The sequence below is a fragment of the Erwinia artemisiae genome (assembly GCF_051400835.1).
Taxonomy (GTDB): domain Bacteria; phylum Pseudomonadota; class Gammaproteobacteria; order Enterobacterales; family Enterobacteriaceae; genus Erwinia; species Erwinia aeris.
In genome coordinates this window covers 57,473-115,143 of the sequence record NZ_JBLFFM010000006.1, presented here as the reverse complement: position 1 = coordinate 115,143, position 57,671 = coordinate 57,473, and the positions used below count along the sequence as shown (strand labels likewise).

Annotated in this window: 48 protein-coding genes (2 of these 48 running past the window's edge); 23 read left to right on the top strand and 25 right to left on the bottom strand. The window is 56.6% G+C overall.

From position 1 onward, the window contains the following. Nucleotides 1-1,259, top strand: partial view of a formate hydrogenlyase transcriptional activator FlhA gene (flhA, locus tag ACMGEE_RS14645; RefSeq protein WP_436830265.1) — the 3' portion only. 832 nt of this gene lie to the left of the window's left edge; the window shows 1,259 of its 2,091 coding nt (coding positions 833-2,091); its start codon lies off the left edge, out of view; the stop codon is at nucleotides 1,257-1,259. Nucleotides 1,260-1,329: 70 nt separating this feature from the next. Here the strand turns inward: flhA and ACMGEE_RS14640 are convergent, their stop codons facing one another. The 7 genes from ACMGEE_RS14640 to ACMGEE_RS14610 all read right to left on the bottom strand — a co-directional run bounded on the left by ACMGEE_RS14640 (nucleotide 1,330) and on the right by ACMGEE_RS14610 (nucleotide 13,315). Beyond that, nucleotides 1,330-2,178, bottom strand: coding sequence for an MBL fold metallo-hydrolase (locus tag ACMGEE_RS14640; protein WP_301251390.1), 849 nt, complete (start codon nucleotides 2,176-2,178; stop codon nucleotides 1,330-1,332). Nucleotides 2,179-2,313: 135 nt separating this feature from the next. Next, nucleotides 2,314-4,518 (bottom strand): glycoside hydrolase family 2 protein, encoded by a 2,205-nt coding sequence (locus ACMGEE_RS14635; protein ID WP_436830264.1) that lies wholly within the window; start codon nucleotides 4,516-4,518, stop codon nucleotides 2,314-2,316. Continuing rightward, nucleotides 4,515-7,202, bottom strand: a complete 2,688-nt coding sequence (locus ACMGEE_RS14630; protein ID WP_436830263.1) for a response regulator — start codon at nucleotides 7,200-7,202, stop codon at nucleotides 4,515-4,517. The genes ACMGEE_RS14635 and ACMGEE_RS14630 overlap by 4 nt, the downstream gene beginning before the upstream one ends. A gap of 8 nt (nucleotides 7,203-7,210) precedes the next feature. Further along, nucleotides 7,211-8,611 (bottom strand): DUF3131 domain-containing protein, encoded by a 1,401-nt coding sequence (locus ACMGEE_RS14625; protein WP_436830262.1) that lies wholly within the window; start codon nucleotides 8,609-8,611, stop codon nucleotides 7,211-7,213. Next, nucleotides 8,596-10,101, bottom strand: a complete 1,506-nt coding sequence (locus tag ACMGEE_RS14620) for a DUF3131 domain-containing protein (RefSeq protein ID WP_436830313.1) — start codon at nucleotides 10,099-10,101, stop codon at nucleotides 8,596-8,598. The genes ACMGEE_RS14625 and ACMGEE_RS14620 overlap by 16 nt, the downstream gene beginning before the upstream one ends. A 41-nt stretch (nucleotides 10,102-10,142) precedes the next feature. Beyond that, on the bottom strand, nucleotides 10,143-11,498 hold the full coding sequence (locus ACMGEE_RS14615) for a DUF3131 domain-containing protein (RefSeq protein WP_436830261.1): 1,356 nt from the start codon (nucleotides 11,496-11,498) through the stop codon (nucleotides 10,143-10,145). Continuing rightward, nucleotides 11,495-13,315, bottom strand: coding sequence for a glycosyltransferase family 2 protein (locus ACMGEE_RS14610; protein ID WP_436830312.1), 1,821 nt, complete (start codon nucleotides 13,313-13,315; stop codon nucleotides 11,495-11,497). The genes ACMGEE_RS14615 and ACMGEE_RS14610 overlap by 4 nt, the downstream gene beginning before the upstream one ends. 321 nt (nucleotides 13,316-13,636) lie before the next feature. Here ACMGEE_RS14610 and opgC point away from each other — a divergent pair, with 321 nt between their 5' ends. The 5 genes from opgC to ACMGEE_RS14585 are packed head-to-tail and all read left to right on the top strand — an operon-like array spanning nucleotide 13,637 to nucleotide 17,832. Next, nucleotides 13,637-14,851 (top strand): OpgC domain-containing protein, encoded by a 1,215-nt coding sequence (gene opgC / locus ACMGEE_RS14605; RefSeq protein WP_125289050.1) that lies wholly within the window; start codon nucleotides 13,637-13,639, stop codon nucleotides 14,849-14,851. 60 nt (nucleotides 14,852-14,911) lie between these two features. Beyond that, nucleotides 14,912-15,784, top strand: coding sequence for a hypothetical protein (locus ACMGEE_RS14600; RefSeq protein WP_436830311.1), 873 nt, complete (start codon nucleotides 14,912-14,914; stop codon nucleotides 15,782-15,784). 19 nt (nucleotides 15,785-15,803) lie between these two features. Further along, the gene (locus tag ACMGEE_RS14595; protein WP_436830310.1) at nucleotides 15,804-17,039 is read left to right on the top strand and encodes a PP2C family protein-serine/threonine phosphatase; all 1,236 of its coding nucleotides are present in this window, start codon (nucleotides 15,804-15,806) and stop codon (nucleotides 17,037-17,039) included. Continuing rightward, nucleotides 17,029-17,373, top strand: coding sequence for an STAS domain-containing protein (locus ACMGEE_RS14590; protein ID WP_436830260.1), 345 nt, complete (start codon nucleotides 17,029-17,031; stop codon nucleotides 17,371-17,373). Before ACMGEE_RS14595 ends, ACMGEE_RS14590 begins: the two co-directional genes overlap by 11 nt. A 3-nt stretch (nucleotides 17,374-17,376) precedes the next feature. Next, nucleotides 17,377-17,832 carry an ATP-binding protein gene (locus ACMGEE_RS14585; RefSeq protein WP_436830259.1) on the top strand — a complete coding sequence of 152 codons (456 nt, stop codon included), beginning with the start codon at nucleotides 17,377-17,379 and terminating at the stop codon, nucleotides 17,830-17,832. On the opposite strand, the gene ACMGEE_RS14580 is transcribed toward ACMGEE_RS14585, so the two are convergent. Continuing rightward, nucleotides 17,829-18,989, bottom strand: coding sequence for an alpha/beta hydrolase-fold protein (locus ACMGEE_RS14580; protein WP_436830309.1), 1,161 nt, complete (start codon nucleotides 18,987-18,989; stop codon nucleotides 17,829-17,831). The genes ACMGEE_RS14585 and ACMGEE_RS14580 overlap by 4 nt on opposite strands. Before the next feature lie 178 nt (nucleotides 18,990-19,167). Further along, nucleotides 19,168-20,451 (bottom strand): cystathionine gamma-synthase family protein, encoded by a 1,284-nt coding sequence (locus tag ACMGEE_RS14575; RefSeq protein WP_253455219.1) that lies wholly within the window; start codon nucleotides 20,449-20,451, stop codon nucleotides 19,168-19,170. 565 nt (nucleotides 20,452-21,016) lie between these two features. Between ACMGEE_RS14575 and ACMGEE_RS14570 the strand changes: the two genes are divergently transcribed. The 3 genes from ACMGEE_RS14570 to hpt all read left to right on the top strand — a co-directional run bounded on the left by ACMGEE_RS14570 (nucleotide 21,017) and on the right by hpt (nucleotide 23,260). Next, entirely contained in the window at nucleotides 21,017-21,859 is an 843-nt protein-coding gene (locus tag ACMGEE_RS14570; RefSeq protein ID WP_369895482.1) for a YPO3983 family protein, read from the top strand. Further along, nucleotides 21,849-22,313: a DUF943 family protein gene (locus ACMGEE_RS14565; protein ID WP_253455218.1), complete on the top strand. Its 465-nt coding sequence runs from the start codon at nucleotides 21,849-21,851 to the stop codon at nucleotides 22,311-22,313. The genes ACMGEE_RS14570 and ACMGEE_RS14565 overlap by 11 nt, the downstream gene beginning before the upstream one ends. 410 nt (nucleotides 22,314-22,723) lie before the next feature. Then, the gene (gene hpt, locus ACMGEE_RS14560; RefSeq protein WP_125289058.1) at nucleotides 22,724-23,260 is read left to right on the top strand and encodes a hypoxanthine phosphoribosyltransferase; all 537 of its coding nucleotides are present in this window, start codon (nucleotides 22,724-22,726) and stop codon (nucleotides 23,258-23,260) included. A gap of 61 nt (nucleotides 23,261-23,321) precedes the next feature. Here the strand turns inward: hpt and can are convergent, their stop codons facing one another. Further along, nucleotides 23,322-23,987, bottom strand: a complete 666-nt coding sequence (can, locus tag ACMGEE_RS14555; protein WP_253455217.1) for a carbonate dehydratase — start codon at nucleotides 23,985-23,987, stop codon at nucleotides 23,322-23,324. Between the two features lie 106 nt (nucleotides 23,988-24,093). Between can and ACMGEE_RS14550 the strand changes: the two genes are divergently transcribed. From ACMGEE_RS14550 to ACMGEE_RS14540, 3 genes are all read left to right on the top strand, one after another. Further along, nucleotides 24,094-25,020, top strand: a complete 927-nt coding sequence (locus tag ACMGEE_RS14550) for an ABC transporter ATP-binding protein (protein WP_253455216.1) — start codon at nucleotides 24,094-24,096, stop codon at nucleotides 25,018-25,020. After that, a complete protein-coding gene (locus ACMGEE_RS14545) occupies nucleotides 25,017-25,787 on the top strand; it encodes an ABC transporter permease (protein WP_125289061.1) in 771 nt (256 codons plus the stop codon). The genes ACMGEE_RS14550 and ACMGEE_RS14545 overlap by 4 nt, the downstream gene beginning before the upstream one ends. A gap of 298 nt (nucleotides 25,788-26,085) precedes the next feature. Beyond that, nucleotides 26,086-27,972, top strand: a complete 1,887-nt coding sequence (locus ACMGEE_RS14540; RefSeq protein ID WP_436830258.1) for a hypothetical protein — start codon at nucleotides 26,086-26,088, stop codon at nucleotides 27,970-27,972. 220 nt (nucleotides 27,973-28,192) lie between these two features. Here the strand turns inward: ACMGEE_RS14540 and panD are convergent, their stop codons facing one another. From panD to thpR, 9 genes are all read right to left on the bottom strand, one after another. Then, the gene (gene panD, locus ACMGEE_RS14535) at nucleotides 28,193-28,573 is read right to left on the bottom strand and encodes an aspartate 1-decarboxylase (protein WP_436830308.1); all 381 of its coding nucleotides are present in this window, start codon (nucleotides 28,571-28,573) and stop codon (nucleotides 28,193-28,195) included. Between the two features lie 35 nt (nucleotides 28,574-28,608). Continuing rightward, nucleotides 28,609-29,463, bottom strand: coding sequence for a pantoate--beta-alanine ligase (gene panC / locus ACMGEE_RS14530; RefSeq protein WP_301251383.1), 855 nt, complete (start codon nucleotides 29,461-29,463; stop codon nucleotides 28,609-28,611). A 14-nt stretch (nucleotides 29,464-29,477) separates the two neighbouring features. Then, nucleotides 29,478-30,272 (bottom strand): 3-methyl-2-oxobutanoate hydroxymethyltransferase, encoded by a 795-nt coding sequence (gene panB / locus ACMGEE_RS14525; protein WP_253455213.1) that lies wholly within the window; start codon nucleotides 30,270-30,272, stop codon nucleotides 29,478-29,480. Nucleotides 30,273-30,330: 58 nt separating this feature from the next. Beyond that, nucleotides 30,331-30,807, bottom strand: a complete 477-nt coding sequence (folK, locus tag ACMGEE_RS14520; protein ID WP_436830257.1) for a 2-amino-4-hydroxy-6-hydroxymethyldihydropteridine diphosphokinase — start codon at nucleotides 30,805-30,807, stop codon at nucleotides 30,331-30,333. Further along, nucleotides 30,804-32,222: a polynucleotide adenylyltransferase PcnB gene (gene pcnB, locus ACMGEE_RS14515; RefSeq protein ID WP_253461107.1), complete on the bottom strand. Its 1,419-nt coding sequence runs from the start codon at nucleotides 32,220-32,222 to the stop codon at nucleotides 30,804-30,806. Before pcnB ends, folK begins: the two co-directional genes overlap by 4 nt. A gap of 138 nt (nucleotides 32,223-32,360) precedes the next feature. Beyond that, nucleotides 32,361-33,236, bottom strand: coding sequence for a tRNA glutamyl-Q(34) synthetase GluQRS (gluQRS, locus tag ACMGEE_RS14510; protein ID WP_436830307.1), 876 nt, complete (start codon nucleotides 33,234-33,236; stop codon nucleotides 32,361-32,363). Nucleotides 33,237-33,289: 53 nt separating this feature from the next. After that, nucleotides 33,290-33,745, bottom strand: coding sequence for an RNA polymerase-binding protein DksA (gene dksA / locus ACMGEE_RS14505; protein ID WP_125289067.1), 456 nt, complete (start codon nucleotides 33,743-33,745; stop codon nucleotides 33,290-33,292). Between the two features lie 179 nt (nucleotides 33,746-33,924). Then, nucleotides 33,925-34,629, bottom strand: coding sequence for a DNA/RNA nuclease SfsA (gene sfsA, locus ACMGEE_RS14500; RefSeq protein ID WP_436830256.1), 705 nt, complete (start codon nucleotides 34,627-34,629; stop codon nucleotides 33,925-33,927). Next, nucleotides 34,626-35,165 carry an RNA 2',3'-cyclic phosphodiesterase gene (gene thpR / locus ACMGEE_RS14495; protein WP_436830255.1) on the bottom strand — a complete coding sequence of 180 codons (540 nt, stop codon included), beginning with the start codon at nucleotides 35,163-35,165 and terminating at the stop codon, nucleotides 34,626-34,628. The genes sfsA and thpR overlap by 4 nt, the downstream gene beginning before the upstream one ends. Before the next feature lie 68 nt (nucleotides 35,166-35,233). Here thpR and hrpB point away from each other — a divergent pair, with 68 nt between their 5' ends. The 6 genes from hrpB to fhuB all read left to right on the top strand — a co-directional run bounded on the left by hrpB (nucleotide 35,234) and on the right by fhuB (nucleotide 46,432). Then, nucleotides 35,234-37,669, top strand: coding sequence for an ATP-dependent helicase HrpB (hrpB, locus tag ACMGEE_RS14490; protein ID WP_301730683.1), 2,436 nt, complete (start codon nucleotides 35,234-35,236; stop codon nucleotides 37,667-37,669). Nucleotides 37,670-37,755: 86 nt separating this feature from the next. Further along, nucleotides 37,756-40,275 carry a bifunctional glycosyl transferase/transpeptidase gene (gene mrcB / locus ACMGEE_RS14485; RefSeq protein WP_436830254.1) on the top strand — a complete coding sequence of 840 codons (2,520 nt, stop codon included), beginning with the start codon at nucleotides 37,756-37,758 and terminating at the stop codon, nucleotides 40,273-40,275. Between the two features lie 274 nt (nucleotides 40,276-40,549). Then, a complete protein-coding gene (fhuA, locus tag ACMGEE_RS14480; RefSeq protein ID WP_436830253.1) occupies nucleotides 40,550-42,730 on the top strand; it encodes a ferrichrome porin FhuA in 2,181 nt (726 codons plus the stop codon). Nucleotides 42,731-42,775: 45 nt separating this feature from the next. Next, the gene (gene fhuC, locus ACMGEE_RS14475) at nucleotides 42,776-43,570 is read left to right on the top strand and encodes a Fe3+-hydroxamate ABC transporter ATP-binding protein FhuC (protein WP_436830252.1); all 795 of its coding nucleotides are present in this window, start codon (nucleotides 42,776-42,778) and stop codon (nucleotides 43,568-43,570) included. Between the two features lie 10 nt (nucleotides 43,571-43,580). Further along, nucleotides 43,581-44,462 carry a Fe(3+)-hydroxamate ABC transporter substrate-binding protein FhuD gene (fhuD, locus tag ACMGEE_RS14470; protein ID WP_253455205.1) on the top strand — a complete coding sequence of 294 codons (882 nt, stop codon included), beginning with the start codon at nucleotides 43,581-43,583 and terminating at the stop codon, nucleotides 44,460-44,462. After that, a complete protein-coding gene (fhuB, locus tag ACMGEE_RS14465; protein ID WP_436830251.1) occupies nucleotides 44,459-46,432 on the top strand; it encodes a Fe(3+)-hydroxamate ABC transporter permease FhuB in 1,974 nt (657 codons plus the stop codon). The genes fhuD and fhuB overlap by 4 nt, the downstream gene beginning before the upstream one ends. Before the next feature lie 37 nt (nucleotides 46,433-46,469). Here the strand turns inward: fhuB and hemL are convergent, their stop codons facing one another. Beyond that, nucleotides 46,470-47,753, bottom strand: coding sequence for a glutamate-1-semialdehyde 2,1-aminomutase (gene hemL, locus ACMGEE_RS14460; RefSeq protein WP_253455203.1), 1,284 nt, complete (start codon nucleotides 47,751-47,753; stop codon nucleotides 46,470-46,472). 169 nt (nucleotides 47,754-47,922) lie between these two features. Between hemL and clcA the strand changes: the two genes are divergently transcribed. Both clcA and erpA read left to right on the top strand, forming a co-directional pair. Then, a complete protein-coding gene (gene clcA / locus ACMGEE_RS14455) occupies nucleotides 47,923-49,356 on the top strand; it encodes a H(+)/Cl(-) exchange transporter ClcA (RefSeq protein WP_301251374.1) in 1,434 nt (477 codons plus the stop codon). A 78-nt stretch (nucleotides 49,357-49,434) separates the two neighbouring features. Then, complete coding sequence (gene erpA / locus ACMGEE_RS14450) at nucleotides 49,435-49,779, top strand: iron-sulfur cluster insertion protein ErpA (RefSeq protein ID WP_125289078.1); 345 nt, start codon at nucleotides 49,435-49,437, stop codon at nucleotides 49,777-49,779. A 35-nt stretch (nucleotides 49,780-49,814) separates the two neighbouring features. On the opposite strand, the gene ACMGEE_RS14445 is transcribed toward erpA, so the two are convergent. From ACMGEE_RS14445 to mtnN, 3 genes are all read right to left on the bottom strand, one after another. Further along, nucleotides 49,815-50,069, bottom strand: coding sequence for a hypothetical protein (locus ACMGEE_RS14445; RefSeq protein WP_253455201.1), 255 nt, complete (start codon nucleotides 50,067-50,069; stop codon nucleotides 49,815-49,817). A 137-nt stretch (nucleotides 50,070-50,206) separates the two neighbouring features. Continuing rightward, the gene (btuF, locus tag ACMGEE_RS14440) at nucleotides 50,207-50,980 is read right to left on the bottom strand and encodes a vitamin B12 ABC transporter substrate-binding protein BtuF (RefSeq protein WP_253455200.1); all 774 of its coding nucleotides are present in this window, start codon (nucleotides 50,978-50,980) and stop codon (nucleotides 50,207-50,209) included. Then, nucleotides 50,973-51,668, bottom strand: a complete 696-nt coding sequence (mtnN, locus tag ACMGEE_RS14435) for a 5'-methylthioadenosine/S-adenosylhomocysteine nucleosidase (RefSeq protein WP_253455199.1) — start codon at nucleotides 51,666-51,668, stop codon at nucleotides 50,973-50,975. Before mtnN ends, btuF begins: the two co-directional genes overlap by 8 nt. 88 nt (nucleotides 51,669-51,756) lie before the next feature. On the opposite strand from mtnN, the gene dgt reads away from it, so the two are divergent. From dgt to ACMGEE_RS14420, 3 genes are all read left to right on the top strand, one after another. Further along, nucleotides 51,757-53,271: a dGTPase gene (gene dgt, locus ACMGEE_RS14430; protein ID WP_436830250.1), complete on the top strand. Its 1,515-nt coding sequence runs from the start codon at nucleotides 51,757-51,759 to the stop codon at nucleotides 53,269-53,271. 145 nt (nucleotides 53,272-53,416) lie between these two features. Further along, complete coding sequence (degP, locus tag ACMGEE_RS14425) at nucleotides 53,417-54,844, top strand: serine endoprotease DegP (RefSeq protein ID WP_436830249.1); 1,428 nt, start codon at nucleotides 53,417-53,419, stop codon at nucleotides 54,842-54,844. A 163-nt stretch (nucleotides 54,845-55,007) separates the two neighbouring features. Next, nucleotides 55,008-56,165 carry a CdaR family transcriptional regulator gene (locus tag ACMGEE_RS14420; RefSeq protein WP_125289084.1) on the top strand — a complete coding sequence of 386 codons (1,158 nt, stop codon included), beginning with the start codon at nucleotides 55,008-55,010 and terminating at the stop codon, nucleotides 56,163-56,165. A gap of 92 nt (nucleotides 56,166-56,257) precedes the next feature. On the opposite strand, the gene ACMGEE_RS14415 is transcribed toward ACMGEE_RS14420, so the two are convergent. Then, on the bottom strand, nucleotides 56,258-56,650 hold the full coding sequence (locus ACMGEE_RS14415) for a DUF3461 family protein (RefSeq protein WP_253455197.1): 393 nt from the start codon (nucleotides 56,648-56,650) through the stop codon (nucleotides 56,258-56,260). 311 nt (nucleotides 56,651-56,961) lie between these two features. Then, nucleotides 56,962-57,671 carry the 3' portion of a 2,3,4,5-tetrahydropyridine-2,6-dicarboxylate N-succinyltransferase gene (gene dapD / locus ACMGEE_RS14410; protein ID WP_125289086.1) on the bottom strand. Its footprint extends 115 nt past the window's final position, so the window shows 710 of its 825 coding nt (coding positions 116-825); the start codon falls outside the window, past its right edge — the gene reads right to left on this strand; its stop codon occupies nucleotides 56,962-56,964.

Here is a 57,671-nt window from a genome sequence, read left to right as displayed (position 1 = left end):
CGCCCGCAAAAGGGCAGGAGAAGGTGCAAAACGCCCTGTTTCAGCAGCTGTGGCCTAATCAGGTCAAAACGTTATGTATTCTGCCGCTGCGTTTTAAAGACAAAACGCTGGGCGTGCTGAAACTGGCCAAGACGCAGCCCGACAACTTTACGCCCGCCAACCTGAGGGTGTTGCAGCAGATTGCGGAGCGTATCGGCATCGCGGTAGATAACGCGCTGGCCTATCAGGAGATCAAGAGCCTGAAGGAGAAGCTACAGCATGAAAATCTTTATCTGACCGAGCAGATCAACAGCCACAATCCCGATTTCAGCGATATCGTTGGGCGAAGCGCCAGTATGTCAAAAGTGCTGAAACAGGTCGAAATTGTGGCGAAAAGTGACTGTTCTGTATTGATCCTTGGTGAAACCGGCACGGGCAAAGAGCTGATTGCCAGGGCGATACATAACCTGGGCGATCGGCGTGACAAACGCATGGTAAAGATGAACTGTGCGGCAATGCCCGCCGGCCTGATGGAAAGCGAGCTGTTTGGCCATGAGAAAGGCGCGTTCACCGGCGCGACGGCTCAGCGTATGGGCCGTTTTGAGCTGGCCGATCAGGGGACGCTGTTTCTGGACGAGGTGGGTGAAATTCCTTTAGAACTGCAGCCCAAGCTGTTGCGGATCCTCCAGGAGCAGGAATTTGAACGGGTCGGCGGAAGCAAGCAAATTTCCGTAAACGTGCGGATAATCGCGGCGACTAACCGCGATCTGAGCCAGATGGTGGCCGACAGGGCTTTCCGTAGCGATCTCTATTATCGGTTAAACGTCTTCCCCATTGTGATCCCGCCGCTGCGCGAACGTCCGGAGGATATTCCGCAGCTGGTGAAGTTCCTGACCTATAAAATTTCCCGCCGTATGAAGCGGACTATCGACAGCATTCCGGCAGAAACGTTGAGGTTGCTCAGCCGTATGCCGTGGCCGGGCAACGTGCGTGAGCTGGAAAACGTGATTGAGCGTGCGGTGCTGCTGACGCGCGGCAGCGTGCTGGATTTACAGCTTCCTGAGCTGAATTATCCGCTGCCGATCGCCGATGTGCCCAGCCTGGCGGCGGAATCCTCGGCCCCACCGCTAAGCGGGGAAGATGAACGCGAGCGCATTATTCAGGTATTAAAAGAAACCAACGGCGTCGTCGCCGGGCCGCGCGGTGCGGCGGTTCGTCTGGGGCTGAAACGGACTACCTTGCTTTCCAGAATGAAAAAAATGGGGATTACAGGAAAATAACGGCTTCCATCAGCGCTGGCCTGGTGAAAAGTGCATAAGGTAGCCCCTTGCAGGGGAAAGCCCGGAAAGCTTATCGGTTTTGGTCAGGCGGCGAGCCTCCGGCGATCATCCGCTCCAGCTCGCGGAAATCATGGCTGCAAAACAAACTGATTTCCGCAGAGTGATGGCGGGCCAGCTCGCGCAGGCGCTGCTGATTAACGCGTCTGACGTCGTTATCGGCGGCCATAAACCACTGATAAAACCGCAACCCCGGCGTACAGTGGCGCGGATGCTCAAGCTCGCGCTGATAAAACCACGCATCGCCGCCGTGCAGCAGCCAGCCGGTATCGGTCTGCACCGCTATTCCCGCATGGCCTTGCGTATGACCAGGCAAAGGGATCAGCAATATTTCCGGCGGCAGGCCTTTTAAACCGGTGACGGCATCAAAGCCAAACCACTTTTCACCGGATGCGTGATAACCCGTCCAGCCTGAAACGCCGCTCCACTGGCCAGGCCGATAACGGGAACGGGCCAGCCAGCTGTCGCGCTGCCGGGAAGTATCGATTTCCCGCTGCATCAGATGGATTTGCGCCTGCGGAAAATCGGTCAGCCCACCGGCATGGTCAAAGTCCAGATGGGTCAGCACGATATGGCGAACGTCCGAGGCCTGGTAGCCCAGCGCCAGGATTTGCGACAGCGCTGTCAGAGAGGGTTTGCGCTGAATATTGTTCATCACGCGGAAAAAAGTGGCTAAGCGGCTGCCGGGCGCGCGCATATCTTCCGTACCGAATCCGGTATCAACCAGCACCAGCCCGCTGTTTTCCGTTTCGATAAGCAGGCAATGGCAGGCAAGATGCGCCCGGATGCCTTTGCTGAAACCGTCATAAAGCGCGCCGCCAACGGGACACATACAGCCACAGTTAAGATGAATAACCTTCACGGATTCTCCTCCAGCAGGATCGGTTCATAGCGGAATCAATAAGTGTAGGCGTTTTCAGACGAAACCAGATACGGCCCACACTTGCTGCCCGCCACAAATAACGCCGCTACGGCTGTAAAAAAGCGCCTCTTGCCGTCACTCTTTTTCAGGGACGGTCTGCAGCGTCAGCCGATTTTCAGCGAGTTTTTTTCCACCGGAGCTAATGATTTTACTGTGAATAGTTAACGGTAGCGTGCCTGTCGGCATCACCTGAAGCTCCACTACCTTTATTCCTGAATCAGGCTCGATCTCTACCGCTTTTTTCCCTTCCGCCAGCACGTTTCGGCCCTGACGTATCTGCCAAACCAGCTGGCTGCCGGAATGGCTTGTGGGCAGATCGTTAATGACCCAGAGATTCACTTTCCCGGCCTGTCCCTGTTTCCATTGTGTGGTCACGGGATCGATTGAAGGCAGCAGTGGTTGATAGGCGCGCTGCAGCGCGAAATAACCCGCCTTAGGGTGACGGAGGTAATCAACAATACCCCAGTTAATGGATGGCCAGGTTTCGACAAACATAAACTGGAATAGCGCCGTTACTGGCTGAAAGCGTTGGCGACGGTAGCTTTCTGCCGCTATCGCTACCAGCTGAGCCTGATACTGCTGCGTGTTGGCAATAAAATCCGGAATGCTATTCCCGCGCGAAAGACCGGCATTTTTAAAAGTCTGGATAGGCTGAAAATTATGGTATTTCCAGCTGGTCCACTTTGGATCGCCAGGCTGCGTGGTGGCTGGCCACCAGTCGCGCCGGGGAATAATAGTTTTAAACGTAGAAAATTTTGGCAGGGCCTGCGCACCGAACTCGGTGATAGTTGCCGTTTTCGCAGGTTCAAGCAGCTTATCAAGCGTGCCGAAATACCATCCGGCCCAGTAATGTTCTTCAACGGCAGAGAAAGGATGTACGATACGAGTATCGTCTTTGGCCAGGGTATCGGCTACGCGCTGCATCAGATTGCGGTTAAGTTCTTTATGCCAGTCCGGAAAACGTTTTTCCATCCAGGGGGAATCAAACGGCGGCTCGTTCTGGCCTCCCCAGACCACAACAGACGGCGCATTACCGAACTGTTCCATCATCTCCTGCGTTTGCCGTACGGCATTGTCGGCAAATTCTTTGCTGTCGTTGTAGCCCCACTGGAGCGGCACATCTTGCCAGATCATTATCCCCTGCTCGTCTGCAGCCTGATAAAGCGGGCGTCCGGCGACATGACCATGCACGCGGATAGCGTTTGCATTCATTTTTTTGACCAGGTCGAAATCGCGGTGATAACGCTGCTTTGTCATAGTGCTCAGCCAGGGCGAACCGATATAGTTGGTGCCCCGGATAAATACTCGCTGTCCGTTAACCAGCCAGCCACGGTTGTCGGGCTGTTCAACGACCTGACGCAACCCTGTTCTGCTGCTGCGCCGATCGAGCACGCCTGCCGCATCGCGTAAGGTTGCGCTGACCTGATAAAGGTGCGGTTTGCCATAGCCGATTGGCCACCAGAGACGCGCCTCTGGCATGGGTAACAGCAGGCTGACTCGCTGGCTGGCATCACCGGTAGCCTGTAGGGTGACCGATTGTCGTAGCTGGAAATTTTTACCGGAAAAATTATCAGGACGGGCAGCCAACACCAGCTCAGCCGTTTTTTCCGCCGGCGCGCGGTAAACGATTTCCGCCCGCAGTTGAGGGTGCGCCAGCCCCTGCGACCAGTCGGGCCGTAGTATCAGATTATCAATAGCCACGTCACGGCTGAGGCGCAGCCGCACTGGCGCCCAGACCCCACCGGAGTTGGCATCCTGTCCCTGGGGCGACCAGGCGCCGCCGGGTCTTGAATCGTGCTGGTTTAAGACGCCTTTCATCAGGTTTTTGCGTAGCGGCCAGTTTGTTTTGGGATCTTCAAAAGGACTGTCGACGCGTACGGCCAGCTTGTTGTAACGCCGCATATCCCGGGTTACGTCCACGGCAAAACGCTGGAAATACCCCTCATGACGGAGACGCTGATGACCATTGAACCAGACATCTGCGTAGTAATCGACGCCATCAAACTCCAGCGTAGCCAGCCGACCGGCCGGCAGCGTCGGCACGGAAAACTCGGTGCGATACCAGAGCGCGCCCTGGTGATCCCAACCTGCGCTATACCAGTTGGCCGGCACACGCAGCTGCCGCCAATTTTTATCGCTGCCGCGCCACCCTGGAAAATGGAGATCGTTGCCGTCATGCACGCGCCACAGCCCTCCTAATGACCAGGCCTGCGGCGCTTCCGCCGCCACGGCGGCGGCAGAGGAGAAAGTGAAAACCAGCGCGATGATGCTACGGATCATAAAGCCTCCTGCAAGTCGTCCAACTGACGCATAACCACGTCCACAGCCTGTGTTAAGGATGCGGTATAAGCGGCGCCGTCCAGCGGTGCCTCCTGGCCTGCTGCCGTCTCGATCTGCTGAAGCAGCACGGTGAGCGTATGAAAGCGGAATGCCGAAGCTTCGCCACGCAGTTTGTGCGACATGCGCCGCACGCGATCGCGATCCTCGCTGGCCAACGCCTCTTTTAACCGGGCGACATTTTCAGGAAGCTCGGTGGCGAAGAGCGTTAAAAGTTCATTCAGCAGCGCGTCATCAATACCCAGCTGCTCAATCAGCGTTTGCCGGTCGGGGGCCGCTTCAGGCTCCTTTTCTTTTAGCGGCAGCGCCATTACCCGGCTTATTTCATTCTGGATAATTTCCATGCTCACCGGCTTAGCGATATAGCCATCAAAGCCGTGCGTCAGACAAAACTCTTCGTCGCCTTTCATGGCGTGTGCGGTCATGGCAATAATACGTTGATGCGGCCGGGCAGGATTTCGCGCCTCGCGTTCGCGGATTAAGCGGGTAGCGTGCTCGCCGTCCATCTCCGGCATTTGCAAATCCATCAGGATAAGATCCCAGTGGGTAGTATCCAGCAGCTCCAGCGCCTCAATACCGTTGTTGGCAACCGCGAACTCATGACCCAGACGGGTAAGAAAATGCGTCGCCAGCTTTTGATTCACTAAATTATCTTCAGCCAGCAAAATGCGTAGCGCCGCCCCACGGGGAACCGCCAGCGGCGCAGCGGGCGAGGGCGCAGCAAGAGAGGCCGGCTGTAGCTGTAGCACGCTCAGGATGGCTTCATACAGCTCCCGCTGATCCACCGGCTTGCTGAGAAAATGCGTTACCCCAATGCGCTTCATCTGCTCGGCGTCCATATAGCGGCTCATCGAACTTAGCATGATTATCTGACAGTGCGCCAACGCCGGCATCGCTTTAATTTCCTGCGCCAGCGTCATGCCGTCTTTAACCGGCATTTGCGCATCCAGCAGAATAAGCGGGAAATCAGGATCCTGCAGCAGCAACGACAGGGCCGCATCGGCGCTTTCGGCCAGCGTCGGCTTCAGCCCCATATTACGCAGCATATCGCTCATTAAGTGTCGGTTAGTGGCGTTATCGTCAATCACCAATACGGCGACGCTGGCCAAAGGCGGCGAGGTTTTCAGGAGATCGACCGTATGCTGTACGGGAACCGGCAGGCTAAAGCTGAATATGCTGCCCTTACCGGGTTCGCTTTTGACTTTGAGCGCGCCACCCAGCATCTCTACCAGCCGCGCTGAAATAGTCAGCCCCAGTCCCGTACCGCCATATTTTCGCGTGGTAGAGGTATCGGCCTGGCTAAAAGACTCAAAAATAATCTGCTGCTTTTCTTCGGGAATGCCAATGCCGGTATCACGTACCTGAAAGCGCAAACAGTGCGCCCGAACGTCCAGGCTAACCGACAGCTCTACTTCGCCTGCGTGGGTAAATTTCAGGGCATTGCTGACCAGGTTCGTTAATATCTGCCGCAGGCGGACGGTATCCGTGAGCAGTCTGGCAGGCACTTCCGGCGCGACCTTTATCAGCAGCTCTATATGTTTTTCCGAAGCCGCAGGCAGGAGCGGACGCATTAACGTCTGCAAAAAGGGCCGTACCTCGAACTCTTCCTCATCCAGTTCAATTTTGCCCGCTTCGATTTTCGAGTAGTCAAGAATATCGTTAATGACGCGCAGCAGCGTATGGGCAGAGTGATAAACCAGCGTCATATATTCCCGCTGCTCTTCGGTCAGCGGGTTATCCAGACAGAGCTGCGTCATACCCAGAATGCCGTTCATCGGCGTGCGGATTTCGTGGCTCATGTTTGCCAGAAAGGCGCTCTTTGCTTCGTTGGCTGCCCGCGCAGCGGCGACGGCCTGCAAAGAGAGCTGCTCCGCTTCTTTACGCTTGGTAATATCCTGAAGCGTACCGATGACCCGTGCCGTACCGCCTTCCACCGTCACGCTGGCGACCTGACCAGACAGCAGCATCCAGCGATACTCACCATCGCTGTGCAGCAGGCGGATTTCTCTTTCAAATATCGGCAGCCGATCGTTGTTGGCGCTGATAAAAAGCTGCAACAGGGATTCCCGATCGTCAGGATGCAGCAAAGGGTCGAGGAAGCTGGCGCTGTAATGCCAGGTTTCGCGTGGATAGCCAAGCATGTTTAACAGGGCATCGTTGACCTGTAAAAGATCCTTATCCTGCTGCCAGTCCCAGATGCCAATTTGAGTCGACTCTGCCGCCAGCACGAAATCTTCATTAAGCTGCTTGCGTGATTCGTTAATAAACTCAAAGCCGGACATATCAATATGCAGACTGACAATACCGCCATCCGAAGTGCGGTTGTGCTGCACGAAGACTTTCCGGTTGCCTATACGGCGCATTTCACTGTGGTTATCAAGCCGACAGCAGCTCACCAGATTCTCCACCATCGCCTTTTTACGCTGATCGTTTTCTGTCATATAGGCGGAGGCGACAAAAGATTGCGCTATTTCCGTCAACGTCATGCCTACGCAGATGCAGTTTTCTATACCGGGATAAAAACGTACAACCTGCTTGTTGTAGGCGGTCAGCCGCTCGTTTGCGTCATAGGTCAGGACAGCGGCGCGCAGTGAATCGAGCGCTTGAGGTAACTGAATGTCAGGCATAGTCTCTCCTAATCAGCGGCGTCAGCCCTGGCTGAAACCGCCGGGAAGCAGCGCTGGGGAGCGGTAAACGGATCGCGCAGCTGCTGTCGGAAATAGCTTTGCGCGGTAATTTCGCCGTTACGGAGCAGCGGAGCCATGTTGCTTTTGAAAAACAGGGCCTCCAGCACCATTGCATTGGTGGAAAGCGTAATCGCGCGGTTGTAGTCGCCGGTGGCTTCAACACGGCCCTCGAACCAACCGCGCGCCGGATCGTTTTGTAACCGCGCCATATTCATTAACGCATTGGTAAAAGGCGTATCCCATAACGCCCAGAGGCCAAAAACGGCCCGTGTGGAAACCTGAGCCAGCCGGGGCAGCCATTTACCGTCGTCAGCAAGCGTATTCCAGGCGTAACCGTTGGCAAAAATGGTGTCGTTGACGTGCCAGGGAGGCGCAGAGAGAGCAAAGTCGCTGCGCGCCGTGAGTATTTTCTCTTTTTGCCAGCGCATTTCCTGTACGCGATAGACATTGCTGGCGCGCTGGCGCAGTAGCCTGATAATGTCGCGGTCGGCCCCCGGCAGCTCCCAGCCATATTCAATGCCGCTCAGCACATAGGGCGTGGTGGTGATAGCGGACGGAGTCCAGGTTGTGCGGGGATCGCGCGCATCAATATCCAGCGCCAGGCCGTCAATAATGACGTGTTGCGCCGGCGGCCTCAGCGATTGCTGGTTTGCAAACCCCCACAGCCCCAGCCCGGCAGCGCTGTATTCACTGTCGCCAAGTCGGCCTTCCGCCCGGGTTACCAGCTTCTGATCCTGCATCTGTCCTGCATAAAGCTGGCCCTGGTTATCAACAATACGACAAAAATCCCAGCGTAATATCACGCGCTCCAGGTATTCGCTGTATTGCGGATGAAAGGCGGCAACGATACGCAGCGCCATCATCAGCCGGGCGATATCTCGGGATGACCAACCGATCACCTGTGGCGTATTGCCGTAGCCGACCATACTGATATTCTGCGTGTTGTAGAGCAGATTAGGCAGTTTGGCAGAGGTCAACGGCAGGCGGTTGAGCGTACCGAGCAGCAGCGTCAGGCGGCGGTCGAAAGCGACATCGTCGATCAAATCAAGCTGACGGGCTGCGGTTAGTGCAATAAGCAGATCGCCCATTTGCCACAGGCTGATCACCGGGCGCTTATCACTGCCGTTAACCAGACCGGTGTTAGCCTGGGTGTTGTTTTCAACGTAGCGCCAGGCTATCGCCGCCCAGCGTTGCTCTTCCGGGCCGAGCTTGCCGAGCCGCGCAGTGGTATGCCAGCCGCCGTTTACCAGCCAGTGCCAGCCTGCGGCGTCATGGCGTCTCAACATCCAGACCGTACCGATGACGATCGCCAGCAGTACGACAGCAACACGCATTACTGTCTTAGGCATGAGGTCGCTACCGGCGGTAATTTGACAGGCGTCTGGCTGTTACAACTCGCGCATTTACAGGCGCGACAGGATGGGGCGGTGCGCACGGCAGTTCCGCTTTGCTCACACCAGTTTTTGATGCCCGGCGTGACGTTAAGAAAAGGACGGTTGCGTCGGGTATTGTTGTCTTCAAAGTTGTCTACCAGACGCTTTTCCCAGATGGATGGCGCATAGTCGCTTTTGCGAGGATCGTTACTGTTAAAGCGCAGCAGCTTGCCTTCTTTTTTGAAAAGCAGTGCTTCCAGCATGATGCCGTTGTTATTGGCGGTAAATTCCTTAATAGGCCCGTCGCCATTTTCATACAGGCCTTCATAGTAGCCTTTGCCTTGTTCCTGAGCGTTTTCAATGGCATCCAGTAAACGATCGGTATAAGGCGAATCCCATAGTACCCACATGCCAAGCGCCGCCTTCAGCGAGACGGCCGCCACGTTTGGCACATACTGCCCTTTATCCGTAATGGTGTTCCAGTTGTAACCGTCGCTGTAAACGGTGTCGTAAACGAAGTAGGGCGCTTTATCGAGCTGGTGTTCAGAGCGGGCGGTCAGCGTGCCGGTGATCATGTAGCGATTTTCCTGCGCCTGGTAAACGCGATCGGCGAAATTTTTCATCCAGGGATGGCTGAAATTATTCGGACTATTTTCGCGGTCGTCGCTGTTGTCCCAGCCCATTTCCAGGCCGTGCAGCAAATAGGACTCAGTCACCACATAATTATGCTGATTCGTTAAGCGCGGATCGCGTGAATCATAGGGCACCAGCACGCAATAAATATCCGCCAGGGCATAAGGCTCCGGCCGACTGGCCTGACAGGTGGTAAAGCCCCACAGCTGATAGCCTGCCGCCGCATATTCTTCATAGCCCAGACGGCCTTCCTGCACGTACTGCGTCTGCTTATCCTTATTCATATAGGCGCCATACAGCGTGCCGCAGTCATCAACCACGTGGGTAAAATCCCAGCCCAGCACTACGTTGTCGATATTGTTAGCATGTTCCGGGTAGCGCTCTTTAATGATCTTCATCCAGAGCAGCATCCTGCCGATATCAATAGCGGAAAACCCAATCTCTCCCGGCTTGTTCAGGTAGTTTACTTTTTGACCGGTAATGGTGTTGTACACTTTGTTAGGCACCTGATTTTGAAACAGCGCCAGCTTGTTTATCGTGGCCATAAACTGTAAAAAACGTCGGTCGAATTCCGCTTTGTCGATAATGCCCAGTTCTCTTGCCGCGGTCAGCGCAGCCAGATAGGAGGCGCTGTCCCACATGGTTGTGGAAGGGTATTTATTTACCGCATTCACCAGGCCGGTAGTGGGCTGATAGTTAGCGACAAAATAAGCCCAGGCATTTTTCGCTACGTTCATTTCTCGCGGCGTCAATTCGCCATGACGGATGTTGTAATCCGAGGCGGGCAGGCTGACAGCGGCCTGTAGCACGGGGGCGGTAAGCATAAGAACCATCAACAGGGCGCGCAGGCCGGATTGACGAAGCGATAATGATCTCATTCCAAAGTCACTCCTTGTTGCGGGCTTTTGGCGGCTGAAGTTGGCGTTGAGCAGCTCAGACAAAGCAGTTGGCCATAGGCAATATAAGAAAGGCTTTCCAGCACCATGGCATTGGTGTCTGCCTCAATCACAGGATTAACGCTACCGTCCACGTTGAAACCCGCTTTCCAGCCTTTTCCCGGTTCGATCATGGGCAGCATCTGCTGCCGAAGCGCTTCACTCCACTGATTGCGGAACAAGGCATACCAGGCAAACGCGGTGCGGGTCGAGGTCAGCGCGCGAGTAGTCAATGATTCACTGGCATTGTCGTTTTCGTCCTGCAGAGGGATCGGCTGGGTGCCGGGCAGGGCGCCAGCAAAATCGGGCGCTTGTTCAGCATAATCCATATTGATTTCGCCTTTCCCGGCGGGCTTACCGGTACGCTGCTGGAGGATCTGCATCAGGCGCCAGGTTATCTCTCCGCTGCGCGCGTCAAACCCCTGTTCCAGCCCGCTAAGTAAGTAAGGCATACTGATCAGAGAAGGCTGTTTCCCCCAGGGCGTTCGCAGGCCTTCATCCGGCACCGCATGGCCTTCTATCTCTATCATTTTCAGGCCATCCGGCGGCTGGGTAACGGCCAGCCCGGCGGTAGCATTGATCAGTCGCAGCACGCTGCCTGCATAAAGTCGATAGCCGTAGCTGCCTCGCGGATCGTCAGTACGAATAACCCAGCGGTTAAGCGGCAGGCTGGCACCTTGCGGCCCGCTGCTCTGTAATAGCGCCGCAAGCTGCCATTTGGCCAGGAGCTGGTTGACTTCCAGAGCGTGTTGCGGATAGCGCCAGAGCAGGATCTGCAACGGCATCAGAAGACGGCCCATATCAATAGCCGAACCGGCGGCCTGCACAGGCGAGGCGACAGGTTGCAGCGTGTCGGCATGGTAAAAGGCTGCGGGCAACCCTTCCGGCAAAAGCGGCAGTGCACCGAGCGCGCCGAGCGCGGAGCTGATACGGTCGTCAAATTCGGCGGCAGAAATAATGTGTAATTTATGCGCGGCAATCGTGGCCAGCAGATAGCTGCCGGTGCTCCACAGGCTCAGCCACGCCCTGTTTTCTTCGGCGTTAACCAGGCCGTTAGCCTGGCTGTTATTGACAAAATATTGCCAGGCGATACGCGCCCACAAGGCTTCATCAAAGGTCAGTTCCCGTGGCTGCGGAAGAGGAGGAAAGCTTTTGCTCAGCGTGATGCCATCGGTGGTTTCCACACGAGCAGGCATCTGTTTTTCGACCCACAGCACAATGGCGAAACCGATTAGAAAGCCAATCAGGATGGTCAAATAGCTGCGGGCGCTGAGAATACCGGCTTTCAGACTCATGCGGCTTCAGCCTCCTGCGTAGCGGGCGGCGTCCACATTGCCGCCATGATCATCGGCATCATGGCGGCGATATTAACCGTGCCCCAGAAGATGTTAATGACGTAGCCGGAAGGGTCATCAATATTGCCGCGTGCAACCTGGATCCCTCCCCAAATCAGACCCAGCAGAGTCAGAGCGGCAATCGCTAACTGGGGTTTAACCAGATAAAGAAAACGCCCGGATTGCCGTTCCTTAGGCGTGACGTGAAATTTAATTTTTTCCCCGCGCAATACCGTGCTCAGCGCCCGCAGATTGACGGAGAAAAAAGCCAGATAAGACGAACGGCCATCCCAGGCGGAAATTCCCCAGGTCCCAAACATAAAGGCCAGCTCAGACACGATAAAAAAGGGCAGGAAATGCAGATAAAAGGGGGTGGAATAAGCTGAGACCGGCGGAATGCCGGTAAAAAGATAAATCAGTGGAGAAATCAGAAAAATGGTATTCCAGATACAGGCAAGGTAAGACCAAAAAGTAGTGCCGTACATCAGGGTTTGTCCCAGGCTCAACTTAAAGCGACGACGGCTGAAAATCTTATCGTGAAATAAAATATCGAGCGAGCCAGCGGCATATTTAAAACGCTGGATCATCCAGGTTAAAAGATCCTGCGGAGAAAGCATTTTGGATTCAATACCAGGATGCATCACCGACCGCCAGCGGCGTCCCGCATCGCCATGCAGCACGATAGAAGTATAAATATCCTCAGACACGTGGAATTTATAGGGCGTCAGTTCGGTATCATTAATTACGTGAGGGCGCATCGCCGTGCTTAACGCCGCTCGCGTTTCTTCATCACTAATATCGCGCGTGTAGCGGGCAATCTCTTCTTCAACAGTAAACACGTAGCTACGCAGCGCGGCCTGCATGACCGCTTCACGACGATGAACGGAAGCCGCGCCGCAGCAGAATGCGGCATTGGCCCAGTTGCGACGCCGCAGGATCACATCATAAAACATGCGTGGGTCGTTGAAAAAAGGATCGCTGCCTACGGTCAGGGGGCCGAACACGCCCTCGGTCAGGCGGCCAAGCAGGTAACCCGGCAAGCCAGCGTGGCGGCGCAGCCAGCTGGCGAAGCGTTCACCTTCAGGCAGATCGTAGAACCATTGCGGCGTCTGCACCCAGGCCACATCCGGATCGCGAAAGTAGCCCAGCGTATTAGCCAACAATGTAGGGAATACCCGCGTATCAGCATCACAAATCACCAGAAAATCGCCGTCGGTTTGCTCCATGCCGTTACGAATATTGCCCGCTTTAAAACCAATATTATTTTCGCGCGAGATGTAGTTCACGCCTTCCTGCTCGCAAACCGCGCGCATTTCAGGCCGCCTTCCATCATCAAGGACATGAATTTTTAACGTCAGGGTGGTCGGGTAGCGCATTTTTAACGCGTCCTGAATCGACAGCCTGACCAGCTCCGGATCCTCTGAATAGGTTGCGATAAAGAGATCCACTTTTGGCGGACGCGCGTCGCCCCGATCCTCAGGCAGCAGGCACTGGTTGATATCGTCTGGCGCTGCGGGACAAGGCGGATCCTTCTCCTGCCAGATATTGATAGTAAACAGCAGCGTGCCGAACCAGGCGAAAGTCTCCGCCATAGCCAGCGGCACGGCATACCATAACGCATCGGTATTCAGGGATTCCATCCACCGCCAGCGGATGTAGTTAGCGCCCAAAATAAGCCCGGCGACGGCCAGGATCTGCCAGGTCTTCACTATCCATTTTGGCGTGGAAAGGGGGGCTGGCGGGCGGCGATGTTCAAAACGTGAAAAATAGTGATCCATTGGCATCCAGTCTCTGTCTGATAGGGCCATAGCAAGCTTTTTCACCTGATGAAATAAAAACAAGTAAGGGATATGAAGGTGTTTACTTAAGTTGTTGTTAACTGAATCATAGTTTGTGCAAAGGCTATTGCAAGATATGTAAAGAAAATGGAACCCAGAAATGGCGTCAACTCGCTGTTATCATAAGATTTATAACTATTTTTTTATTTTTAAGCCCGTATCGTGACTTAAACTGTAACGTGTCTACACTTTCATTTACCTGGCAGAGAAGCACTCTTCTTATCATTGCGCTTCGCTTGATATCAATTATGGTAATGAATAATGGTGGATTCCGTTTCCGTTCCGAAGAGAGCAGCAGTCGACTGGCGCGCCTGGCGTTATGCCATACCGGGAAAGCGCGATCTGCGTATTGATATGCTGCGCGGGATTGCTCTGGTGATGATGGTCGTGGCCCATACTGAAATTCTGTCGTTGGTCAATATCTTCACCTGGGAGCGCTTTGGTCTGACGACCGGTGCCGAAGGATTTGTCATTTTGTCCGGCTTTATGCTGGGGATGCTAAACCGCCAGCGTTTGCAAAAAGAGGTGTTGCTGACCGTAAGCTGGACGCTGTGGCGCCGCGCCGGAAAAATTTATCTGGTCAATGTGATTATTATTCTGCTGATGCTGGCGTTGAATAAACTGAGCTTTGTAAATACGTTTGAAGTCACGCACTTTGTCGATCGCTATTCCGGAACCGTTTGGGCGCTTTTCCCCACCACGCCACAGATTAAAGAAACCTGGTTTAACATTATTCTTTATCTGCAAATCGGGCCGCATCAGACGCAAATCCTGGGCCTTTATATCTGTCTGCTGCTGATCAGTCCGCTTTTTCTTGCTTTGCTGCAGGGACGACGCGTCGTCTGGCTACTCCTGGCTTCACTGGCGGGCTATATCAGCTATCAGCTCTGGCCGACGCGGTTGACGGTGGCAGAATTTGAATTCGCTTTCCCTTTGCTTGCCTGGCAACTTATTTTTGTGTGCGGGATGTGCTGTGGCTGGTACAAAGATGAACTCATGTCGCTGGCCCATACGCCTGGCGGCTATATCGTGATGAGCATAATGGTGATTTATGCGCTGGTGTTAATGTTTATCGCCCAAAACCATACCAATCCGTTTATGCCGCCTTCCCTGTTGATGCAGGTAATACCGCCAGCCGATTTCAACTGGTTTTATCGCCATCTTGCCGCTAAAAATGCGCTCGGGCCGTGCCGGGTATTAAACGACTTTTGCCTGATTTTATTAGTCTATCTGGTTATGACGTTTTGCTGGCGACCGTTGGAACGTCTGTTTGGCTGGTTTTTAATCCCGCTGGGTCAACACTCGCTTTACACCTTTATCGTGCACGTTTTCGTGGTGCTGGCGGTCAGCCAGTTTGTTCATTTTGATCTCTGGCATCAGGCCTGGTTACGTAACACCTTTATCCATCTTGGCGCGCTGGGCCTGCTGTGGTGGATGGCGAAAAAAGAGATTGGTGGTCGCTTTATCCCTAATTAAAAGAAGGAAAACAGCATGTTTTATAGCGGGAGAAGAGCGCGTAACCGATATCTGACGTGGATGTTTATCTGCAGTACTGTAACGCCTGTTGCTCAGGCTGCGTCGTCCGCCAGCGAGACTTCCGATGCGAATGGCGAACCGGTTCAGGCAGCCGTTTTTACCAACCGCTGGGGACGTCTGTTTTCAGGTAATAAGGATAAATTTTCCAGCGCGCTGAGTTTTTCCAGCGGGTTGAAAGAACAGCGGTTGACCATTCCAAATGGTTCCGAATCTGCCCGACAAAAGAAAAAAGTTAATCAGTTGTTAAACCTGAGCCTGCAGTATTCCCCTTACAGCTACTGGTTTGGCAACGTTACTCTGCGTGCGCCCGTGTCTGATTTCAGCCGTTACAGCACTAATTTTCGCTACAGTTTCGGTTACGATGACTGGCATCCCAACACGTTCAGCCTGGTCTACAGCAATTATGGCGATAACTACCTGTTTACCTCCGGCACGACCCGACATACCTATTTTGAACAGGGCGCCTTTACTTTCGCCTACAAATTTTCGCTGCCCGAATCCTGGCAAAAACATCTACTGATTAATAAAGGCGACGCGCTGACCTGTCAGATCGGCTACAGCTGGGTGCCGCGTTACTATTCCCTGGCCGACAATGATTTACGCGCCAATAAACAGGTTGGCCTGGGCGGCTGCGGTTACACCTTTAAACAACACTTTTTTATTCGCGCCACCGCCTTCTGGTATCCCAAATCCGAACAGCAGCAGCCGTGGAACGGCGATTACAGCTACAGCTTTGGCTACGCAGGGTATACGCCCGGATCGCTGTCCGTGCAGTACAGCAACTACAGCGGAACGCGTTTTCCCGGCCGAGGCAGCAGTAATGCAAAGTTTCGGGAAGGCACTATTTCACTTATCTGGTTTCTGCCCTTTTAAGGCCACCGCTATGTTAACGCTGCAATCTCAACCCGTACTGGTCGTCGACGACGCAGCCACTTACCGCAAGTTGCTGGCGGGGTTACTGAAAAAATGGGGATACGAAGTCTTTGAGGCCGAAAACGGCGAGCAGGCGCTGGCGGTCCTGGCCGAGCGGCCGATTAATTTGCTGATCAGCGACTGGGAGATGCCGGTAATGGACGGCCCGACGCTGTGCCAGGAGGTGCGCCTGCAGATACAGGATCGCTATGTTTATGTGATCGTGCTGACCGCCCGTGAAAGCGTGGAAGATTTGCAGGTTGGCTTTGCCGCCGGCGCGGATGACTTTTTACGCAAGCCGGTTAACCAGGTCGAATTGCAGGCCCGGTTACACGCCGGTGAGCGCGTGTTGCAGCTTGAAGCTATGCTGGCGGCCCGGAACAGGCACCTGAGCGAAGCGTTAAGACAGATTGAACAGGACTTACAGGCTGCCGCCAGCCTGCAAATCAGTATATTGCCGCCTCATGCTCTTCAGCATGGCCCTTATTATGCCGACTGGCTGTTTATTCCTTCCGCATGGGTTTCTGGCGATATCTTTAATCTGTTTCCGCTTGATCATCAGGCCGTAGGCTTTTATTGCGTTGATGTCGCGGGCCACGGCGTTACGGCGGCGATGATGTCGGTTGCCGTCGCCAGACAGTTTCTACACGGTCGCACCGTGGATCGTTTTCTGTTTAGTGGCAATACCGTTACCCCTCCGGCTCAGGTGGTGAAGATCCTTAACGAGCGTTTTTGCGCGCAGAGCCAGGACGTGCTGAGTTACTTCACCATCGTCTATGGCGTGATTGATTTACAAAGCGGAGAGGGCAGACTCTGCCAGGCCGGTCATCCCACGCCTTTTATCGTCAGCCGGGCAGGGGTAACGCGCCAGGTAGGCGATGGCGGTCCGCCGGTTGGCCTGCTCGACGATCTTAGCTGGGAAGAGAGCGACTTTCAGCTGGCGCCGGGCGAGCGGCTTTGTATCTACAGCGACGGCATCAGCGAATGCGAAAACCCCGAACATGAGATGTTCGGCGCGCAGCGCCTGGAAACTTTACTGGCTTCCCTTAATGATGTTCCCGTGGGCGGGCTGCTGGCGCAGGTGCAGCATGAGCTTAATCTCTGGCGCGACACGGTGCCGGGAGGAAACGCGCCCGCGGCTGACGATATCTCGCTGCTGGTAATTGAACGGCAGTCGCCTTATCCCCTTGATGGAGAGAGCATTAATGAAAATTGAAATTGAAAAACAACAGGATGTAACCCTGATGACGCCGGTCACGCGGCGGCTCGATGCGTCGGTCGCGCTGCGTTTTAAAGAAGAAGTATTGGCGGTTATTCAGCAGGGGGAAGTGCGGCTGGTGCTTGATTTTTCCCGCGTCGATTTTATCGACAGCAGCTGTTTAGGCGCCCTTATCTCTTTGCTGAAGGCGACCAGCGGCAAAGGCACGCTGGTGCTTTGCTCGCTAAACGGCAATATCAAAAATATGTTCTCACTGACCCGTATGGATCGCGTTTTTACTCTCTACCCTGAGCGGAGCGACGCGATAGACGCGTTAACCCTGGGAGGGTAAATTATGAAGCAGCTGCCTGATGAAGAGTGGCAGTTTCCGGCCACGCTTAACAGCCTGACCTCGCTGGGAAACGTGTTACACCGCTATCTGGCCGGCTTTCCCGTTGATGAAAGTTGGATCTATCTGCTGGACCTGGCGCTTTGCGAAGCCGCCAGCAATATTATCCGCCACGGCTATGCGGATCAAAAGGAGGCAGGCTATCGCGTCATCTTCAGTCACGATGCTGCCGCCATAACGATTGTGCTTATAGATCAGGGACTGCCTGTCCCCGCCGCACTGCTTTCGTCCAGGCCGCCGGATGAAGAGGAGAGCGTCACCTCCTCCGGGCTGGAGAACGTAAGCGAAGGCGGCCGTGGGATCGCGCTGATTTACGCCTGTGTGGATAGTGTCAGCTATCGCTCGGACAGCGGCGAGAATCAGCTGACGCTGAGCAAGACGCTGCCGACGGTGAAAGCTTAGCGGAACAGTTTTTGCACAAATTCAATATAGGCAGGTCGCCAGAGCGCCATTTCATGGCCCAGTCCGGGCAGGCTGTGCCAGTCCGTGACGACACCATTTTGATCGAGCAGAGCTTTAAGCCCGGTCATATCACGTCCTGTGATAATATCTTCCTCTCCCGTCACTAAGGTAAACAGTTTAAGCTGGCGGTTGATGGCCTGGTTTTTTTTAAGCTGGGCGGCGACGCGAAAGTCGGGCACGCTTTCAGTGGTGACGCCGCTGAACACACCCAGCCAGGCAAACCGATCCAAATGGCGCATCCCGCTTATCAGCGCCTGATAGCCGCCCTGCGATAAACCAGCCAGCGCTCGTCCCTCTGCATCTTTACGCGCGTTATAGCGTTCGGCAATCTGCGGGATAATTTCCTGTATCAGTTCTTTATCTGCCGCCAGCGCATTGCGCGGATAGAATGTCTGTCGGCGGCTGGCCGGAGCAAAATTTTCCGGTACGGCCTCGGCGAGGTCGGTTTCTGTATCCGGCATCACGACCAACATGGGCTCTATTTTTTTTTCCGCCAGCAGATTATCCATAATTTGCGGAATTCGTCCCTGGATAAGCGCGGAAAGAGCCGTGTCGCCAAAGCCGTGGTAAAAATAGAGCACCGGTAAAGGCTCGGCGCTTTTTTCCATGCCCGGCGGTACCCAGACGGAGAGCTGCCGTTCCCGGTTTAAAACAGAGGAGTGCCAGGTCAGCGTATGGATTTCACCATGTGGGACTTCGCGCACGTCCAGCAGGCTGCCAGGCACGAGGATCAGGCTGGTATTGACCTGACGCTGCGGCTTGGCCTGAGCGCTGCCGGTATCAATGCTTCTGAAACCGTCGATATTAAAGAAATATTCATATAAATCGGGCTTCACCGCCTCGCTGGTGAACGACCAGATACCGCGATCGTCTTTGCTCATGGCGTGCGATACATAGCGATCGGGCGTGGCGCCGGTGACCACCTCTACCGCTTTTGCCGCAGGCGCCCAGAGCCGCCAGGTAATAGTGCTGTCGTCATTAACCTGAGAGAGATAATCAGCTGGCGGCACGGTTTCTGGCGGTCGGACAGGTAACGGGATCGCCATCAGTGAACCGCTCCATAATGCGGCGGCACAGCACAGGACGTGACAACGAATACTCATCAGAATTCCTTCACAAAAGAGTGCGTGTTTTTCATTGTGGCATATCTGCAGAAAAGCGTGAGTGGCAGGTGCGGCTTCTGTAAGAACAGGGCAGGCATTATGCCTGCCCTGATATACCTGCTTCAGAAGCTGCTGTGCGGCAGGTAAGAGCTTTACCGTTAAGTTTGCGACGCTAAACTTTTTCCAGCGCCAGGCGTAGATCCTCAATCAGATCGTCTTTGTTTTCGATGCCGATAGAGACGCGAACGGTAGCCTCATTGATGCCGATACGCGTGCGCACCTCCGCCGGGACGCCGGAATGCGTGGTGCTGGCAGGATGGCTGGCGAGTGATTCGGTGCCGCCAAGACTTACCGCCAGCTTAAACAGCTGGAGCGCATTCAGCAGCTTAAAGGCAGCCGCCTGGCCGCCGACCACGTCGAATGAGAACGTCGATCCCGCGCCGCTACACTGTTGTTGATAAACCTCTGCGGCTGGCGAACCGGCTTCCAGAAACGGCAGATAGTGCAGTTTTTCAATTTTTTGATGCGATTGCAGAAACGCGGCGACGGCGGCGGCATTGTCGTTGGCGCGCTCCATACGCAGCGACAGCGTTTCCAGCGAGCGGCCGATCATCCAGCAGGAGTGCGGATCGAGCTGGGTACCAATCGCGCTGCGCAGCGCTTTAATCTGTTTAATCAGCGCCTTGCTGCCCATCACCGCACCGGCAATCAAATCGGAATGGCCGCCGACATATTTAGTCAGCGAATACAGCGACAGATCCGCGCCGTGTTCGGTTGGACGCTGAAAGACCGGCCCGAGCAGCGTGTTATCACAGGCAATAATCGGACGATGCTGCTGCTGCTGTGCTATTTCATCAGCCACGCGTTTAATCAGCGCGATATCCACCAGGCTGTTGGTAGGGTTAGCGGGCGATTCAATGAGGATCATTGATACGCGTCCCTGTTTCATTGCCTCTTTTGCCGCTGCCCGTACGGAGGCCTCATCCACGCCGTCGGCAAACCCGACCGACGCCACGCCCAGCCGACGAAAAGTTTTGGTCAGCAGCGTTTCGGTGCCGCCATATAAAGGCTGCGAATGCAGAATGGCGTCGCCTGGCTCGACAAAGGCCAGCAGGGCGGTAGAAATAGCCGACATGCCCGAAGAGAACAGCGCCGCGCTTTCGGTGCGCTCATAAATCGCCAGCCGATCCTCGACGATTTCGCTGTTGGGATGATTAAAGCGTGAGTAAACCAGGCCGTTGCCTTCGCCTTCCGGCGGCTCGCGACGACCGGAAACGTAATCGAAAAAGTCGCGGCCTTCTTCGGCGCTGGTAAAAATAAAGGTCGAAGTCAGGAACACGGGCGGTTTCACTGCGCCTTCGGACAGCGCAGGATCGTAACCGTAGTTAAGCATTTGCGTTTCAGGCTGTAGTTCACGATTGCCGAGATGCGTTTTTTTTGCGTGTTGCGTCGCCATGGGTTCTCCTGACCAGCGAGGGTAAATAAGCGATCGCATCTTAGCCTTACCGCCATAACGTTATTAAATAATTTATTGGACTATCGTTAAGCTTTTACTGAAAATATTCAGGCCTTCCGGAAGGCTATATGTCTGTTAGCATGAAATTCAGTTGCTGTTATTCTTCGCTGAAGGAAAAGCAGCAAAAAAAAGCGGCGTGATGAACGGATTGATCGGGATGAAATATAACGACGACAGGATTTTTTCCAGCAAAAGGTTTTACAAAAAAAATTTTTTTGACAGCGTCCATTAAGCAATGGAAAAGCTATTCATTGGTTTTAATTAACGGAACGCTGTTGGCTATGCCGCTGACCTTTCCATTAGCGCTATATTCCCCAGATCTTTGGCTATCTTGCTTTTCCGATTTTGCGGGCTGGAAAGGTATGAAACGGATACACTCCGCTCAAGCGGGCAAAATTCTTAATTTTTTTTCATTTAAATGTCGGGCGTTTACAGGCGATTTGAGCGGCGCTAGATTTACATCTAGCTGAAAATTTTCAGGAGTAACCCACAAGGAAGCGATACCATGTCTGCATTACAATTCCCCTGTACAATTTTCAAAACACAAAAAAAGATGGAAGATTACAGCGCCAGTGATATGCATTGTGGCGATTTATCAGAATTTCAGCTGAAAAGAGCGTTTCATCTGGTCGATGTATCCACCAGAGTCAATCCTTACACATTGACCAAAATCACCCCATTTAATCAACCTCAATCGAGATTCTATGGCTCCCGTAGCGAAGGTGAGAAAATTTCCCGGCAAGAATGTGCCAAAATCCTCTTTGATGAATTCCGACACCTTTCGCGGACATTTTCCATTTACGGACCTTACAGCCATCTGATTGAAAAAATGATAACCCATATGCAGAAAGGCAACGGCATGCCTTTTCAGGATACGTCTTTGGATAGTGCGTTAAAAAAGCATATTCTAAATGATAATTCTAAAAACAATACGCGTCTTTTGTTAACTAAAGTCGTTGGTAAAAACATAGACTGGGGAAAGGGTTACTTTCCTTTAGCGCAAAAAAAAGAGTTAACAAAAGCGATCCTTAGAGGGAAGTTACCTAAGTTTGATCGGTTGCAGGATAGTTTTAACGGAATGGGGATTACAGTACATGATGTATGGGCTACACATATCGCTATAAAATCACTGCATATTGAAAATGAGCGGTACCGCGCGCTTGTGAATTACAAAATACAGGATCATTTTGGCCTGGATAGTGAAGATATTTCAGCGTTAAAATTTAATCAGTTCCGTTTTTTTCGCATCTGGTTTTTGCTTCAACGATACAACCTGTTTGGCTTTAAACCCTTTATGACCGATATGGAAACCACTGTGGAAATTACCGGGAGACGTGATGAAAACTAATAAAAAATTATTGAGTACGTTGTTACTGGTTGGTAGCGCGTCACTGGTCTATGTTTTTTGGTTGTTTTTTCGCCCTGTGGTAATAGTTGCCGTTCACGAGGACGGGAACTTCAGTGATGTCATAGTAAAAAATGTTCCGTTTACCGAACGGGGTAAAATAGCCTGGTGGCTTAAAAATAAAGATAAGCTAAAAAACCGTTACGGCATCCCTAAACCAGCATTATATGGAAATTACACCATTAGCTTTTGGTTATTTGGTGATGGCTATAAAGAAGAGGGCAAGTATGACAGGTTATGTTTTAAGGATATGCAAACTGATAAGAACTGCATTGATAAAAACAGAGTGTTTTCAATAGATAAGAGCAAGAATAAGGGGACTATTTTCGTTGTGTATGATGGCGATGACTACCGACTGGAAGAAAATGGGGAAGTAATAAAAATTGACCATAATTAAAGCTTTATTTATTGCGTAGTGCCCAGGGGAAAATCTTCCTTCCCCTGCTGATTTCTTATCATGTTTCAGCCGGGTACTGAGATACGCTGATAACGGATACAGCTAAAAACATTCATCACCGGCCTTCAGGCAAGTTATTGCCCCCTTTTTCGGAGATCGGCAATGCAAGACAAGGGGTAATCTAACCCCTGAGCTTTTGCCGCCGGCCAAAAGCGGCGATTTGTTCGCATGCTTTCAGTTCATCCGGCAACCATCCCTGATATAATCCCCCTCCTTAAGAGGTTCTCATGCTATCGCCGTTGTATTGGATTGTGTGGTACTCCGTACAGCAATCGGTGTGTCAATATCGACTTTTCATACACGCTTTACATGATGTTTAACTGAATAAAATCAGTGAGATAAGCTAATTTATGAAACACACTGTAGAAGTCATGATCTCCGAGCAAGAGATCGCCAAACGCATCGCTGAACTGGGCCAGCAGATCACCGAAAACTACCGCGACAGCGGTAGCGAAATGGTGCTGGTCGGCCTGCTGCGCGGTTCCTTTATGTTTATGGCGGATCTCTGCCGCAGGATTGAGGTATCGCACGAGGTCGATTTTATGACGGCTTCCAGCTACGGCAGCGGTATGTCCACCACGCGCGATGTGAAAATCCTTAAGGATCTGGATGAAGATATCCGTGGCAAGGACGTGCTGATCGTGGAAGACATTATCGACTCCGGCAATACGCTGAGCAAAGTGCGGGAAATCCTGCGCCTGCGCGAGCCAAAGTCGCTGGCAATCTGTACGCTGCTGGATAAGCCTGAACGGCGGGAAGTGGAAGTGCCGGTGGAATACGTGGGCTTCACTATTCCTGATAAATTCGTGGTGGGCTACGGCATCGACTACGCCCAGCGCTATCGCCATCTGCCTTACGTAGGCCACGTGGTAATGCTGGAAGAGTAACGCTCACCGCACGATCGACTAAGGCCGGATTTCCCGGCCTGATATATGATCCGGCCGGAGATCAGCTCGGGTTTTGCAAGCCTTTCAGCGCGTTAGCGATACCTTTATGGTGACGCTCTTCAAGCACGTCCATGCTGGAAGCGCCGACTTCCAGGTCGTGCAGGTGGCCATCCTGAATACCGTAAACCCAGCCGTGAATTTTGACATTCTGACCGCGTTTCCATGCCGACTGCATGATGGTGGAGTGGCCCAGGTTATAAACCTGCTCGATCACGTTGATTTCACAAAGTTTGTTAAAACGCTGCTCCGGCGTCGGCAGCTGTTTCAATGACGAACTATGCTTGTACCACAGATCGCGGATGTGCAGCAGCCAGTTGTTGATTAGACCCAGTTCCGGGTTCTCGACCGCCGCCTGCACGCCGCCGCAGCCGTAGTGGCCGCAGATAATGATGTGCTCCACCTGCAGAACCTCCACCGCGTACTGCACAACGGAAAGGCAGTTCAGATCGGTGTGAATAACCAGGTTAGCTACGTTGCGATGAACGAACAGTTCGCCCGGCTCCAGGCCGGTCAGACGTTCGGCTGGTACACGGCTGTCGGAACAGCCAATCCAGAGAAAACGAGGCTTCTGCGCCAGCGACAGGCGTTCAAAAAAAGCCGGGTTCTCTTCTTTCAGCAGGCGAGACCACTCGCGGTTGTTACTAATGAGAGTATCAATATCTTTCATTTTTATAGCGCCATAACTTGATATGCGTGGCAGTAATATAGGCCATCAAACTGTGATTGAAAACGCTAAACAAGAAAACCATACAAAACAGGGCAATCCTTTACCTATGACTTATGCACTGGAACTCGAAAAGCTGACCAAAACCTATGCGGGTGGCGTTCAGGCCTTGAAAGGAATCGATCTTAACGTGGAAGCGGGCGACTTTTATGCGCTGCTTGGCCCCAACGGCGCGGGCAAATCCACCACTATCGGTATTATCAGCTCGCTGGTGAATAAAACTGCCGGCAAGGTGCGGGTGTTTGGCTATGACCTGCAGCAGGATGTGGTCAACGCCAAGCGCCAGCTGGGCCTGGTGCCGCAGGAGTTTAACTTCAACCAGTTTGAAACCGTGCTGCAAATCGTGGTCAGCCAGGCGGGCCTTTACGGCGTAGAGAAAAAAGAAGCGCTGCAAAGGGCGGAAAAATACTTAAAGCAGCTCGATCTGTGGGACAAGCGCAACGAGCGGGCGCGGATGCTTTCCGGCGGCATGAAACGCCGCTTGATGATCGCCCGCGCGCTGATGCACGAGCCAAAGCTGCTGATCCTGGATGAGCCGACCGCAGGCGTGGATATTGAGCTGCGCCGCTCGATGTGGAGCTTTTTGCAGGATCTGAACGCCAAAGGCACCACCATCATCCTGACCACCCACTATCTGGAAGAAGCCGAGATGCTTTGCCGCAATATCGGCATTATTCAGCACGGCCGGCTGGTGGAAAACACCACCATGAAAGGGCTGCTGGCGAAGCTGAAATCGGAAACCTTTATTTTCGATCTGGCGGCAAAAAGCCCGCTGCCGGCGCTGGAAGGCTTCCAGTACCGGCTGGTGGATACCTCAACGCTGGAGGTGGAAGTCATGCGCGAGCAAGGGCTGAACAGCGTCTTCAGCCAGCTCAGCCAGCAGGGCGTCAAGGTATTAAGTATGCGCAACAAGGCTAACCGCCTTGAGGAGCTGTTTGTAGACCTGGTAAACGGTCGCAAAGGAGAGAAAGCATGACACATCTGTACTGGGTTGCCCTGAAAAGTCTCTGGGGAAAAGAGATTAACCGTTTTGCCCGCATCTGGATCCAGACGCTGGTGCCGCCGGTTATCACCATGACGCTCTATTTTATTATCTTCGGCAACCTGATTGGCTCCCGCATTGGCGATATGCATGGCTTCAGCTATATGCAGTTTATCGTGCCGGGGCTGATTATGATGGCGGTGATCACCAATGCCTATGCCAACGTAGCGTCCTCTTTTTTCAGCTCTAAATTCCAGCGCAACATTGAAGAGCTGCTGGTGGCGCCGGTGCCGACGCACGTCATTATCGCTGGCTATGTCGGCGGCGGCGTGGCGCGCGGCGTCTGCGTCGGGATCCTGGTGACCGCGGTGTCGCTGTTCTTTGTGCCGTTTCACGTGCACTCCTGGCTGATGGTGGCGGTAACGCTGCTGCTGACGGCGATCCTGTTTTCGCTGGCGGGCCTGCTGAACGCGGTCTTCGCTAAAACCTTTGACGACATCAGCCTGATCCCGACCTTTGTGCTGACGCCGTTAACCTACCTGGGCGGCGTGTTCTATTCGCTGACGCTGCTGCCGCCGTTCTGGCAGATGGTGTCGAAGCTGAACCCGATCGTCTATATGATCAGCGGTTTCCGCTTCGGCTTTTTGGGCATCTCCGACGTGCCGCTGGTGTTTACGCTGGCGGTGCTGGTAGGCTTTATCGCGGTGTTTTACATTCTGGTCTGGTGGCTGATCCAGCGCGGAAGAGGGCTGCGTACCTAAACGCTTAAAAGCCTCTCTTCCCGCAAGGGGAAGGGAGGCTGAACCGCCTTCTCTCTGCATGGAGAAGGTTGCTGAACGAAGAAAGCGTAACCGCAAATAGCACGATCTCTATCCCCGCATTATTTGACGTCCATCACTGAATATAAGAAAACCTTATTTAGCTGCAAACTTTTTCCTCCCTGTTGCCACTCAGTCCTATCGCGAGCACGTTGTACTGGTATTGAGTATGGCCGGTGTTGTCACGATAAATCAGCAGGCCACAAGCCTGTTATCTTTGACTCAACTCTGGATCAAACTTATGGCAGGCGTAAATGCATTACCTTCTACCTTAACTACCGCCACTCACTCTTCAGGCCAGGCAACCTCCAGTCAGGAGGCTCGCGCCCGGGGCACCGGGGGAGCAGGCCCTTCTACGGCGGTTACCACACCGGCAGACGCTGCGCGCGATCGGGCCATTAACAACATAGTTACCCAGCTCAATCACTATTTTCCCGGCAGTACCGCATTGCACACGCTGGTACAGGATCGTGCCGCTGAGCTTCATGATATGGGAGAGACGCCTCAAAGCGTTGCCGAAAATATGGCCAAAGCGCAGAAAATGGATTACATCAGCGAGGCCGCAGGCAACGCGGTAAAAGCGTTTCCTTTTGCCATCTCGGGCTACGCCTCAGGCGCCCTCAAATTAGGCGCAGGCGTGGCCGGTTCCACGCCGGGTTCGGAAGCGCTGGCGGGGGCGATTGATGGGGCTACGGCGATGGTAATGAAATCCGTAGGCGATAAGGTATTTGCTGATACGGTAAAGGATACGCTGTGGCTGGCAGCCGATTCCGCAAAGCTGGAGCCGGAAATGCAGGAGGTGCTGAAAAAGCGCCAGGGCCTGGGAGAAAGCCTGAAGCTGGCTCCGCTGGGCGGCCAGGGATTCAATGGCCGTAATGCCGTGGTCGGCGCTGTAGCCGCGGCGACGCATAATAATCCTCAGGCGGTGTCGCATACCAGCAATGTGCTGAGTCTGGCAGCAGGCGCGGCGGGCGGCGTCCTCACCAACAAGTTCAGCGCTTCCCACGGCCCTGAATTCCTGCTGGGACGCACCGACTGGAAAGCGCAATACACCGCGTTGAAGTCTACCAGCGTCAAGCAGCAGATGGCGTCCGGAGGCGCGGAAAGGCTGAAAACGCTGCTGCTTAGCTTACTAACGCCCCGTAATTATGCTAAGGGAACGCTGAATATTACTTCAGGAAATATGGTGTCGGAAATTGGCGCCTTAGCCGTGGCGCTGGCCGGAAACAATGCCTTACGCAATGTTGTGCGTAATAAAGGCGTGAGCGAAGCCGTGAGTTCTGCCCCCTCCGCCGCGATTGATGACGCGCTTGGACGCCTCGGCGCAGGCCAGCTGACCTCGCCATCAGAGATTGCTAAAGATCAGGCGATTAACCTTGTCGGCGCCGCGCTGGCCTATGCTTTTCAGGGCGTCGCAGGCGCGTTAGCCGGGCCGGCGCCAACCCGCAATGACGAAGCCGTAGATTTTTTGGCGGATAAAGTCGTGAACAGCGTAATTGGGGAGAAAACCGGTGAAGTGCGGGATAAGGCTATTGAGGTGGTACAGCAAGGGGCAAGAGATGTGGGACAGATGACCGTCGATGCCGCGGTGAAAACCAAAAACTCGGTCAAGGAAGGCGCCATCTCATTAGCCGATGGAGCGGTCAAAACGGGCAACGCGGTTGGCAGCGGTCTGAAAACGGCGAAAAATAACGTTTCTGACGCCATGAGCAATGCCCATCAATGGGCGGGCGAACAAATCAAAAAGCAGTTTGCTTCTCCGTCACAGCCAGCCGCGCAGGCGATGCCGTCGTCAGCCCCTCAGGCTTCTTCGTCACGGCCTGCCGCGCAGGCGTCAGGACAGACCACCGCGCCACAAACTGCGCCGCCACCGGCACGACCTGTCGCTCCGGCGGCACCCCAGGCCTCGACGTCACAAACTACGGCACCGACCCGACCTGCCGCGCAAACGGCGCCACAGGCTTCGACCTCAAAGCCTGCCGCGCAAACGGCGCCACAGGCTTCGACCTCAAAGCCTGCCGCTCAGACGACGCCGCCTTCAGCCGCGCCTGGCGGATCCCGGCCCGTCGCGCAGCCAGCGAGCGAAGAAATTGAGATGCAGCCGTTGGGCAAAAGTAAGCAGGCGTAGCCTGAGGGGGGTGCCTGGGGCTGGAAGCGTCAAACCCTGCCAGGTAAACGGCGGTGTCTCCAGCTGCGCCAGCCTCCTCTAGCCCCGCAGCCGGGGAGGCAGAGATGCCGCCGCCGGGTAACAGTAAGCAGGGCCGGGCCGGAAAACGGGAGTAAAAGGAAAGGGCGGGGTCTGAACGATGGCGGTAAGAAGAGCGGGGGAGTCATCCCCCGCCAGTAGATTAAGCGACCTGCACCGGCACCGCTTTCGCCAAACGCTTCATTACATTATCGCCTTCAAAGTAGGCGACTTTCGGCTGCCATTCGCGGGCTTCGGCATCCGACATCGCCACGTAAGAGCAAATGATCAGAATATCGCCTTCGCAAGCACAGCGGGCGGCCGCGCCGTTGACGGAGATAATTTTCGAGCCGCGTTCGGCCGCGATAGCATAGGTAGAGAAGCGCTGACCGTTAGTCACGTTATAGATATCGATCGCTTCATATTGCAGGATGCCGGAAGCATCCAGAAAGTCCTGGTCAATGGCGCAGGAGCCTTCATAGTTCAGATCTGCCTGCGTGACTTTGACGCGGTGGAGTTTGCCCTGCAGCATGGTACGGTTCATCATTTACCTCTGGTGAATAAGCAATAATCGGCACGCTATGCCGTTAAATCGACCTGCTGATTGTCAATCAGGCGCGCCTTGCCCAGCCAGGCCGCCATCAAAATGACCGCGCTTTTGCTTTCTACCGTTAGCGGCAGCAGCGTTTCAGCATCGACTATCGCCAGTCCGTCGGCGCGCAGGCCGTGAATGGCCAGCGCGGCTTCCGCATCGGCAATAATCACATCGACATGACGCTCTCCATTGGACAACCTTTCCGCCATGCTGTTCATGACGCGGCTCAGCGCGGGCGCGATTTTTCGCTCGTCGGGCGTCAGATAACCGTTACGCGAGCTGAGCGCCAGGCCGTCTTTCGCGCGCACCGTCGGCACGCCGACAATCTCGATATCGTAGCCCATGTCCGCGACCATCTTGCGGATCAGCGCCAGCTGCTGGAAATCCTTCTCGCCAAAGCAGGCCAAATCGGGCTGCACGAGGTTAAACAGTTTGCTGACGATGGTCGATACGCCGCGAAAGTGGCCCGGACGGCTGGCGCCTTCCAGCAGCGAAGAGAGGCCCGGCACCTCGACAAACGTCTGCTCGCCAAGCCCTTTTGGATAGATATCATCGGGCGCGGGCGCAAAAACCAGATCCACCTTGCGGCGGTTCAGCTTCTCACAGTCTTCCTGGAGTGTGCGCGGATAGCGCGCCAGGTCGTCAGCGCGCTCAAACTGCATCGGGTTAACGAAAATAGTGGTAACCACAATATCGGCGCGCGCGCGGGCTTCGTCGACCAGCGTCATATGGCCGTCGTGCAGATTGCCCATCGTGGGCACCAGCGCGATACGCTTGCCTTCTTGCCGCCAGCGGCGGATCTCACGCCGCAGCATGGGTAAGGTTTCAATAATCAGCACTTGCCGCTCCCGTCTCAGTAAAAACTGTGTTCTTCAGCAGGATACGTTCCCGCTTCGACTTCCGCTACATACTGCCTGACGGCAGCGCGCATCTCGCCTGTTTCCAACAGGAAATTTTTGACGAATTTAGGAATATGCCCGCCGGTGATGCCGAAGGCGTCGTGCATCACCAGGATCTGACCGTCGGTCACGTTGCCCGCGCCGATGCCGATCACCGGAATAGCCAGCGCCTCGGTTACGCGCTGCGCCAGCGCGACGGGCACGCACTCCAGCACCAGCATTTGCGCGCCGGCCGCTTCCAGCGCCAGCGCGTCGGCCAGCAGCGTCTCCGCCGCCTCGCTATCGCGACCCTGCACTTTATAACCGCCGAAAATATTGACCGACTGCGGCGTTAAGCCCAGATGCCCACAGACCGGCACGGCGCGTTCGGCCAGCTGGCGCACGGTGTCGCTCAGCCAGGCGCCGCCTTCGATTTTCACCATGTTCGCGCCCGCGCGCATCAGCTCCGCCGAGCTGGCAAAAGCCTGTTCCGGCGTGGCGAAGGTCATAAAAGGCAGATCGGCCATCAGCAGCGCGGCAGGCGCGCCGCGGCGCACCGCACGGGTATGATAGGCGATATCCGCCAGCGTGACGGGCAGCGTGGAATCATGGCCCTGAACGACCATACCAAGCGAATCGCCGACCAGCATGACCTGGATGCCTTCGTCGGCAAACAGGCGAGCGAAGCTGTAGTCATAAGCGGTAACAGAAGCGAATTTGCGGCCGCTTTTTTTCCATTGGCGAAGGGTGGAGACCGTTGTCGGTTTCATCACAACCTCTGAGAAAGTGTTCTGGTGGGCGTATCTTAATGGAAGGGCGGTAGCCTGGCTACCAGGACTTAATGGCCCGGCAGTCCAGCGTGGCGACCAGCTTTTTAAGCGGCGTGCCGTCCGGCAAAATCAGTTCCGGCGCGATGGCGAGCAGCGGCACCAGCATAAACGCGCGGTTGTGCATATCGTAGTGCGGTACGGTCAGACGCGGCGTGTTAATCGTCATATCGCCGAACAGCATGATGTCCAGATCCAGCGTGCGCGGGCCCCAGCGTTCATCCTTACGTACGCGTCCCTGTTCCAGCTCAATACGCTGGGTATGATCAAGCAACGTTTCCGGCGGCAGCGCCGTTTCCAGCAACACGGCGGCATTAAGATAATCTGGCTGATCCGGCGGGCCGTAGGGCGGCGTACGGTAGAAGGGGGAGGTGGCCAGCAGGGTGGTTTGCGGCAGCCCGGCCAGTGCATCAAGCGCGGACTGCACCTGATGCAAAGGATCGGCCAGATTGCTGCCTAAGGCGAGATACGCCCTCATACGTTGCTGCTGTTACCGTCGCGACGAGGGCCAGGCACGCGCTTGCGTGGACGGCGGGTGCGGCGACGCGGCACCGGATCGTCGCCAAGCGTATTCAGCATCGTTTTCTGCTGCGGCGGCGCGGCAACCTGGAACTCGCCCCACCAGGCGGAGAGGCGCAGCAGCTCCTGGTTATTCTCTACTTCGGCGCGCAGCGCCAGCAGGTCGTAAGCGGCGCGGAACTTAGGATGCTCCATCAGCTTCCAGGCGCGCTTGCCGTGGCGGCGGGAAAGGCGCAGCTGCAGCTGCCAGATATCGCGCACCAGCGTGGTAATGCGTTTCGGAATAGCCAGCGAGCGGCACGCTTCATCCAGCACGTCGTTCATCGCCAGCGCGAAAGCATCATAGTAGGCCAGGCCGCTTTCCTGCGCGATTTTCTGCGCCGCTTCCAGCTGCGGATACCAGAACATCGCCGAGAACAGGAACGCCGGGTTAACGCGCATATCGTTATGAATGCGGTTATCGGTGTTTTTCAGCACCTGCACCACCATGCGTTCCATATTGCTGTCGCCCTGATCCGTAAAGTAACGGGTGATCAGCGGGAAGAGCGGCTGGAACAGCTGATATTCACGCAGCTGCAAATAGGTCGTATAGCCATAACCGGCCTGCAACAGCTTCAGCGTCTCTTCAAACAGGCGCGCGGGCGGAATATCGTGCAGCAGCGTCGCCAGTCGAGGGATCGGCTCTGCCGTTTCGGCGGCGATGCTCATATCCAGTTTGGCGGCGAAGCGGATCACACGCAGCATTCGCACGGGATCTTCACGGTAGCGCGTTTCCGGATCGCCAATCAGGCGGATAATGCCCTGATGCAGGTCGTTCAGGCCGCCGACATAGTCGCGTACGCTGAAGTCGGCCACGCTGTAATACAGGCTGTTGATAGTCAGATCGCGGCGCTGGGCGTCATCTTCAATGGTGCCGAAAATGTTGTCGCGCAGCAGCATACCGTTCTGGCCGCGCTGCGAGCTGTTGCGATCGGACTCCGGCTGTTCCGCTTCGTGATGGCCACGGAAGGTGGCGACCTCAATGATTTCCGGCCCGAACATAACGTGAGCGAGGCGAAAACGGCGGCCGACCAGACGGCAGTTGCGGAACAGCTTACGCATCTGCTCCGGCGTGGCGTTGGTAGTCACGTCGAAGTCTTTCGGTTTTTTGCCCAGCAGTAAATCGCGGACGCCGCCACCGACAAGGTAAGCCTCATAGCCCGCTTTATTCAGTCGGTACAATACCTTGAGGGCATTTTCACTGATGTCTTTACGCGAGATAGCGTGCCCGTCACGCGGGATCACGGTTATCTTAGGCGCAACCTGCACCTCGGCTGGCGCCTCGCCTTCGCGGTTCAAAACTTTTCGGCAAAAATTAGCAACTCGGGTAAAAATGGGACACCTCGATAGTGACGTTAAAGCTGGGCGATAAAAAACAGCGGCTAATCATAGCTCAGTGTGGCGCGTTTGAGAATGCTCATCTCGCTTCGCTCTCGTTTTCAGGCCAGAGCGGGCGCGCGTATTCACTTTCTACTAACCATTCTGCAACAGTATATTCTGGCGCGGCACGCGGGTCAGATCCCATGCGGCGACCGCTTTTTCCAGTAAAACAGACGGCGTTTCGTCGCGCCATCCTTCGCTGACCGGCTGGCCTAAAAAACGCAGCGCCTGCACCAGCACGGGCCGCGGATCGCCTGCCGGCAGCGGCGGCGCGTGATTCTGCTTGGAAAGCTTGTTGCCATCGGCGTTGACCGCCAGCGGCAAATGCAGGTAGCCGGGCAGCGGCCAGCCAAAGCGCTGGTACAGCGTTATCTGCCGTACCGTCGGCTCGATCAGGTCGGCGCCTCTGACCACTTCCGTCACGCCCTGAAAATGATCGTCCACCACTACCGCAAGATTATAGGCAAACAGCCCGTCGCGGCGGTGAATAATGAAATCTTCCTGCGCCAGCGCGGCGTCGGCCATCACCTCGCCGCGCAGCGTATCGGTAAACTGCGCTACGGGGCGATCGACGCGCAGACGCAGTGCCGCATTATCCGGGCCGCGTTGTCGCGTGCGGCAGTAGCCGTCGTAAAGGCCGCCGATTTGCCGAATGCGGCTGCGCGTGCAGGTACAGTAATAGCTGTGGCCCTGCTGGTTCAGCCAGGCCAGCGCTTCCCGATAAGCTTCATGGCGCTGCGACTGCCAGAGCACCTCGCCATCCCAGTGCAGGCCATACTGCTCCAGCTGCTGAAGAATGCGCCGCGCCGCGCCGGGCACTTCACGAGGCGGATCGATATCCTCAATGCGCACCAGCCATTTGCCCTGCTGCGCGCGTGCCTGCAAATAGCTGCCAAGCGCGGCTATCAGCGAGCCGAAGTGGAGTTCACCGGAAGGGGATGGGGCGAAGCGCCCGATACAGGATGACATCGGAGAAGAGACAGGCAGTGAAGCAGATGCCTCACTGCACAATCCATTAGCCATTAACCGGCCATTTGTTTTTCGCGGATTTCCGCCAGCGTTTTACAGTCGATGCAAAGATCGGCGGTAGGACGTGCTTCAAGGCGACGGATACCGATTTCAACGCCGCAGGAATCGCAGTAGCCGAAATCGTCATCTTCTACTTTCTTCAGCGTCTTCTCGATCTTTTTGATCAGTTTGCGCTCGCGGTCACGGTTACGCAGTTCAAGACTGAATTCTTCTTCCTGTGCTGCCCGGTCAACCGGATCGGGGAAGTTGGCGGCTTCATCTTGCATATGCGTGACGGTGCGATCAACTTCATCCCGAAGCTGGTTACGCCAGGCTTCAAGGATCTTCTTGAAATGCGCCAGCTGGGCTTCATTCATGTACTCTTCGCCCGGCTTCTCCTGATAGGGTTCCACACCAGCGATGGCGAGAATACTCAGGGACGAGGTTTTACGGGTTTGCCCTTCTTGCATGTTGTTTCTCCTGGATAACACGCACTATCGATCCCCAGAGGGGATAAAAACAGGTCGCTATAAATAGCAGAAGCGATCAAGGTTGGCAATTATTCCTGAACATCCCTTGACAAGGCTGTGAGGAAAAGCGTATCTGACGCGACATAAGACCCTTCATATAACAGTTAATTGCGTCTGAATTACGCATTCACAATCAGTTTCCTCTCTACGACCAGACCTTCAGGCGAGAGGCTCGCTTTACAGGCAAGCACCTCGACCCCGCTTGCGCGCGCCTGAACCATGAGTTCTGCGTAGTGTGCATCAATGTGATGCGCCGGGGTGACGTCCTCAATCCCCGAATGCAGAACGGCAAATAAAAGCACCGCGCGCTCGCCGTTTTCCGCAATCTTCGCCAGTTCGCGCAGATGCTTCTGGCCACGCTCGGTAACCGCATCCGGAAAGTAACCCTTACCCTGTTGTAAGAGCGTCACGGATTTGACTTCAATATAGCAGTTGACGCGATCCTCTGCCTTTAACAGGAAATCAATACGGCTTTTTTCAGCGCCATATTTCACTTCACTTTGTAAATCCGCATAACCGGATAATTCCGGAATCCGCCCGGCCAGCAGCGCTTCTTTTACCAGCATGTTGGCGCGCAGCGTATTTACGCAGATCCAGTGTCCCTGCTGCGTTTGTGTCAGTTCCCAGCTGTGCGGATACTTTCTGGTCAGGCTGTCCGACGTGGAGTACCACACCGTATCACCTGGCGTCGCACAGCCGGTCATCGCGCCGGTATTGGCGCAATGCAGCGTCATTTCGGTGCCGTCTGGCGTGATGACATCGGCCAGAAAGCGCTTATAACGTTTGACCAGCGTGGCCTGGCGCAGCGGCGGCGTAAAATTCATAAACTTTCCTGTTGCAGTTCCCAGCTTGCCAGCGCCCGATAGCGCGTGCGGCCCTGGCTGAACAGCGACTCGAAGAGCGCAAAACGCTCCACGCGAAACTGCCAGCTGAAATTACGCGGCGGCAACGCGACCGGCTGGAGAGCATTGCGGAATAATGTGACATGCGGATGAAAGGGCAGCGGACTTTGATAACAGCCGCTGCGCGCGGCCTGCGAGCGTAACAGTCCGGCCAGCTGCAGCAGCCCGCGCGGCGCCTGCTTCGGCCCCAGCCAGACCACGCCGGAACGCGGCCAGTGACCGGCGTCGTCCAGCGTCAGGGTAAACGGCGACTGCCTGATACGTCCGGCCATTTGTTGAAGCGCACGCTGCTTTTCCGCGCCGACATCACCCAAAAAGGCCAGCGTAAGATGCAGGTTAGCCGCCGCTATCGGACGGCCGGTCTCTTCGGCAAAGGTGGCGGCGCGCCACGCAATAACCTCCTGAGTGCTGCTGGCCGGTAGCGCGATACCGAAAAACAGTCTTTTTTGCTCGTTCATGGTGCCCTCCGGTATTCCAGAAGCAGGAATGCTACAATGCCCGGCAACTTAAGGCCAGGAGCAGAGACGTGAGTTCATTACCAGTCAGCGCTGTATTACCCGAGCTGTTGGCGGCCCTGCGGGATGCGCCGCAGGTGCTGCTGGCGGCGCCGACCGGCGCGGGAAAATCGACATGGCTGCCGCTGCAGCTTTTGCAGCAGGTCAGCGGGCGTATTTTGCTGCTGGAGCCGCGCAGGCTGGCGGCGCGCAACGTGGCGCAGCGGCTGGCGGAGCAGCTTGGCGAAGCGCCAGGACAGACCGTGGGCTACCGGATGCGGGCGGAAAGCCGCAGCGGGCCGTCCACGCGGCTGGAGGTGATTACGGAAGGCATCCTGACGCGGATGCTACAGCAGGATCCGATGCTGGAAGGCGTTTCGCTGGTGATCCTGGATGAGTTTCACGAGCGCAGCCTGCAGGCCGATCTGGCGCTGGCGCTGCTGCTGGACGTGCAGCAGGGGCTGCGCGAGGATCTGAAAATTCTGCTGATGTCGGCCACGCTGGACAACGCTCGCCTGCAGGCGCTGCTGCCGGATGCGCCATCTGTCCGCTCCGAAGGCCGCTCTTTTCCCGTTGAGCGGCGCTACGCATCCCTGTCCACCAGCCAGCGGTTTGAAGAGGCGGTGGCGCGGCAGGTCAGCGAGCTGCTGCGCGAAGAGCCTGGCTCGCTGCTGCTGTTTCTGCCCGGCGTGGGCGAAATCCAGCGGGTGCAGACGCAGCTGGCGCCACTGGTCGCCAGCGATGTCGATCTTTGTCCTTTATATGGCGCGCTGCCGCTGGCGGAGCAGCGTAAAGCTATCCTTCCTGCGCCTGTCGGCCGCCGAAAAGTGGTGCTGGCGACCAATATCGCGGAAACCAGCCTGACTATCGAAGGCATTCGGCTGGTGGTGGACAGCGCGCTGGAGCGGACGGCGCTGTTCGATACGCGCACCGGCCTGACTCGCCTGCAAACGCAGCGCGTCAGCCAGGCTTCGATGATCCAGCGCGCCGGACGCGCGGGTCGTCTGGCGCCGGGGATCTGCCTGCATCTGATCCCTAAAGAGCAGGCGGAACGGGCGGCGGCCCACAGCGACGCGGAAATACTGCAAAGCGATTTAAGCTCGCTGTGGCTGGATCTGCTGCAGTGGGGCTGCCACGACGCAGCGCAGCTCACCTGGCTGGATAAACCGCCCGCCGCCAGCCTGGCCCAGGCGCAGCGGCTGCTGTCGCAGCTTGGTGCCACCACCGATGCCGGACAGCTGACGGCCAAAGGTCGACGCATGGCCGCTTTCGGCAGCGAGCCGCGCCTGGCCGCGATGCTGGTCGAGGCGGGCAACGATGCGGACAGCGCCGCCACGGCGGCGATGCTGGCGGCGATCCTGGAGGAGCCGCCGCGCGGCAGCGTCGATCTGCGGGACGCGCTGCATCGTCCCCAGCCCCACTGGCAGAAACGAGCGAAACAGCTGCAGCAGCGGCTGCGCCTGACCGGCGGCGCGATCGATGCGGCGTTGGCCGCGCCGCTGCTGGCGAGCGCTTTTCCCGATCGTATCGCTCGCCGTCGCGGCATGGAAGGGCGCTATCAGCTGGCTAACGGCATGGGCGCGATGCTCGATCGCGAAGAGGCGTTAATCCGCTATGAATGGCTGCTTGCGCCCGCGCTATTACAGGGCAGCGCGCAGCCGGACGCGCGCATTCTCCAGGCGCTGCCGCTGACGATAGAAACGCTGATCGCCGAGCGGCCGCAGCTTGTCGGGCAGCGGGTAGAGGTTGAATGGCACGACGAGCGCGGCACGCTTTCCGCCTGGCGTCGCGAACAGATTGGCGAGCTGGTGCTGAAATCCCAGCCGCTGAGCAAGCCTGACGAAGCGGTGCTGCACCCGGCGATGCTGCGCTGGATCCGCAGCAAAGGGCTGTCGGTGCTGAACTGGACGCCCGCCGCCGAGCAGCTGCGTGTGCGGCTGGTCTGCGCCGCGCAGTGGCTGCCGGAACAGGCATGGCCCGCCGCCAGCGAGGCCGATCTGCTCGCCACGCTGGAAAAGTGGCTGCTGCCGATGATGAGCGGCGTGCGCGATGCAAAAGGGTTAAAACAGATCGACTGCGTCAACGCGCTATTACAATTGCTCACATGGTCACAGCGCCAGCAGCTGGATACTGTGCTGCCAACTCATTACACTGTGCCCACCGGAAGCCGGCTGCCGATCCGCTACGATGAAGAGAAGCCGCCCGCGCTGGCCGTGCGGCTACAGGAGATGTTCGGCGAAGCGCAAAATCCCAGCGTGGCCGAAGGGCGCATTCCGCTGGTGCTGGAGCTGCTCTCGCCTGCGCAAAGGCCGCTGCAGATCACGCGCGATCTGGCGGGCTTCTGGCAGGGAGCCTGGCGTGAAGTGCAAAAAGAGATGAAAGGGCGCTATCCCAAACATCTCTGGCCCGACGATCCGGCCAGCGCGCTGCCGACGCGGCGCACCAAAAAGTATTCCGCACCTTCCTGATCGGGTTTCAGAAGGTTCCCGTTCCACCGTAGTTGATGTCAGTGCATAGTCGGCCCGCCGACGGCGGCTCTGGAGAAAAGAAACGAATGTCAGACGATCGCGAACCTATTGGGCGTAAAGGTAAACAGCCCAACCCCCCGCGCAAAAAGGCGGGCCGGGGTCGCCGCAGGGAAGTCGATAATATTGATTTTCAGGATGATGACCATAATAACGAGGAGAAAGTACCCGTGCCACGTAAAGGAAAAGGACGGCCGCCGCGTAAAAGAGGCTGGCTGAGCTTAATGATTAAGCTGCTGCTGGTATTTATTGTACTGATGGCGGTCTACGGGGTGTACCTGGATTCGCAGATCCGCAGCCGTATCGACGGCAAAGTCTGGCAGCTGCCCGCCACGGTGTATGGCCGCATGGTCAATCTTGAGCCGGGCATGGCCTACAATAAAAAAGAGATGATCGCGCTGCTCGAAGGCACGCAGTACCGCGAGGTGACGCGCATGACGCGGCCTGGCGAGTTTACCGTGCAGGGCAACAGCATTGAGATGATCCGCCGCCCGTTTGACTTCCCGGACAGCAAGGAAGGGCAAATCCGCGCGCGGCTGAGCTTTGACAACGACTCGCTGACCGAGATCAAAAACCTCGACAGCGGCCGCGACTTCGGCTTCTTCCGTCTCGACCCTCGTTTGATCACTATGCTGCAATCACCAAACGGCGAGCAGCGCCTGTTTGTGCCGCGTGCGGGCTTCCCGGATCTGCTGGTCGATACGCTGGTGGCTACCGAAGACCGCCATTTCTACGAGCACGACGGCATCAGCCTGTACTCTATCGGCCGCGCCTTCCTGGCGAATATCACGGCAGGAAAAGCGGTGCAGGGCGGCAGTACGCTGACCCAGCAGCTGGTGAAAAACCTTTTCCTGACCAACAAACGTTCGCTGTGGCGCAAGGCTAACGAAGCCTATATGGCGCTGATTATGGACGCGCGCTACAGCAAAGACCGCATTCTGGAGCTTTACCTGAATGAGGTTTATCTGGGCCAGGCGGGCAACGATCAGATCCGCGGCTTCCCGCTGGCGAGCCTCTACTACTTTGGCCGTCCGGTGGACGAGCTGAGCCTGGATCAGCAGGCGCTGCTGGTGGGCATGGTGAAGGGCGCGTCGCTCTATAACCCGTGGCGCAATCCGAAGCTGGCGCTGGAGCGCCGCAACCTGGTGCTGCGTCTGCTGCAGCAGCAGAAAGTGATCGACCAGGAGCTGTACGACATGCTCAGCGCCCGTCCGCTTGGCGTACAGCCGAAAGGCGGCGTGATCACGCCACAGCCTGCGTTTATGCAGATGGTGCGCAACGAGCTACAGGCGAAGCTGGGCGATAAGATCAAAGATCTTTCCGGCGTGAAAATTTTCACCACGCTGGATTCTGTTTCGCAGGATGCGGCAGAAAAAGCCGTGGAAGAAGGGATGTCGACGCTGCGTAAACAGCGCAACCTGAAGGATCTGGAAACCGCGATGGTGATCGTCGATCGCTTCAGCGGTGAAGTTCGCGCCATGGTTGGCGGTGCCGATCCCCAGTTTGCGGGCTATAACCGTGCGCTACAGGCGCGCCGGTCGATTGGTTCTCTGGCTAAGCCAGCCACCTATCTGACCGCGCTGAGCCAGCCGGATAGCTATCGCCTGAATACCTGGATTGCCGATAATCCGATCGCGCTGAAGCAGCCAAACGGTCAGGTCTGGAAGCCGCAGAATGATGACCGCCGCTTCAGCGGTCAGGTGATGCTGGTAGATGCGCTGGCGCACTCCATGAACGTGCCAACGGTGAACCTGGGCATGACGCTGGGCCTGCCGCAGGTGGTGGATACCTGGAGCAAACTCGGCGTGCCGAAGGCTGAACTCCAGCCGGTGCCGGCCATGCTGCTGGGCGCGCTGAACCTGACGCCGGTCGAAGTGGCGCAGGCGTTCCAGACTATCGCCAGCGGCGGCGATCGTGCGCAGCTTTCCGCGCTGCGCTCGGTCATTGCCGAAGACGGCACCGTGCTGTATCAAAGCTTCCCGCAGGCGGAGCGTACCGTGCCGGCCCAGGCCGCTTATCTGACCCTCTACGCGATGCAGCAGGTCGCGCAGCAGGGCACGGCCCGTGCGTTAGGCTCGCGCTATCCGAAGGCGCACCTTGCGGCGAAAACCGGCACCACCAACAATCAGATCGACAGCTGGTTCGCGGGCGTGGACGGCAAAGAAGTGGCGATCACCTGGATTGGCCGCGACAATAACCAGAGCACCAAACTGTACGGTGCCAGCGGCGCGATGCAGATCTACCGTCGCTATCTGGACAACCAGGCGCCGATGCCGCTGATGCCGACGCCGCCGGAAGATATCGCGCCGATGAACGTGGATTCAGCCGGTAACTTTGTCTGCGGCACGGGCAGCAGCAGCTGGCGGACGCTGCCGGTCTGGACCACCGATGCCGACGCACTCTGTCAGCAGCAGCAGCAGCAAATCCAGCAGCAGCAAATGCAACAGCAGCAAATGCAGCAGGAGCAGCAGCCTGCTCAACAGCCGCAAAACGAGCAGAAGGATGCGGATGGCGTGGCGGGTTGGATCAAGGATATGTTCGGTAAATAACTGAAAACAGGTGGAAAGCCGGTTCTTAACGAGCCGGCTTTTTTTTGCCTTTTTGGCGGCGGTGGCAGAAAAAGTAAACCGGTAAAAAGAGGCTTTTCAGCGCGACTGCATGACAACGGCTTTATTTTCCCTGCTTTATGCTGGCCTGAACTCCGCCGGATTCGCGCTAAAAGCGCCCGATTTTTTCTTGCGAAAGCGCCGGTAATTCGCCTATTATCCTGTCGTTATAATAATAATTCTCGTTTACATTCTACTTTTCATCAGAGAACGCTAAATGGCTATTTCATCTTTGAAATCATCCGCTTTGCCGATAAGCCGACTGGCCTGCCTTGTTGCCGTCGCGCTTTCCTCCTCTGCTTTCGCCGCCAGCGAACAGACTATTACCGTCAGCGCCAACGCCGATGCCGCCAGCGAAAACGCCTGGGGCCCGGCACCGACCATCGCCGCCAAACGCAGCGCCACCGGCACCAAAACCGATACGCCGATTGAAAAAAATCCGCAGTCCGTTTCGGTGGTGACCAGCGACGAAATCGAGATGCGCAACGTCAGTACGGTTAAGGAAGCCTTTAACTATGCGCCCGGCGTAATGACCGGCAACCGCGGCAGCTCGCAGGTTATCGACGCGCTGTCCATCCGCGGCTTCAGCGAAACCAACACCAATCAGTATCTGGACGGCCTGAAGCTCCAGGGCGATAACTACTCCGAATTCGCTATCGATCCTTATTTTCTGGAGCGCGCGGAGCTGCTGCGCGGGCCGGCATCCGTGCTTTACGGCAAGAGCAACCCGGGCGGCGTAGTTGCGCTGGTCAGCAAGCGTCCGACCACGGAAACGCTGCGCGAAGTGCAGTTCCAGATGGGGTCGGATAACCTGTTTTCCACCGGCTTTGATTTCGGCGGCGCGCTGGATGATGACGGCGTTTACTCCTGGCGCCTGACCGGCCTGGCGCGCAGTCAGGACGCGCAGCAGGATATGCAGAAAGAGAAGCGCTATACCGTGGCGCCGTCCTTCAGCTGGCAGCCCGACGCCAACACCAACTTCACGCTGTTAACCTATTTCCAGAACGAGCCGGAAACGGGCTACTACGGCTGGCTGCCGCGTCAGGGCACCGTGGTGCCGATCGTCGATGCCAACGGCCGGCAGCACAAGTTGGGCACCGATTTTGACGAAGGCGAGGCGAGCAACAAGATCTCCCGCAACACCAAAATGGTGGGCTATAACTTCTCGCACAGCTTTAACGATACCTGGACCGTGCGGCAAAACCTGCGCTACGCCGATCTGCGCACCGACTATCGCAGCATTTACGGTAACGGCTTCGACAGCGCCAATAACATTACCCGCGGTTATGCGGTGTCTGAAGAAGAGCTGAACCAGTTTGCCGTCGATAGCCAGGCGCAGGCGAAATTCGCTACGGGCGCGCTGGATCATACGCTGCTGCTGGGCGTCGACTATCAGCGTACCCGCAACGATATCAACGCCGGATTCGGCACCGCTTCCCGGCTGAGCACGCTGGATCCGCAGTACGGCAACGACAGCACCACGATCAACTTCCCGTATCACTATCTGAACAAGCAGGAGCAGACCGGCCTGTACGCGCAGGATCAAATGGAGTGGGACCGCTGGGTCATGACGCTGGGCGCGCGCTACGATTACGCGATGACCTCGGCGTTTAACCGTGATACCAACGCGCTGGCGAAAAACCACGACCAGGCTTTCACCTGGCGCGGCGGCCTGAACTACGTGTTTGATAACGGCGTGGCGCCTTATTTCAGCTACAGCGAATCCTTTATTCCGACTGCCGGAACCACCGCTGACGGGCAGCCGTTCGATCCGTCACGCGCTAAGCAGTACGAGGCTGGCGTAAAATACGTGCCGAAGGACCGTCCGATCGTCATCACCGGCGCGCTCTATCAGCTGACTAAAACCAAAAACCTGACGGCGAATCCCGATCCTGATTTTGCTAATTTCAGCGTGCAAAGCGGCGAAATCCGCTCGCGCGGCGTCGAGCTGGAAGCGAAGGCGGCGGTCAATGCCAACGTTAACGTTATCGCCTCTTACACCTATACCGACGCGGAATATACGCACGATACGCAGCTGAAAGGCAGAACGCCGGTGCAGGTGCCGAAACATATGGCGTCGCTGTGGGCCGATTATACCTTCCACGAAACGGCGCTTTCCGGCCTGACCGTGGGAAGCGGCGTACGCTATGTCGGCGAGAGCAAAGGCCTGTACAGCACCGGCCCTGATACTAATCAGAACTTCAACGTGGCGGCGTACACCACCGTCGATGCCGTGGTGAAGTACGATCTGGGGCGTTTCGGTCTGCCAGGCTCGTCGATTGGCGTCAACGTCAACAACCTCTTCGATCGGGATTATGTCGCCAGCTGCTATCGCGACTACGCCTGCTACTGGGGCGCCGAACGTCAGATCGTCGGCACCGCCACTTTCCGTTTCTAACCAAACCGGGCGCGGTTCGCCGCGCCCGTCAGGCAGAAAATTGTTATGCATTCTCCGCACCTGACCGACAGCACCTTCTCGCTGCATCAAACTTCATTTGCCGTTCCGGGCCGCATCCTGCTCCAGCCGCTGTCGCTGACCTTTCCCGCCGGAAAAGTCTGCGGGCTGATTGGGCATAATGGCTCCGGCAAATCCACGCTGTTAAAGCTGTTGGGGCGCCATCACGCCGCGACCGGCGGCGAAGTGCGGCTCAATGATAAAGCGCTGGCGCATTGGCCCGCTAAGCGCTTTGCCCGTGAGGTCGCCTATCTGCCGCAGCAGCTTCCCGCCGCCGAGGGCATGACGGTGCGGGAGCTGGTCTCGATGGGGCGCTATCCCTGGCACGGCGCGCTGGGCCGCTTCGGCAGCGAAGATCGCGATCGCGTCGATGAAGCCATTGCGCTGGTGGGCCTGAAACCTTTCGCCTCGCGTCTGGTGGACAGCCTCTCCGGCGGCGAGCGGCAGCGCGCCTGGATTGCGATGCTGGTGGCGCAGAACAGCCGCTGCCTGCTGCTGGATGAACCGACTTCCGCGCTGGATATCGCTCATCAGGTCGAGGTGCTGGCGCTTATCCAGCGGCTCAGCCATGAGCGGGGGCTGACCGTGATCGCCGTGCTGCACGATATCAATATGGCCGCCCGCTACTGTGACCACCTGGTCGCCTTACGCAACGGCGGGATGATTGCGCAGGGTGATGCCGGCGCGATTATGCAGCCGGAGGTGCTCCAGGCCATTTACGGTATCCCAATGGGCATTCTGCCGCACCCGGACGGCGGCACGCCGGTAAGTTTTGTTTACTAAAGGAATCTCCATGCCGGATTTTTATCGCCGCCGCCTGCTGATGGCGATGGCGCTTGCGCCTTTGCTGCCCGCCTTCGGCAGCCGTGCCGCGTCGGGCATTGACGCAGCGCGCATTGTGTCGCTGGAGTGGCTGCCGACGGAACTGCTGCTGGCGCTTGGCGTCGCGCCGATGGGCGTAGCCGAAATGTATAACTACCAGCTTTGGGTCGGCGAGCCAAAGCTGCCTGCCTCAACGGTGGATCTGGGCTTGCGCACCGAACCCAATCTTGAGCTGATGATGCAGATGCGGCCTTCGCTCATTCTTTACTCTTCCGGCTATGGGCCATCCAACGACAAATTTGAGAAAATCGCGCCCGCGATGGGCTTCGCCTTCAACGACGCCAGCGGCAAACCGCTGACCGTGGCGCGGCAGTCGCTGATGCAGCTGGCCGACCGTCTCGATCGCGTGCCGCAGGCGCAGCGCCATCTGGCACAGTTCGACGCCTTTATCGCCGCCGCCAGAAAGCGCGTTGCCGGTCGAAAGCGGCGTCCGGTGCTGCTGATGTCGCTGCTGGATGCGCGTCATGCGCTGGTTTTCGGCAAGGGCAGCCTGTTTCTGGAAGTGATGAACGAGCTGGGGCTGGAAAACGCCTGGCAGGGCGAAACCAATTTCTGGGGAAGCGCGGTGATCGGGCTGGAAAGACTGGCGACGCTAAAAGACGTCGAGGCGATCTGTTTTGCGCATGGCGACGATAATTTAATGCAGCAGGTCAGCGCGACGCCGCTCTGGCAGGCGATGGATTTTGTTCGGCAGCAGCGCTTTCGCCGCGTGCCGCAGGTCTGGTTCTATGGCGCAACGCTTTCTGCGATGCGTTTTTGCCAGTCGCTGGATCGGGCGCTGGAGCCGCTATGAAAAATGCCGCGCGTTTTCCCGTGTTCTTATTAACGCTGCTGTTCGCGCTGGCGCTGGGCCTGACCGGCTATAACTTCAGCCAGCATCTTGCGCCGTCGCTGTGGTTCAGCGCGATAAAAGCCGCCGGTCCCGAAAGCGTCAGCCAGATGGTGTTTCACTACAGCCTGCTGCCGAGGCTGGCGCTGTCGCTGCTGGTGGGCGCCGGGCTGGGGCTGGTGGGCCTGCTCTTCCAGCAGGTGCTGCGCAATCCATTAGCAGAGCCAACCACGCTTGGGGTCGCCACCGGCGCGCAGCTTGGCCTGACCATTGCCGCGCTCTGGAGCCTGCCGCTATTTGGCCAGCAGTTTGCCGCTATGCTCGGCGCGCTGGCCATCGGGCTGATTGTGTTTGGCATCGCCTGGGGGAAGCGGCTTTCTCCGGTCACGCTGATCCTGGCCGGCCTGGTGATGTCGCTCTATTGTGGCGCGGTCAATCAGCTTATCGGCCTGTTTAATCACGACAGGCTGCAGAATATCTTTTTATGGGGAACCGGCTCGCTGAACCAGATGGACTGGGGCAACGTCGAATTCCTGTGGCCGAAGCTGCTGACGGGCTTTGTGCTGGCGCTGCTGTTGCGCAGGCCGATGACGCTGATGGGGCTGGACGACGGCGTGGCGAAGAATCTGGGGCTGGGGCTGTCGCTGGCCCGCTTAAGCGTGCTGGCGCTGGCTATCGTGCTCAGCGCGCAGCTGGTAAACGCGGCGGGCGTGATCGGCTTTATCGGCCTTTTTGCGCCGCTGCTGGCAAAAATGCTGGGTGCAAGACGGCTGCTCAGCCGGATGCTGCTGGCGCCGTTTATCGGCATGTTGCTGCTGTGGCTGGCCGATCAGAGCGTGATCTGGCTGACCGATCGCTGGCAGGAAATTTCGACCGGTACGGCAACCGCGATTATTGGCGCACCGCTGCTGCTGTGGTTACTGCCGCGCCTGCGTACCGCTTCCGCGCCGCCCGCGCTGGATCGGGGCGATCGCGTGCCGGTCGAGCGCCACGGCCTGCTGTTGTGGTGTCTGGGCGGCGTGGCGCTGCTGTTGGCGCTGGGCGCCGTGGCGCTCAGCTTCGGGCGCGGCGCTGACGGCTGGACGTGGGCAAGCGGCGAACTGTGGCAGCAATTGTTGCCCTGGCGAATGCCAAGACTGGCGGCGGCGCTGGCGACGGGCATGATGCTGGGCGCGGCTGGCTGCCTGGTGCAGCGCCTGACCGGCAATCCGATGGCCAGCCCGGAAGTGCTGGGCATCAGCTCCGGCGCCGCCTTTGGCGTGGTGATTATGTTGTTTCTGGTGCCCGGCGACGCCTTCGGCTGGCTGCTGCCTGCGGGCAGCCTGGGCGCGGCAATCACGCTGCTGATTATTACCTTTGTGGGCGGGCGCGGCGGCTTTTCGCCCGAACGTATGCTGCTGGCGGGCATGGCGCTGAGTACCGCCTTTGCCACCCTGCTGCTGCTGCTGATGGCCAGCGGCGATCCGCGTATGGCCGGGCTGATGACGTGGATCTCCGGCTCGACCTATAGCGTGAGCGGCGAGCAGGCGATCAGGACGATAATCGTGGCGGCCGTGCTGCTGGCGCTGACGCCGCTGTGCCGTCGCTGGCTGACGCTGTTGCCGTTAGGCGGCGAAACGGCCCGCTCGCTGGGCGTGGCGCTGAAAACCTCGCGGATGGCGCTGCTGCTGCTGGCGGCCGCGCTGACGGCGGCGGCCACGCTGACCATCGGGCCGCTGAGCTTTGTCGGGCTGATGGCGCCGCATATCGCAAGGATGCTGGGTTTCCGGCGGGCGCTGCCGCAGCTGCTTATCGCCAGTCTGCTTGGCGGCGGTCTGATGATGATAGCGGACTGGTGCGGACGGATGGTGGCTTTTCCGGCGCAGGTGCCGGCGGGACTGCTGGCGACCTTTATCGGCGCGCCTTACTTCGTTTATCTGCTGCGGAAGGTGTGAAGGAAAGGGCAGCGCCTGGTGCGCTGCCCGACTACCGTTACGCCAGCTTAGCGAAGCTGCGGCGTGCGGCGTCCACCGTGCGCTGAATATCTTCCTGGCTGTGCGCCAGCGACATAAAGCCCGCTTCAAAAGCGGAAGGGGCGAGGTAAACGCCTTCTTCCAGCATCAGGTGGAAGAACTTCTTAAAGCGCTCCACGTCGCACTGGGTCACGTCCTGATAGCTGGTGACCTGGTCGGCTGCGGTAAAGAACAGCCCGAACATGCCGCCAACGTGGTTAACCACCAGCGGAATGTTGGTTTCTTCTGCCGCCTGCAGCAGGCCTTCCGCCAGGCGGGTGGTGAGGTCGGTCAGCGTGGCGTGCGTGCCGGGCTTCGCAATCTCGCTCAGGCAGGCAAAACCGGCTGCCATCGCAATCGGGTTGCCGGAAAGGGTACCCGCCTGATAAACCGGCCCCGTCGGCGCCAGCGCTTCCATTACTTCGCGACGGCCGCCAAACGCGCCGACCGGCATTCCACCGCCGATGATTTTGCCCAGGCAGGTTAAATCCGGCACCACGCCGTAATGCGCCTGCGCGCCAGCCAGCGCCACGCGGAAGCCGGTCATCACTTCATCGATAATCAGCAGCGCGCCAAATTCGTCGCAGAGCGCGCGCAGGCCTGGCAAAAATTCCGGCAGCGGCGGGATGCAGTTCATATTGCCCGCGACCGGCTCGACGATGATGCACGCGATTTCATGCGGATACTGCTCAAAAGCGGCGCGCACGGAATCCAGATCGTTATAGGTGCAGGTCAGCGTGTGCTTAGCAAAATCGGCCGGAACGCCCGGTGAATTCGGCTGGCCGAGGGTCAGCGCGCCTGAACCGGCTTTCACCAGCAGGTGATCGGCGTGGCCATGGTAGCAGCCTTCAAATTTGATAATTTTGTCGCGATGGGTAAAACCGCGAGCCAGGCGAATGGCGCTCATTGTTGCTTCGGTGCCGGAGTTCACCATCCGCACCATGTCCATCGTCGGTACCAGTTCGGTCACCAGCTCGGCCATTTTGACTTCCATCTCGGTCGGCGCGCCAAAGCTCAGGCCGCGCTCTACGGCTTCGATAACCGCGTTACGGATGGCAGGATGGTTATGGCCCAACACCATCGGTCCCCAGGAGCCGACGTAATCGATATAGGCTTTGCCGTCGGCGTCGTAAAGATAAGCGCCGTTAGCGCGTTCAATAAAGAGCGGTACGCCGCCAACGCCGGTGAAGGCGCGTACCGGCGAGTTGACGCCGCCGGGAATAACTTGCTGTGCCTGAGCATACAGATTTTCAGACTTACTCATGGTTCCGCTCCTGAGGATGCATTAAGAAAAACCCCGCCATTCTAAGGGAACAGACGGTCGGGTTGAAAGGCCGCTGGCGCTTTTGACACGAAAGGATCAGCTTTTCCTGGCGACAGCCGCGACGGGATGAGTAAAATATCAGCTTCGCCTGAACTGATACGAATGGACTATGCAGCAGACAACCTCTTCGTCCGACCAGTTACACGTGGTGCCAGCCCGACGCGGCGACTTTCTCCGCCTGCTATTAAGACGCGATAAAACGCCGGTCGTGGTGTTAATTATGGCAGGCATTGTCGGCCTGCTGGCCGGACTGGTAGGCGTCGCCTTCGAAAAAGCGGTGCATAGCGTCAGCCACTGGCGGTTGGCAATGCTGGCAGACGTTGAACAACACTGGATCCTGCTGTTTCCGCTGGCGTTTATCCTTTCCGCACTGCTGGCCGTCGTGGGGTACTATCTGGTGCGCCGCTTTGCGCCGGAAGCCTCAGGCTCCGGTATTCCGGAAATCGAAGGCGCGCTGGAAGAGCTGCGGCCGGTGCGCTGGTGGCGGGTAATCCCCGTTAAATTTATCGGCGGCATGGGAACGCTGGGCGCGGGCATGGTGCTGGGACGCGAAGGGCCGACGGTGCAGCTGGGCGGCAACATCGGCCGCATGGTGCTGGATATTTTCCGCCTGAAAAGCGCCGAGGCCCGCCACTCTTTGCTGGCTACCGGTGCGGCTGCCGGGCTTTCAGCCGCGTTTAACGCGCCGCTGGCGGGCATTCTGTTTATCATCGAAGAGATGCGTTTGCAGTTTCGCTACAGCGTTATCTCTATCAAGGCCGTGTTTATCGGCGTCATTATGTCCAGCATCGTGTTCCGCATTTTCAACGGCGAACACGCGGTGATCGCCGTCGGTAAACTTTCCAACTCGCCGGTCAACACGCTCTGGCTCTATCTGCTGCTGGGCATGATTTTCGGCATCGTTGGCGTAGCGTTTAACGCGCTGATTTTTAAAACGCAGGATATGTTTCAGCGCCTCCACGGCGGCAACCTGAAAAAAATTCTGATTATCGGTGCCGTGCTGGGGGGCGTTTGCGGCGTGCTGGGCGTCATCGAGCCGGAGGCTGCAGGCGGCGGCTTTGAGCTGATCCCCATTGCGGCGGCCGGTCATTATACCGTGGGCACGCTGCTGTTTATTTTTATCGCCCGCATGGCGACAACGCTGCTCTGTTTTGGCTCCGGCGCGCCGGGCGGTATTTTCGCGCCGATGCTGGCGCTGGGCACGCTGCTGGGCACCGCGTTCGGCATGGCCAGCGCCTCGCTGTTTCCTGCTTATCAGCTGGAAGTCGGTACTTTTGCCATTGCGGGCATGGGCGCGCTGTTCGCCGCTTCGGTCAGGGCGCCGCTCACCGGCATCGTGCTGGTACTGGAAATGACCGATAATTATCAGCTTATTCTGCCGATGATTATCACCTGCCTTGGGGCAACCTTACTGGCGCAGTTTCTCGGCGGCAAACCGCTTTACTCCTCGCTGCTGGCGCGCACGCTGGAAAAACAGCAGCAGGCCGATGACGCGGTAGCAGCGGCTGCTAACACCACAACCGACAAACAGGCGCATACTTGATTGCTATACTGGTGTGTAAGATAATGGTGCGATTAATGGTCGAATTCTGACCGGCCCGAGTGCCTGATGGAGTATGAAATGAGTGAAGATGTAGCTCTGCCCCTGCAGTTTACCGAAGCAGCGGCCAGTAAAGTTAAAAACCTGATCTCAGATGAAGAGAATCCCGATCTGAAACTGCGTGTCTATATTACCGGCGGCGGTTGCAGCGGTTTCCAGTACGGCTTCACCTTTGACGATAAGGTCAACGATGGCGATATGACGATTGAAAAATCGGGCGTGGCGCTGGTGGTGGATCCTATGAGCCTGCAATATCTGGTTGGCGGCTCGGTGGACTATACCGAAGGGCTGGAAGGCTCGCGTTTTATCGTGACTAACCCGAACGCCAAAACCACCTGCGGCTGCGGTTCTTCTTTCAGTATCTGAATAAAAAACCCCGACGTTGCCGCCGGGGTTTTCGCTTACCATTCTACAGTGACCAGTTTCGACGTCTGGCGCGTTTCGCGGTTAGACGAAATCGCCGTCTGCGTGACTTTCGGCTGTGCGGCTCTTTGTTGGCCGCAGTCCACTGCAGGTGTTCTTGCTGTGATAGTACTCTGCCCGTCAATGTGACATTGGGAGTAAATGGTCAGCCTGACGCCAATGCTGCCGGTAATGGAAGCAGCAGCCGCCTGACCTGCCATCATCAGGCCTAAGGCCATATAAACGGCTTTCATTGCTGTAGTTTCCTGGTGTAAAAGGGCAAAAGCCCTGAAATGCCGGGCGGCGCTTATAACAGCCTTGCCGCCTCGTAATTAGGTTAACGACCATCTTCGTTGAAACTTTAACCGACTTTAGTACAGGGTCTGCCGTCTCAGGGCTGCAACTGACTGCACAATGCCCGTGCTGCCTGAAGAATGCGCGGGCCGGGCCGGCTGAGCCAGTCATCATTTATTACAATTACCTGCGCGTTGAGCTGTGGCCGCCAGAAGGCGCTGACGGCGGCGGCGTCACCTCCCGTCACGATGGCCTGCGGATGCCGCATTAAAACCTGCTCGCGGCTGACCTGGGGCCAGGCGACGCGGCTGTCGGCAAAGATGTTTTCGCCGCCGCACAGCTGTACGATTTCGTTTTGCAGCGTATTACGCGAGGCGGTGAAAAGCGGCCGCTGACCAAACTGTAAAAACACCGACACTTTGCGTGCGTGCTGATAGCGCCTCTGCAGATCATCCCACTGCTGCTGTAGCGCCGCCGCCTGCCTGTCAGCCTGTTCCGGGTGTGGACTGAAGGCTTTAAGATCGCGCACGGCGGCAATCATCTCGCCAATCGTGGCTGGCGCCAGCCACACCACCTTAATGCCGAAGGCTGCCAGCTGATCGACCTGTCGCTGCGGATTTCCCTCGCGCCAGGCAAGCACCACGTCCGGTTTCAGGTTGATGATGCGTTCAACGTTAATTCCCTGCCAGTTCGCCACCTGTTCGATAGCGGCGGCAGCGGGGGGATAGTCGGAATAAGCGCTGACGGCGACAGGCGTGATGCCTGCGGCAAAAGCCAGTTCGGTCAGGTTTGGCGCAAGGGTGATAACGCGGGGCGTGGCGGCTGCCGCTCCGTAACAGAGCAGCAGCAACAGGGCGAAAAGCTTAGCCACGAAGGTGGGTCAGCAGCGTTTCCACCAGCAGTGAGGACTGCTTAGCGGCAACGGTCAGGAACTCGTCAAAGCTCAGATGCGACTCCTGGTCGGCCACGTCGGAAATGGCTCGCACCACTACGAACGGCGTGCCGAACTGGTGGCAAACGTGAGCGATAGCGGTCGCTTCCATCTCTACGCCTACGGCCTGCGGGAAAGTCGTACGAATGCGCGCCAGCGGTTCGGCACCGTTAATAAAGGCATCGCCGCTCACGACCAGGCCGCGTACGGCGTTCAGGCCAAGCTTAGCGATGCAGCTTTCCGCCGCGGCAATCAGTTTATCATCGGCCGTAAAGGCTGCCGGACAGCCTGCCATCTGGCCTGGCTCGTAGCCGAAAGCGGTGACGTCGGCATCGTGATAGCGCACCTCGTCGGATACCACGATATCGCCGACCTTCAGCGTGGAGGCCAAACCGCCTGCGGAACCGGTATTAATCACAAAATCCGGTTTGCACAGCTCCAGCAGCAGCGTGGTGCCCATCGCCGCAGAAACTTTGCCGATACCCGATTTCAGCAGGGCAACCTCAACGCCGTTCAGCGTGCCGGTATAGATCTCGCAACCGGCCAGCGCGATAGTCTGACGATTTTCAATTTTATCGCGCAGCAGGGTTACTTCCTGCTCCATCGCGCCAATAATGCCTGCTTTCATAGGAATGCTCGCTATTGTTGTGGAAGTTGTTCAATGTAGTGCATAGTTTATCATGATTAGCAGGTTTAACTCATCAGGGCGGGCTAGTATGACAGCGACAGATTTCAGGACGAAATTCAGTTTCGAGCGGCCCTTTAATAACCGCGAAAAGCCCGAAGGCGAATATTATATTACCCGCCATTTTGAAAGCGATCGCGGACGTATTATTAATTCGGCGGCTATTCGGCGACTTCAGCAAAAAACGCAGGTCTTTCCTCTGGAGCGAAACGCCGCCGTGCGCTCGCGGCTGACGCATTCGCTGGAGGTGCAACAGACCGGCCGCTATATCGTGAAAGAGGTGCTTCAGGCACTGCGAAAGCAGCCTGGCGGGCTGGAAAAGTACGGCCTGGCCGATTTAACCGGCGCCTTTGAAAGCCTGGTGGAAATGGCCTGCCTGCTGCATGACGTCGGTAATCCGCCGTTCGGCCATTTTGGCGAGGCGGCGATCAACGACTGGTTCCGCGTGAATTTGCCCGGGCTGCTGACCGAGCCGCAGGAGGCCGGGGTTGATGACAGCGAGCAGAATGAAAAATTTCTCGCCATGAATGCCCGTCTTCGTCAGGATCTTTGCCATTTTGAGGGCAACGCGCAGGCTATTCGCCTGGTGCATACGCTGCTTCAGCTTAATCTTTCCTATGTACAGGTCGCCTGCATTTTAAAATACACGGCGCCGGCCTGGTTTCAGGGCGAAAAACCGCCGCAGTTTAGTACGCTGATGAAAAAGCCAGGCTATTATCTTTCCGAAGAGAAGTACGTGGCCGATCTGCTCAGGGCAACCAACACACAGCAATATCATCGTTTTCCGCTGACCTATATTATGGAAGCCGCCGACGATATCTCTTATTGTATTGCCGACCTGGACGACGCCGTAGAAAAAGCGATTTTCAGCGTCGACCAGCTTTATCAGTTTTTAGAAGATGAGTGGACGCTGCTGCGAAAAAACAAAAAGGTCACCTCTGACGAACTCTTTGTAAAGATTGTCGGCTTTGCTTACTCCGAGGCGCAAAGTAAAGAGCGTTATCGCAGCCGGAGCGATACCTTTTTTATGAAGCTTCGCGTTAAAGTACAGTCCGCATTGGTCGAGCACGCCGTTAAACGCTTTGTCGATAATATCGGGCCAATCTGGCAGGGAAGTTTTAATCATTCGCTGCTGGAAGATGACGGCGATGAAAACCAGCTGTTGAATATGTTTAAAAAAGTCGCCAGAAAGCACGTATTTAATCATCCGGAAGTCGAACAGCTGGAGCTACAGGGTTATCGGGTTATAAAAGGCCTGCTGGATATTTATAAGCCATTATTACAGCTTTCTTATCAGGATTTTAACATGCTGATAAATGAGGATTTCCATCCGGACTACCCAATTGAAACACGGCTGTTTCATAAATTATCCGGCAAGCACCGGAAGGCTTATTCGGTGCATATGAAAAACCTGAAGATCGAACAGCGATTTGAACGTCTGCTCTGGGAGCGTTATTATCGGGCGCGTTTGCTGCAGGATTATGTCAGCGGCATGACCGATCTTTATGCCTGGGACGAATATCGTCGTTTGATGGCAGTGGAATAAGCGTTTTTTCCGGCGGGTTTGTAAAGGCAGAGAATATTTTTTTACTTTTCGCTGAAACTTATACATGAACTTAGCGTTAAAAAATGACTCTTACCAGCACGTCCGCTGCACGTTTCGCCTATCAGAACAGAAGAGAATCAGACGCATGAAAAAAACACTTTTAGCCAGCGCGCTGGCCCTGAGCCTGGGAATGGCCATGGGCCCGCTGACCGCTACGGCCGCAGAAACGGCTTCTTCTTCCAGCCAGCAGCTGCCAAGCCTGGCGCCGATGTTAGAAAAAGTGATGCCTTCAGTAGTGAGTATCAACGTTGAAGGAAGCACAACGGTACGCACGCCGCGTTTACCTCAGCAGTTCCAGCAGTTCTTCGGCGGCAACTCGCCTTTCTGTCAGGATGGTTCGCCTTTCCAGGGCTCGCCAATGTGTCAGGGCGGCGGTCCGCAGGGGGGTGCCGATACCCAACAGGAGAAATTCCGCGCGCTGGGTTCAGGCGTAGTCATCAACGCAGAGAAAGGCTATGTCGTTACCAATAATCACGTAGTCGATAACGCGACGAAAATTCAGGTGCAGCTGAGCGATGGCCGCAAATACGAAGCTAAGGTAATCGGCAAAGATCCGCGCTCCGATATTGCGCTGATCCAGCTTAAAGATGCGAAGAACCTTACGGCGATTAAGATTGCGGATTCCGATAACCTTCGCGTCGGCGACTACACCGTGGCGATTGGCAACCCCTATGGACTGGGCGAAACGGTTACCTCCGGCATCGTTTCCGCGCTGGGCCGCAGCGGCCTGAACGTGGAAAACTATGAAAACTTTATTCAGACGGATGCGGCTATCAACCGGGGCAACTCCGGCGGCGCGCTGGTGAACCTCAACGGCGAGCTGATCGGCATTAACACCGCCATTCTGGCACCGGACGGCGGCAATATCGGCATCGGCTTCGCCATCCCAAGCGATATGGTGAAAAACCTGACGGCGCAGATGGTGGAGTATGGCCAGGTGAAACGCGGCGAACTGGGGATCATGGGCACCGAGCTGAACTCCGAGCTGGCGAAAGCAATGAAGGTGGACGCGCAGCGCGGCGCCTTTGTCAGCCAGGTACTGCCGAATTCTTCGGCGGCGAAGGCGGGCGTGAAAGCGGGCGACGTGGTGATTTCCATCAACGGCAAGCAGATTTCCAGCTTTGCAGCGCTGCGCGCGCAGGTCGGATCGCTGCCGGTTGGCACTAAAATGGCGTTGGGGCTGATCCGCGACGGCAAACCGATGACGGTCAACGTTGAGCTGCAGCAAAGCTCGCAGGCGAAAGTCGATTCCGGCAATATCTATGTCGGTATTGAGGGCGCCGATCTCAGTAACTACGATGCAAAAGGCATGAAGGGCGTGAAGGTCAATGACGTTAAGGCGGGCTCCGCCGCGGCGCGTATTGGCCTGAAGAAAGACGACGTGATTTTGGGCGTTAACCAGCAGGCGGTGGCTAACCTGGGCGAGCTGCGCAAAATCCTCGACGGCAAACCTTCCGTGCTGGCGCTGAACATTCTGCGCGGCGACGCCTCTATCTATTTGTTAATGCAGTAACTTCCTGCCGGATGCTGGCCCATAAGGCCAGCATCCCCCTTAACAACGCCTTTTCATCTTTCCGCTTATTTTTACACTCTGGATCACGCCTGGTGCATTTGCATGATGTCGCGACGCCAGCCTGCAGGTATGCTGGCCTGACGAGACATTTCAGGAGTGACGGATGGCCACCTATCATCTTGATGCCCGCCTTGCGCAGGAAATCGTTGCCCGCACCATGAAAATAATTGACAGCAATGTCAACGTGATGGACGCACGTGGCCGGATCATCGGCAGCGGCGACCGGGAACGTATTGGAGAAATGCACGAAGGCGCGCTGTTGGCGCTGTCTCAGGCACGGATCGTGGATATTGATGAAGCGGTAGCAAGACATCTGCACGGCGTACGGCCCGGCATCAATCTGCCTATGCGTATCGACGGCGAGATCGTCGGCGTTATCGGCCTGACCGGCGAGCCGGAATCGCTGCGGCACTATGGCGAGCTGGTTTGCATGACGGCAGAAATGATGCTGGAACAGGCGCGACTGCTACATATGCTGGCGCAGGACAGCCGTCTGCGCGAAGAGCTGGTGCTGAATCTTATTCGTAGCGACACGCTTTCTCCGGCGCTGAACGAATGGGCGCAGCGGTTACGCATCGATCTTAACCAGCCGCGCGTGGTGGCAGTGGTCGAGGTCGACAGCGGCCAGCTTGGCGTGGACAGCGCCATGTCGGAACTGCAGCAGCTGCAAACGCTGCTTACCACGCCAGAGCGGGATAATTTAATCGCCATCGTGTCGCTGACCGAAATGGTGGTATTGAAACCTGCTTTTAACTCACATGGTCGCTTTGACGCGGAAGACCACCGTAAACGGGTGGCGCTTTTGCAGTCCAGAATGAAAGAAAACGGCCATCTGCGGATGCGCATCGCGCTGGGCAACTTTTTTACCGGGCCGGGCAGCATCGCCCGCTCTTATCGCACCGCGCGCACCACCATGCTGGTAGGCAAACAGCGTATGCCGGAAGAACGCAGCTATTTCTATCAGGATCTGGTGTTGCCCGTGCTGCTGGACAGCCTGCGCGGCGGCTGGCAGGCCGGAGAGCTGTCCCGACCGCTGGCAAAGCTGAAGGCCATGGACAACAATGGCCTGCTGAGAAGAACGCTAATCGCCTGGTTCAGCCACAACGTGCAGCCTTCAGCTACCGCGAAAGCGCTTTATATTCATCGTAATACGCTTGAATACCGGCTTAACCGCATTTCCGAGCTGACAGGGCTGAATCTGAGTAGTTTTGACGACAGGCTGCTGCTTTACGTGGCGTTGCAGCTGGATGATGAGCCTTAAAGCGTTGGCCGCAGAAACCTGGAAAAGAGTGACCAATGCGCCAGGCCCTGACGCATTGAAGAACGGAAACAGAGCAGGGAGTAACGGCGTGCTTAGCGGCTATTGCGCGTCAGTTTTTCCAGATCGGCCTCAATTTCGGCGATCTTATTGGTTACCACGCCTTCCAGATGACGCAGATCGTCCAGGATTTTGCGTTTCAGATCGACTTCCACCTGATCGCGCTGGCAGATCTGATCCAGCTCGTCAATCACGTAACGCAGGTTAGGGCTGATCTCCTGGATCTCTTTGAATCCCTGGCTGACGTTATCGGCCACCACGGTTTTGCGCTGGCGCGGATATTTAAACTTCACGCTTTTAGCGAAAAACTCACCCTTGTCTTTGCGAAAGTAGATTTTCAGAATGTCGTTGCTGGCTTCCTGACGCAGGCTGTAGCGATCGATGTCGTCGGGATTGGCGATACCTAAACCTTTCAGATTGTCATACATAAGATTTTTTCCTGTGCGGGAGAATAGTCATTCGGCTGCGCTTTACAAATACTCTGTGGTGCAAGGTGCGGTTTTTACCGGCCGCGCTGCGGCGGCACGTTGCTCCCTGTTTTTGCCAGGCCTGCTCGTCCCGTGCTCAGCTGAGTATATGTGAAAATCTGAAAAGGGGCGGGGAACCTGTACGCTGGTTGGCGCGGATTATCGCCTGGTTATTGCGCAATAGCACTACTTATTTTTTGATGGAAAACATCTTTTTAAGGCAGGCGTGTAAAGAAAAACTGACGGGCCGCAAAGCGCGGCCCGGAGGAGAATTAGTCGATGGTGCGCAGCAGTTCGTTGATACCGACTTTGCCACGGGTTTTCGCATCTACTTTTTTCACGATAACCGCGCAGTACAGGCTGTAGCTGCCGTCTTTGGAAGGCAGGTTGCCGGAAACCACTACGGAGCCGGCAGGCACGCGGCCGTAGTGCACTTCGCCGGTTTCGCGGTCGTAGATTTTGGTGCTCTGGCCAATGTAGACGCCCATAGAAATCACCGCGCCTTCTTCAACGATCACGCCTTCCACGATTTCAGAGCGCGCGCCGATAAAGCAATTGTCTTCGATGATGGTCGGGTTAGCCTGCAGCGGTTCCAGCACGCCGCCGATACCGACGCCGCCGGACAGGTGCACGTTTTTACCAATCTGCGCACAGGAGCCAACGGTCGCCCAGGTGTCCACCATTGAGCCTTCATCAACATAAGCGCCAATATTGACATAAGAAGGCATCAGCACGGTATTGCGTGCGATAAAAGCGCCCTGACGAACGGCAGCTGGCGGCACCACGCGGAAACCTTCTTTCTTAAAACGAGCGTCGTCGTAATCGGCAAATTTCATCGGAACTTTGTCGTAATAACGGCTTTCTGCGCCATCAATCACCTGATTGTCATTGATGCGGAAAGAGAGCAGCACGGCCTTTTTCAGCCACTGATGCGTCACCCACTGGCCGTCGATCTTCTCAGCCACGCGCAGCGCGCCGCTGT

What these genes read in the sequence shown, in the direction of transcription:
- ACMGEE_RS14630 (WP_436830263.1), bottom strand. Translation starts at nt 7,202, where the DNA reads ATGCCTGACATTCAGTTACCTCAAGCGCTCGATTCACTGCGCGCCGCT.
- can (WP_253455217.1), bottom strand. Translation starts at nt 23,987, where the DNA reads ATGAAAGATATTGATACTCTCATTAGTAACAACCGCGAGTGGTCTCGC.
- panD (WP_436830308.1), bottom strand. Translation starts at nt 28,573, where the DNA reads ATGAACCGTACCATGCTGCAGGGCAAACTCCACCGCGTCAAAGTCACG.
- ACMGEE_RS14545 (WP_125289061.1), top strand. Translation starts at nt 25,017, where the DNA reads ATGACACATCTGTACTGGGTTGCCCTGAAAAGTCTCTGGGGAAAAGAG.
- ACMGEE_RS14590 (WP_436830260.1), top strand. Translation starts at nt 17,029, where the DNA reads ATGAAAATTGAAATTGAAAAACAACAGGATGTAACCCTGATGACGCCG.
- clcA (WP_301251374.1), top strand. Translation starts at nt 47,923, where the DNA reads ATGCAGCAGACAACCTCTTCGTCCGACCAGTTACACGTGGTGCCAGCC.
- hemL (WP_253455203.1), bottom strand. Translation starts at nt 47,753, where the DNA reads ATGAGTAAGTCTGAAAATCTGTATGCTCAGGCACAGCAAGTTATTCCC.
- ACMGEE_RS14575 (WP_253455219.1), bottom strand. Translation starts at nt 20,451, where the DNA reads ATGGCGACGCAACACGCAAAAAAAACGCATCTCGGCAATCGTGAACTA.
- ACMGEE_RS14625 (WP_436830262.1), bottom strand. Translation starts at nt 8,611, where the DNA reads ATGCCTAAGACAGTAATGCGTGTTGCTGTCGTACTGCTGGCGATCGTC.
- ACMGEE_RS14540 (WP_436830258.1), top strand. Translation starts at nt 26,086, where the DNA reads ATGGCAGGCGTAAATGCATTACCTTCTACCTTAACTACCGCCACTCAC.
- ACMGEE_RS14415 (WP_253455197.1), bottom strand. Translation starts at nt 56,650, where the DNA reads ATGTATGACAATCTGAAAGGTTTAGGTATCGCCAATCCCGACGACATC.
- mrcB (WP_436830254.1), top strand. Translation starts at nt 37,756, where the DNA reads ATGTCAGACGATCGCGAACCTATTGGGCGTAAAGGTAAACAGCCCAAC.
- mtnN (WP_253455199.1), bottom strand. Translation starts at nt 51,668, where the DNA reads ATGAAAGCAGGCATTATTGGCGCGATGGAGCAGGAAGTAACCCTGCTG.
- ACMGEE_RS14635 (WP_436830264.1), bottom strand. Translation starts at nt 4,518, where the DNA reads ATGATCCGTAGCATCATCGCGCTGGTTTTCACTTTCTCCTCTGCCGCC.
- hpt (WP_125289058.1), top strand. Translation starts at nt 22,724, where the DNA reads ATGAAACACACTGTAGAAGTCATGATCTCCGAGCAAGAGATCGCCAAA.
- dgt (WP_436830250.1), top strand. Translation starts at nt 51,757, where the DNA reads ATGACAGCGACAGATTTCAGGACGAAATTCAGTTTCGAGCGGCCCTTT.
- ACMGEE_RS14550 (WP_253455216.1), top strand. Translation starts at nt 24,094, where the DNA reads ATGACTTATGCACTGGAACTCGAAAAGCTGACCAAAACCTATGCGGGT.
- folK (WP_436830257.1), bottom strand. Translation starts at nt 30,807, where the DNA reads ATGAGGGCGTATCTCGCCTTAGGCAGCAATCTGGCCGATCCTTTGCAT.
- thpR (WP_436830255.1), bottom strand. Translation starts at nt 35,165, where the DNA reads ATGAACGAGCAAAAAAGACTGTTTTTCGGTATCGCGCTACCGGCCAGC.
- fhuD (WP_253455205.1), top strand. Translation starts at nt 43,581, where the DNA reads ATGCCGGATTTTTATCGCCGCCGCCTGCTGATGGCGATGGCGCTTGCG.
- fhuC (WP_436830252.1), top strand. Translation starts at nt 42,776, where the DNA reads ATGCATTCTCCGCACCTGACCGACAGCACCTTCTCGCTGCATCAAACT.
- ACMGEE_RS14570 (WP_369895482.1), top strand. Translation starts at nt 21,017, where the DNA reads ATGTCTGCATTACAATTCCCCTGTACAATTTTCAAAACACAAAAAAAG.
- ACMGEE_RS14610 (WP_436830312.1), bottom strand. Translation starts at nt 13,315, where the DNA reads ATGGATCACTATTTTTCACGTTTTGAACATCGCCGCCCGCCAGCCCCC.
- erpA (WP_125289078.1), top strand. Translation starts at nt 49,435, where the DNA reads ATGAGTGAAGATGTAGCTCTGCCCCTGCAGTTTACCGAAGCAGCGGCC.
- ACMGEE_RS14600 (WP_436830311.1), top strand. Translation starts at nt 14,912, where the DNA reads ATGTTTATCTGCAGTACTGTAACGCCTGTTGCTCAGGCTGCGTCGTCC.
- ACMGEE_RS14445 (WP_253455201.1), bottom strand. Translation starts at nt 50,069, where the DNA reads ATGAAAGCCGTTTATATGGCCTTAGGCCTGATGATGGCAGGTCAGGCG.
- fhuA (WP_436830253.1), top strand. Translation starts at nt 40,550, where the DNA reads ATGGCTATTTCATCTTTGAAATCATCCGCTTTGCCGATAAGCCGACTG.
- ACMGEE_RS14615 (WP_436830261.1), bottom strand. Translation starts at nt 11,498, where the DNA reads ATGAGTCTGAAAGCCGGTATTCTCAGCGCCCGCAGCTATTTGACCATC.
- dksA (WP_125289067.1), bottom strand. Translation starts at nt 33,745, where the DNA reads ATGCAAGAAGGGCAAACCCGTAAAACCTCGTCCCTGAGTATTCTCGCC.
- sfsA (WP_436830256.1), bottom strand. Translation starts at nt 34,629, where the DNA reads ATGAATTTTACGCCGCCGCTGCGCCAGGCCACGCTGGTCAAACGTTAT.
- ACMGEE_RS14585 (WP_436830259.1), top strand. Translation starts at nt 17,377, where the DNA reads ATGAAGCAGCTGCCTGATGAAGAGTGGCAGTTTCCGGCCACGCTTAAC.
- ACMGEE_RS14565 (WP_253455218.1), top strand. Translation starts at nt 21,849, where the DNA reads ATGAAAACTAATAAAAAATTATTGAGTACGTTGTTACTGGTTGGTAGC.
- panB (WP_253455213.1), bottom strand. Translation starts at nt 30,272, where the DNA reads ATGAAACCGACAACGGTCTCCACCCTTCGCCAATGGAAAAAAAGCGGC.
- ACMGEE_RS14420 (WP_125289084.1), top strand. Translation starts at nt 55,008, where the DNA reads ATGGCCACCTATCATCTTGATGCCCGCCTTGCGCAGGAAATCGTTGCC.
- degP (WP_436830249.1), top strand. Translation starts at nt 53,417, where the DNA reads ATGAAAAAAACACTTTTAGCCAGCGCGCTGGCCCTGAGCCTGGGAATG.
- ACMGEE_RS14620 (WP_436830313.1), bottom strand. Translation starts at nt 10,101, where the DNA reads ATGGTTCTTATGCTTACCGCCCCCGTGCTACAGGCCGCTGTCAGCCTG.
- gluQRS (WP_436830307.1), bottom strand. Translation starts at nt 33,236, where the DNA reads ATGTCATCCTGTATCGGGCGCTTCGCCCCATCCCCTTCCGGTGAACTC.
- fhuB (WP_436830251.1), top strand. Translation starts at nt 44,459, where the DNA reads ATGAAAAATGCCGCGCGTTTTCCCGTGTTCTTATTAACGCTGCTGTTC.
- opgC (WP_125289050.1), top strand. Translation starts at nt 13,637, where the DNA reads ATGGTGGATTCCGTTTCCGTTCCGAAGAGAGCAGCAGTCGACTGGCGC.